Origin of the sequence: Nocardioides candidus, assembly GCF_041321175.1 — a bacterium.
Classification (GTDB): Bacteria; Actinomycetota; Actinomycetes; order Propionibacteriales; family Nocardioidaceae; genus Nocardioides.
In genome coordinates, this window is record NZ_JBGGWC010000001.1 from 1,016,483 (window position 1) to 1,071,483 (window position 55,001).

The 55,001-nt window shown below is 72.0% G+C and carries 59 protein-coding genes (2 of these 59 running past the window's edge); 42 read left to right on the top strand and 17 right to left on the bottom strand.

Features of this window, described 5'->3' with window-relative positions:
- Positions 1-595 carry the 5' portion of an iron-containing redox enzyme family protein gene (locus ACAX67_RS04995; RefSeq protein ID WP_370702709.1) on the bottom strand. The gene continues 464 nt to the left of window position 1, outside the view, so the window shows 595 of its 1,059 coding nt (coding positions 1-595); it begins with the start codon at positions 593-595; its stop codon lies beyond the left edge, outside the window.
- Between the two features lie 346 nt (positions 596-941).
- Between ACAX67_RS04995 and ACAX67_RS05000 the strand changes: the two genes are divergently transcribed.
- The 6 genes from ACAX67_RS05000 to ACAX67_RS05025 are packed head-to-tail and all read left to right on the top strand — an operon-like array spanning position 942 to position 4,867.
- Positions 942-1,622 (top strand): methyltransferase, encoded by a 681-nt coding sequence (locus ACAX67_RS05000; RefSeq protein WP_370702710.1) that lies wholly within the window; start codon positions 942-944, stop codon positions 1,620-1,622.
- Entirely contained in the window at positions 1,619-2,095 is a 477-nt protein-coding gene (locus ACAX67_RS05005; protein ID WP_370702711.1) for a DUF6328 family protein, read from the top strand. The genes ACAX67_RS05000 and ACAX67_RS05005 overlap by 4 nt, the downstream gene beginning before the upstream one ends.
- Positions 2,092-2,538, top strand: coding sequence for a hypothetical protein (locus ACAX67_RS05010; protein WP_370702712.1), 447 nt, complete (start codon positions 2,092-2,094; stop codon positions 2,536-2,538). Before ACAX67_RS05005 ends, ACAX67_RS05010 begins: the two co-directional genes overlap by 4 nt.
- Before the next feature lie 10 nt (positions 2,539-2,548).
- Complete coding sequence (locus ACAX67_RS05015; RefSeq protein ID WP_370702713.1) at positions 2,549-3,778, top strand: NRAMP family divalent metal transporter; 1,230 nt, start codon at positions 2,549-2,551, stop codon at positions 3,776-3,778.
- 1 nt (position 3,779) lies between these two features.
- A complete protein-coding gene (locus ACAX67_RS05020; protein WP_370702714.1) occupies positions 3,780-4,535 on the top strand; it encodes a hypothetical protein in 756 nt (251 codons plus the stop codon).
- Positions 4,536-4,594: 59 nt separating this feature from the next.
- Positions 4,595-4,867: a DUF7218 family protein gene (locus ACAX67_RS05025; protein ID WP_370702715.1), complete on the top strand. Its 273-nt coding sequence runs from the start codon at positions 4,595-4,597 to the stop codon at positions 4,865-4,867.
- A gap of 275 nt (positions 4,868-5,142) precedes the next feature.
- On the opposite strand, the gene ACAX67_RS05030 is transcribed toward ACAX67_RS05025, so the two are convergent.
- Genes ACAX67_RS05030 through ACAX67_RS05040 form a run of 3 tightly spaced genes read right to left on the bottom strand, consistent with a single transcriptional unit; the run spans position 5,143 to position 8,078 of the window.
- Positions 5,143-5,751, bottom strand: coding sequence for a flavodoxin family protein (locus ACAX67_RS05030; protein WP_370702716.1), 609 nt, complete (start codon positions 5,749-5,751; stop codon positions 5,143-5,145).
- 37 nt (positions 5,752-5,788) lie between these two features.
- Positions 5,789-6,244 (bottom strand): hypothetical protein, encoded by a 456-nt coding sequence (locus ACAX67_RS05035; protein WP_370702717.1) that lies wholly within the window; start codon positions 6,242-6,244, stop codon positions 5,789-5,791.
- Between the two features lie 10 nt (positions 6,245-6,254).
- Positions 6,255-8,078, bottom strand: coding sequence for a dolichyl-phosphate-mannose--protein mannosyltransferase (locus ACAX67_RS05040; RefSeq protein WP_370702718.1), 1,824 nt, complete (start codon positions 8,076-8,078; stop codon positions 6,255-6,257).
- Positions 8,079-8,087: 9 nt separating this feature from the next.
- Between ACAX67_RS05040 and rsmI the strand changes: the two genes are divergently transcribed.
- The 7 genes from rsmI to ACAX67_RS05075 all read left to right on the top strand — a co-directional run bounded on the left by rsmI (position 8,088) and on the right by ACAX67_RS05075 (position 15,784).
- On the top strand, positions 8,088-8,945 hold the full coding sequence (rsmI, locus tag ACAX67_RS05045) for a 16S rRNA (cytidine(1402)-2'-O)-methyltransferase (RefSeq protein WP_370702719.1): 858 nt from the start codon (positions 8,088-8,090) through the stop codon (positions 8,943-8,945).
- Positions 8,938-9,780, top strand: a complete 843-nt coding sequence (locus ACAX67_RS05050) for an alpha/beta fold hydrolase (RefSeq protein ID WP_370702720.1) — start codon at positions 8,938-8,940, stop codon at positions 9,778-9,780. The genes rsmI and ACAX67_RS05050 overlap by 8 nt, the downstream gene beginning before the upstream one ends.
- Positions 9,777-10,628: a TatD family hydrolase gene (locus tag ACAX67_RS05055; RefSeq protein WP_370702721.1), complete on the top strand. Its 852-nt coding sequence runs from the start codon at positions 9,777-9,779 to the stop codon at positions 10,626-10,628. Before ACAX67_RS05050 ends, ACAX67_RS05055 begins: the two co-directional genes overlap by 4 nt.
- 296 nt (positions 10,629-10,924) lie before the next feature.
- Positions 10,925-12,106: a resuscitation-promoting factor gene (locus ACAX67_RS05060; protein WP_370702722.1), complete on the top strand. Its 1,182-nt coding sequence runs from the start codon at positions 10,925-10,927 to the stop codon at positions 12,104-12,106.
- Between the two features lie 18 nt (positions 12,107-12,124).
- The gene (gene rsmA, locus ACAX67_RS05065) at positions 12,125-13,018 is read left to right on the top strand and encodes a 16S rRNA (adenine(1518)-N(6)/adenine(1519)-N(6))-dimethyltransferase RsmA (RefSeq protein WP_370702723.1); all 894 of its coding nucleotides are present in this window, start codon (positions 12,125-12,127) and stop codon (positions 13,016-13,018) included.
- Positions 13,011-13,949 (top strand): 4-(cytidine 5'-diphospho)-2-C-methyl-D-erythritol kinase, encoded by a 939-nt coding sequence (locus ACAX67_RS05070; RefSeq protein ID WP_370702724.1) that lies wholly within the window; start codon positions 13,011-13,013, stop codon positions 13,947-13,949. Before rsmA ends, ACAX67_RS05070 begins: the two co-directional genes overlap by 8 nt.
- Positions 13,946-15,784, top strand: a complete 1,839-nt coding sequence (locus ACAX67_RS05075) for an ABC-F family ATP-binding cassette domain-containing protein (protein ID WP_370702725.1) — start codon at positions 13,946-13,948, stop codon at positions 15,782-15,784. Before ACAX67_RS05070 ends, ACAX67_RS05075 begins: the two co-directional genes overlap by 4 nt.
- 197 nt (positions 15,785-15,981) lie before the next feature.
- Here ACAX67_RS05075 and ACAX67_RS05080 read toward each other — a convergent pair whose 3' ends face one another.
- A complete protein-coding gene (locus ACAX67_RS05080) occupies positions 15,982-16,476 on the bottom strand; it encodes a MarR family winged helix-turn-helix transcriptional regulator (RefSeq protein ID WP_370702726.1) in 495 nt (164 codons plus the stop codon).
- A gap of 66 nt (positions 16,477-16,542) precedes the next feature.
- On the opposite strand from ACAX67_RS05080, the gene ACAX67_RS05085 reads away from it, so the two are divergent.
- The 5 genes from ACAX67_RS05085 to ACAX67_RS05105 all read left to right on the top strand — a co-directional run bounded on the left by ACAX67_RS05085 (position 16,543) and on the right by ACAX67_RS05105 (position 20,246).
- Positions 16,543-17,442, top strand: a complete 900-nt coding sequence (locus ACAX67_RS05085; RefSeq protein ID WP_370702727.1) for an alpha/beta fold hydrolase — start codon at positions 16,543-16,545, stop codon at positions 17,440-17,442.
- Positions 17,439-18,218 carry a methyltransferase domain-containing protein gene (locus ACAX67_RS05090; RefSeq protein ID WP_370702728.1) on the top strand — a complete coding sequence of 260 codons (780 nt, stop codon included), beginning with the start codon at positions 17,439-17,441 and terminating at the stop codon, positions 18,216-18,218. The genes ACAX67_RS05085 and ACAX67_RS05090 overlap by 4 nt, the downstream gene beginning before the upstream one ends.
- Positions 18,215-18,643 (top strand): VOC family protein, encoded by a 429-nt coding sequence (locus ACAX67_RS05095; protein ID WP_370702729.1) that lies wholly within the window; start codon positions 18,215-18,217, stop codon positions 18,641-18,643. The genes ACAX67_RS05090 and ACAX67_RS05095 overlap by 4 nt, the downstream gene beginning before the upstream one ends.
- Positions 18,644-18,702: 59 nt before the next feature.
- Positions 18,703-19,686, top strand: coding sequence for an NAD-dependent epimerase/dehydratase family protein (locus ACAX67_RS05100; protein WP_370702730.1), 984 nt, complete (start codon positions 18,703-18,705; stop codon positions 19,684-19,686).
- A gap of 83 nt (positions 19,687-19,769) precedes the next feature.
- Complete coding sequence (locus ACAX67_RS05105; RefSeq protein ID WP_370702731.1) at positions 19,770-20,246, top strand: hotdog fold domain-containing protein; 477 nt, start codon at positions 19,770-19,772, stop codon at positions 20,244-20,246.
- Between the two features lies 1 nt (position 20,247).
- Here the strand turns inward: ACAX67_RS05105 and ACAX67_RS05110 are convergent, their stop codons facing one another.
- On the bottom strand, positions 20,248-21,441 hold the full coding sequence (locus ACAX67_RS05110; protein ID WP_370702732.1) for a phospholipase D-like domain-containing protein: 1,194 nt from the start codon (positions 21,439-21,441) through the stop codon (positions 20,248-20,250).
- Positions 21,442-21,486: 45 nt separating this feature from the next.
- Between ACAX67_RS05110 and miaB the strand changes: the two genes are divergently transcribed.
- From miaB to ACAX67_RS05140, 6 genes are all read left to right on the top strand, one after another.
- Positions 21,487-23,031, top strand: a complete 1,545-nt coding sequence (gene miaB, locus ACAX67_RS05115) for a tRNA (N6-isopentenyl adenosine(37)-C2)-methylthiotransferase MiaB (protein WP_370702733.1) — start codon at positions 21,487-21,489, stop codon at positions 23,029-23,031.
- 75 nt (positions 23,032-23,106) lie between these two features.
- Complete coding sequence (locus ACAX67_RS05120; protein WP_370702734.1) at positions 23,107-23,997, top strand: DUF559 domain-containing protein; 891 nt, start codon at positions 23,107-23,109, stop codon at positions 23,995-23,997.
- Between the two features lie 52 nt (positions 23,998-24,049).
- Complete coding sequence (locus tag ACAX67_RS05125; protein ID WP_370702735.1) at positions 24,050-24,637, top strand: VOC family protein; 588 nt, start codon at positions 24,050-24,052, stop codon at positions 24,635-24,637.
- Positions 24,638-24,671: 34 nt separating this feature from the next.
- The gene (locus ACAX67_RS05130; RefSeq protein ID WP_370702736.1) at positions 24,672-25,454 is read left to right on the top strand and encodes an isocitrate lyase/PEP mutase family protein; all 783 of its coding nucleotides are present in this window, start codon (positions 24,672-24,674) and stop codon (positions 25,452-25,454) included.
- A 19-nt stretch (positions 25,455-25,473) separates the two neighbouring features.
- The gene (locus ACAX67_RS05135; protein ID WP_370702737.1) at positions 25,474-26,202 is read left to right on the top strand and encodes a Type 1 glutamine amidotransferase-like domain-containing protein; all 729 of its coding nucleotides are present in this window, start codon (positions 25,474-25,476) and stop codon (positions 26,200-26,202) included.
- On the top strand, positions 26,202-27,080 hold the full coding sequence (locus ACAX67_RS05140; RefSeq protein WP_370703640.1) for a phosphotransferase family protein: 879 nt from the start codon (positions 26,202-26,204) through the stop codon (positions 27,078-27,080). The genes ACAX67_RS05135 and ACAX67_RS05140 overlap by 1 nt, the downstream gene beginning before the upstream one ends.
- Before the next feature lie 129 nt (positions 27,081-27,209).
- Here the strand turns inward: ACAX67_RS05140 and ACAX67_RS05145 are convergent, their stop codons facing one another.
- Entirely contained in the window at positions 27,210-28,322 is a 1,113-nt protein-coding gene (locus ACAX67_RS05145; protein WP_370702738.1) for a helix-turn-helix domain-containing protein, read from the bottom strand.
- A 204-nt stretch (positions 28,323-28,526) separates the two neighbouring features.
- Between ACAX67_RS05145 and ACAX67_RS05150 the strand changes: the two genes are divergently transcribed.
- Positions 28,527-30,182 (top strand): sigma-70 family RNA polymerase sigma factor, encoded by a 1,656-nt coding sequence (locus ACAX67_RS05150; RefSeq protein ID WP_370702739.1) that lies wholly within the window; start codon positions 28,527-28,529, stop codon positions 30,180-30,182.
- 3 nt (positions 30,183-30,185) lie between these two features.
- Here the strand turns inward: ACAX67_RS05150 and ACAX67_RS05155 are convergent, their stop codons facing one another.
- A complete protein-coding gene (locus ACAX67_RS05155; protein ID WP_370702740.1) occupies positions 30,186-30,668 on the bottom strand; it encodes an NUDIX hydrolase in 483 nt (160 codons plus the stop codon).
- Complete coding sequence (locus ACAX67_RS05160) at positions 30,665-30,868, bottom strand: antitoxin (protein ID WP_370702741.1); 204 nt, start codon at positions 30,866-30,868, stop codon at positions 30,665-30,667. The genes ACAX67_RS05155 and ACAX67_RS05160 overlap by 4 nt, the downstream gene beginning before the upstream one ends.
- Positions 30,869-30,946: 78 nt before the next feature.
- Here ACAX67_RS05160 and miaA point away from each other — a divergent pair, with 78 nt between their 5' ends.
- The 8 genes from miaA to ACAX67_RS05200 all read left to right on the top strand — a co-directional run bounded on the left by miaA (position 30,947) and on the right by ACAX67_RS05200 (position 38,611).
- Positions 30,947-31,903 (top strand): tRNA (adenosine(37)-N6)-dimethylallyltransferase MiaA, encoded by a 957-nt coding sequence (gene miaA / locus ACAX67_RS05165; protein ID WP_370702742.1) that lies wholly within the window; start codon positions 30,947-30,949, stop codon positions 31,901-31,903.
- The gene (locus ACAX67_RS05170) at positions 31,900-32,460 is read left to right on the top strand and encodes a dihydrofolate reductase family protein (RefSeq protein WP_370702743.1); all 561 of its coding nucleotides are present in this window, start codon (positions 31,900-31,902) and stop codon (positions 32,458-32,460) included. Before miaA ends, ACAX67_RS05170 begins: the two co-directional genes overlap by 4 nt.
- Before the next feature lie 61 nt (positions 32,461-32,521).
- Positions 32,522-34,366: a gamma-glutamyltransferase gene (ggt, locus tag ACAX67_RS05175; RefSeq protein WP_370702744.1), complete on the top strand. Its 1,845-nt coding sequence runs from the start codon at positions 32,522-32,524 to the stop codon at positions 34,364-34,366.
- Entirely contained in the window at positions 34,363-34,992 is a 630-nt protein-coding gene (locus tag ACAX67_RS05180) for an MSMEG_1061 family FMN-dependent PPOX-type flavoprotein (RefSeq protein WP_370702745.1), read from the top strand. The genes ggt and ACAX67_RS05180 overlap by 4 nt, the downstream gene beginning before the upstream one ends.
- Before the next feature lie 21 nt (positions 34,993-35,013).
- Complete coding sequence (locus tag ACAX67_RS05185; RefSeq protein WP_370702746.1) at positions 35,014-35,823, top strand: SDR family NAD(P)-dependent oxidoreductase; 810 nt, start codon at positions 35,014-35,016, stop codon at positions 35,821-35,823.
- Between the two features lie 9 nt (positions 35,824-35,832).
- Positions 35,833-36,669, top strand: a complete 837-nt coding sequence (gene dapF / locus ACAX67_RS05190; protein WP_370702747.1) for a diaminopimelate epimerase — start codon at positions 35,833-35,835, stop codon at positions 36,667-36,669.
- Positions 36,670-36,831: 162 nt separating this feature from the next.
- Positions 36,832-37,608: an SDR family NAD(P)-dependent oxidoreductase gene (locus ACAX67_RS05195; RefSeq protein ID WP_370702748.1), complete on the top strand. Its 777-nt coding sequence runs from the start codon at positions 36,832-36,834 to the stop codon at positions 37,606-37,608.
- 76 nt (positions 37,609-37,684) lie between these two features.
- Entirely contained in the window at positions 37,685-38,611 is a 927-nt protein-coding gene (locus ACAX67_RS05200) for a hypothetical protein (RefSeq protein ID WP_370702749.1), read from the top strand.
- Between the two features lie 6 nt (positions 38,612-38,617).
- Here ACAX67_RS05200 and ACAX67_RS05205 read toward each other — a convergent pair whose 3' ends face one another.
- Together ACAX67_RS05205 and ACAX67_RS05210 are read right to left on the bottom strand one after the other, a co-directional pair.
- Positions 38,618-39,271: a vWA domain-containing protein gene (locus tag ACAX67_RS05205; protein ID WP_370702750.1), complete on the bottom strand. Its 654-nt coding sequence runs from the start codon at positions 39,269-39,271 to the stop codon at positions 38,618-38,620.
- A 38-nt stretch (positions 39,272-39,309) separates the two neighbouring features.
- Positions 39,310-39,720: a hypothetical protein gene (locus ACAX67_RS05210; RefSeq protein WP_370702751.1), complete on the bottom strand. Its 411-nt coding sequence runs from the start codon at positions 39,718-39,720 to the stop codon at positions 39,310-39,312.
- A gap of 101 nt (positions 39,721-39,821) precedes the next feature.
- Between ACAX67_RS05210 and hflX the strand changes: the two genes are divergently transcribed.
- The 7 genes from hflX (at position 39,822) to ACAX67_RS05245 (ending at position 48,269) form a co-directional block, all read left to right on the top strand.
- Positions 39,822-41,318, top strand: coding sequence for a GTPase HflX (gene hflX / locus ACAX67_RS05215; protein ID WP_370702752.1), 1,497 nt, complete (start codon positions 39,822-39,824; stop codon positions 41,316-41,318).
- A gap of 61 nt (positions 41,319-41,379) precedes the next feature.
- The gene (locus ACAX67_RS05220) at positions 41,380-42,330 is read left to right on the top strand and encodes a calcium-binding protein (RefSeq protein WP_370702753.1); all 951 of its coding nucleotides are present in this window, start codon (positions 41,380-41,382) and stop codon (positions 42,328-42,330) included.
- 43 nt (positions 42,331-42,373) lie between these two features.
- Positions 42,374-43,159 (top strand): calcium-binding protein, encoded by a 786-nt coding sequence (locus ACAX67_RS05225; protein ID WP_370702754.1) that lies wholly within the window; start codon positions 42,374-42,376, stop codon positions 43,157-43,159.
- A 71-nt stretch (positions 43,160-43,230) separates the two neighbouring features.
- On the top strand, positions 43,231-44,001 hold the full coding sequence (locus tag ACAX67_RS05230) for a calcium-binding protein (protein WP_370702755.1): 771 nt from the start codon (positions 43,231-43,233) through the stop codon (positions 43,999-44,001).
- A gap of 62 nt (positions 44,002-44,063) precedes the next feature.
- Positions 44,064-45,338, top strand: a complete 1,275-nt coding sequence (locus ACAX67_RS05235; protein WP_370702756.1) for a calcium-binding protein — start codon at positions 44,064-44,066, stop codon at positions 45,336-45,338.
- Between the two features lie 10 nt (positions 45,339-45,348).
- The gene (locus tag ACAX67_RS05240; protein WP_370702757.1) at positions 45,349-46,029 is read left to right on the top strand and encodes an SGNH/GDSL hydrolase family protein; all 681 of its coding nucleotides are present in this window, start codon (positions 45,349-45,351) and stop codon (positions 46,027-46,029) included.
- 32 nt (positions 46,030-46,061) lie between these two features.
- On the top strand, positions 46,062-48,269 hold the full coding sequence (locus tag ACAX67_RS05245; RefSeq protein ID WP_370702758.1) for an ATP-dependent DNA helicase: 2,208 nt from the start codon (positions 46,062-46,064) through the stop codon (positions 48,267-48,269).
- On the opposite strand, the gene ACAX67_RS05250 is transcribed toward ACAX67_RS05245, so the two are convergent.
- Positions 48,266-49,852, bottom strand: coding sequence for an MXAN_6640 family putative metalloprotease (locus ACAX67_RS05250; RefSeq protein ID WP_370702759.1), 1,587 nt, complete (start codon positions 49,850-49,852; stop codon positions 48,266-48,268). The genes ACAX67_RS05245 and ACAX67_RS05250 overlap by 4 nt on opposite strands.
- A gap of 47 nt (positions 49,853-49,899) precedes the next feature.
- Positions 49,900-50,610, bottom strand: a complete 711-nt coding sequence (gene lexA / locus ACAX67_RS05255; protein ID WP_370702760.1) for a transcriptional repressor LexA — start codon at positions 50,608-50,610, stop codon at positions 49,900-49,902.
- A 237-nt stretch (positions 50,611-50,847) separates the two neighbouring features.
- On the opposite strand from lexA, the gene ACAX67_RS05260 reads away from it, so the two are divergent.
- Positions 50,848-51,192, top strand: a complete 345-nt coding sequence (locus ACAX67_RS05260; protein WP_370702761.1) for a LysM peptidoglycan-binding domain-containing protein — start codon at positions 50,848-50,850, stop codon at positions 51,190-51,192.
- 151 nt (positions 51,193-51,343) lie between these two features.
- Here ACAX67_RS05260 and ACAX67_RS05265 read toward each other — a convergent pair whose 3' ends face one another.
- The 4 genes from ACAX67_RS05265 to ACAX67_RS05280 all read right to left on the bottom strand — a co-directional run bounded on the left by ACAX67_RS05265 (position 51,344) and on the right by ACAX67_RS05280 (position 54,295).
- Positions 51,344-51,772, bottom strand: coding sequence for a PKD domain-containing protein (locus ACAX67_RS05265; RefSeq protein WP_370702762.1), 429 nt, complete (start codon positions 51,770-51,772; stop codon positions 51,344-51,346).
- Between the two features lie 335 nt (positions 51,773-52,107).
- On the bottom strand, positions 52,108-52,689 hold the full coding sequence (locus ACAX67_RS05270) for a DUF6318 family protein (RefSeq protein WP_370702763.1): 582 nt from the start codon (positions 52,687-52,689) through the stop codon (positions 52,108-52,110).
- A 648-nt stretch (positions 52,690-53,337) separates the two neighbouring features.
- Entirely contained in the window at positions 53,338-53,676 is a 339-nt protein-coding gene (locus tag ACAX67_RS05275) for a hypothetical protein (RefSeq protein WP_370702764.1), read from the bottom strand.
- A 121-nt stretch (positions 53,677-53,797) separates the two neighbouring features.
- Complete coding sequence (locus ACAX67_RS05280; protein ID WP_370702765.1) at positions 53,798-54,295, bottom strand: hypothetical protein; 498 nt, start codon at positions 54,293-54,295, stop codon at positions 53,798-53,800.
- Between the two features lie 456 nt (positions 54,296-54,751).
- On the opposite strand from ACAX67_RS05280, the gene nrdR reads away from it, so the two are divergent.
- On the top strand, positions 54,752-55,001 hold the 5' portion of the coding sequence (gene nrdR, locus ACAX67_RS05285) for a transcriptional regulator NrdR (protein ID WP_370702766.1). The gene runs 245 nt beyond the window's last position; the window shows 250 of its 495 coding nt (coding positions 1-250); it begins with the start codon at positions 54,752-54,754; its stop codon lies beyond the right edge, outside the window.

A 55,001-nucleotide genomic window follows, 5' to 3' on the forward strand; every position in this document is an offset into this window, starting at 1 on the left:
CGGCGCGGCCGGCACCCAGCTCGTCGTACTGGATCTCGGCCAGGGCCGCCTTGGGCGCGCCGCTGAGCCGCGCCAGCAGCAGGCACTCGACGTCGGCCTCGCGCAGGTGGAAGACCGCACGCTGGGCGAGGTAGGCGCGGAACTGGTCCTCGGTCGCCTCCCGCGCCAGGTAGGCGGCGAGCGCGGGCTCGGTCGCGTCGGTGGTGACGCGCAGCAGCGCCGTCGTCACCTCGTCCGCGGAGGTCGGGAGGTCGTCGTCGGGCTCGGCCAGCTCGCGCAGCGCGCGCTCGAAGACCATCTCGAGCGAGCGGCGTGCTGCGAGGAGCAGGGGGTCCCACTCCAGGAACGGGTCCACGTCGTCGAAGCCGCGGAAGTGCATCTCGTAGAGCATCCAGAGCCCGAGCTGGAAGTCACGGTCGGTCAACGGGTCGCCCACGGCGCGGACGTCGGAGGGCTGCGGCACGCGGCGTCGGCCCGGCGGCGCCGTCAGAGCGCGTACGACGGCCTCGCTGATCGGTCCGCAGGGTCGGGGCAGCCCGTGCGCTGTCGCGTCGGGCGTGGGCACGGCGTGGGGGCCAGGCGGTGAGATCGTCATGAGGTCCCTCTCCTCTGATCGGCAAGCGTCACGAGAACCGACCGACCAGCCCGGAGCCAACCGCGACCGGGGCTTCGGACGAGAGAACCCCGGTGGGCCGGGCCAGTCGGCCGGCGGTCTCGTCGCCGACAGGCCGCGCGTGTCGATCGACCCCTTGGTACCCGGCTCCGGCGGCCGCATCCGTCGCGATCGAGGGCGACCCACCGAGTTCTCCCACCCGATCGGAGCGCGGATCGGGACCCCTCCCACGGGGTATCGGCGGCCCATGCGCGACACCCAGCGAACGACCGTCGGGATCTCGGAGAATCTCGAGAATGAGGAAACCGACGACGGGTACCTCGGCTCCATGACCGCTGTGGACGTGGAAACGGAGATCGCCGCCTTCGGGGACCTCAACGTCCAGTGGGACCGCCGCATCATGCGGCCGAGGCCGTGGACGACCGCCCAGAGCCACTGGGCCGCCGCGCTCTCGGCATCGTGTCCGGACGGTCCCCTCCTCGAGCTGTGCTGTGGCGCCGGCCAGATCGGGCTCCTCGCGGCCATCATGACTGGTCGACCTCTCATCCAGGTCGACCGCGACCCCGTGGCTGCTGCGTACGTACGCCGGAACGCGGCAGCCACGGGGATGACCTCCGACGTCCGTGCGGCGTCGATGGCCGACGCCCTCGCCGACGACGAGCGGGTCGCGCTGGTGATCCTCGACCCGCCATGGGTGCCGTCGGCGGAGGTGGCCGACGAGGACCACCCGCCCAGCACGGTCGACGGCGGCATCGACGGCACCGCGCTGCTGGTGCTCGGTCTCGGGGTGGCGCTGCGTCACCTGATGCCGGGCGGCCACGTCGTCGCCCAGCTCGGCACGCCCCAGCAGGTCGACGTCGTCCGCGCACTCCTCGAGGGCCGCACCGGGAAGCACCCGCGGTGGGTGGTGCGCGAGGTGCGCGACTACCGACCGGGCGGCATGCTCGTCGACATCGGCCCGGACCCGGCGGCCGATGGTGCGCAGCCCCCGTCGGGGGCGCGGCGTTGAGCGACGGGCGTCCCACCACGTCCGCCGGCCGCACCCGTCCGTCCGAGCAGCTCGCCCGCAACTGGAACGAGCTGCTCCAGGAGCTGCGGGTCATGCAGACCGGTGTGCAGATCCTGACGGGCTTCCTGCTCACCGTGCCCTTCAGCGACCGGTTCGCCGACCTCGACCACACCCAACGCACGATCTACCTCTGCGTCCTGTCCGGATCGGTGATGACCACCTGCCTGATCGTGGCGCCCGTGTCGTTCCACCGTGTTCTCTTCCGGCAGCAGCAGCGGCCCTGGATGGTCGAGGCGGCGAACGTGAGCGCACGCGTCGGGCTCGCGGGGCTGGCGCTCGTGTCGGCAGCGGTGGTGCTCCTCGTCTTCGACGTCGTGCTGGGCACGACGGCCGGCATCATCGCCTCGCTGGCCGTCCTCACCGTCTTCACGAGCCTGTGGCTGGGGGTGCCGCTGGTGGCGAGGCGACGATGAGCCGTCTCGTCGTCACCCTCTCCCTTCTCCTGCTGCTGGTCACGGGGTGCCTCGTCACCGGGTGCACCGTCAGCCAACCCGGGCCCGCGGACTGGCGGGACCAGGCCCGCCAGACGCTCGACGACGTCTCGAGCGAGGTCGCCACTGCCCGCTTGGTGCTCGGTCAGCTGGACGCGGGGAAGGTGCCCTCGTCGTACGGCGTCACCATGGCTGCCGACGCCGAGGAGGCCGCGTCCAAGGCCGAGGAGAAGCTGTCGTCGCTCCAGGCTCCGGCATCGCTCGGCGGGCTGCCCGACAAGGTCCTGTCGCTGATCGGCCGTGCCACCGAGGCGGTGCAGCAGGCGCGGGAGGCCGTCGTCGACGAGCGGTACGACGTCCCGCACCTGCGGCGCGAGCTGGGCCGGCTGCACGCCGCCCTCGACCGGCGGAAGGCAGCGTTGTGAGGCGGCGGCCGTGAAGCGCTACCTGGCCGTCGCCCTCGGCGTCCTCACCGCCATCGGCGGGTTCGTGGACATCGGGGACCTGGTCACCAACGCGTTGGTGGGGTCCCGGTTCGGCATGTCGCTGGGCTGGGCCGTCGTCGTGGGCGTCGCGGGCATCTGCATCTTCGCCGAGATGTCCGGCCGGATCGCGGCCGTCAGCCACCGCGCCACCTTCGACCTGGTCCGCGAGCGGCTCGGGCCCCGGGTCGGCCTGCTCAACCTGGTGGGGTCCATCGCGGTCACGCTGCTCACGTTCATCGCGGAGATCGGCGGCGTCGCCCTCGCGCTCGAGCTGGTCACGTCGGTCTACTACCTGGCCTGGGTCCCTGTCGTCGCCCTGCTCGTGTGGCTGGTCCTGTGGCGCGCGAAGTTCTCGCTGATGGAGAACGTGCTCGGCCTCCTCGGTCTCTCCCTGATCGTCTTCAGCGTGGCGGCCTGGCAGCTGCACCCCGACTGGGGGCACCTCGGTCACCAGATGGCGACCGCCGACAAGCCGCTGGGGGAGAGCTGGACGACCTACGCGTACTACGCGATCGCGCTCTTCGGGGCCGCGATGACGCCGTACGAGGTGTTCTTCTTCTCCTCGGGCGGGGTCGAGGAACGCTGGACGACCAAGGACATCGTCACGATGCGCACCAACGTGTTCATCGGCTTCCCGCTTGGCGGCATCCTCTCCCTCTCGATCGCGGCGGCCGCGACCACGGTCTACAGCCCGCTCGGCATCTCCGTCGACACCCTCGGTCAGGTGGGGCTGCCGGTGGCCGTGGCGCTGGGCAAGATCGGTCTCGCCATCGTCATCCTCGGCTTCGTCGCCGCCACCTTCGGCGCGGCCTGCGAGACGGGGCTCTCCGTCGGCTACAGCCTCGCGCAGTACGGCGGTTGGCAGTGGGGCAAGTACGTCAAGCCGCAGCTCGCCGGGGCCTTCCACGCGACGATCGTGGTCAGCGTGCTGCTCGCGGCCGGGGTGCTGATGACGATGGTCGACCCGATCCTGGTCACGGAGTTCTCGGTGGTGTTCTCCGCCATCGCGCTGCCCCTGACGTACTTCCCGATCCTGGTCGTGGCCAACGACCCGGACTACCTCGGCGAGCACACCAACGGGCGCGTGACCAACGTGCTCGCGTCCGGCTACCTGGTCCTCATCGTCATCGCGTCGGTCGCGGCGCTGCCGTTGATGGTGATCACGAAGATGGGGCAGTGACGTGGGTGCGGAGATGCACGACTTCCGGCCGGACCACCCCGGCCCGATCGACGGCTGGCCCGATGCCGGCTTCGACGCGGTGCTGCACCTGCTGGACCGGCAGATCGTCGACTCCAACGGCCAGCTGGTCGGCAAGGTCGACGACATCGAGCTCGTCGAGGACCCGGACGGACGGTTGGTCCCGACGGCGCTGCTGGTGGGGATGGCGGCGCTGCTGCCGCGCTTCGGTGCGCACGCCTTCCGCTCGTGGGCGCGGCTCGCGCCGGCGTTCGCCGAGCGCTACCAGCCGGGCGTCGTGGAGATCGACCTCGTCGACGACGTGACCAGCGGGGTCCACCTGAGCGTGGAGCGGGACGGACTGCTGCGCAGCCGCATCGACGAGGTCGGGCATCCGGTCCGGCACCGCCTCTCGACGCTGCTGGCGATGCGGGTCGACCTCCCGCCCGATGCGGGTGCCGCCTCGCACCACGCGCGCGTGCTCGACGTACGCCTGCGCAGCCGAGCCGGAGCATCCGGCGTGCAGGTCGGCGCGCTGCTCGTCGGCCGGGGCCGGCCGGGCTCGATGCTCGGCTACGAGCGGTCGCCGGAGCGCGGTCCGTGGTTGATCGCTTCCGTCGTGCGGTGGTTGCACCGGCACTCGCGGCTCGTCGAGGTCGGCGACGGTGTCGAGGTCGACTGGGACGCCGGGGTGGTGCGGGTCGCGGCGGGTGCGGCGGTCCGGCCGGTGGTCGACCGGTCCGCTGACGGCCCCGCTTGACCTCCGGCGTTGCGGGTACCGAACCTCTCCGTGCTGCCGACGAACGGAGGAGGAGTCCGATGCCTGCCGGTAAGAAGCCCGGTCCCAGCGTCAAGGACGACAAGACCTACGAGGCCCTGCGGCGCGACGGGGCCAGCAAGGAGAAGGCCGCCCGCATCGCGAACGCCGGCGCGGCCCAGGGCAAGAAGAAGGTCAGCAGCCGAGGCGGGAAGTCCGGCGACTACGAGGACTGGACCGTCGACAAGCTGCGCAAGCGCGCTGCCGAGATCGGCATCGACGGGCGCTCCGGAATGCGCAAGGGCGAGCTGATCAAGGCCCTGCGCAACCACTGAGGAGCCGGCCCTCCCGCTCGTCGAGTTGTCCGAGCCCCTGGGCGAGGACGTATCGAGACGCCTGCGCCTGGCCGCGGGCGTGGGGTCGGCGGGTATCTCACCGGGTCTCGTGACGGTCGCTAGCGCGACCTCCTCGACCAGCGGTCGCGCGCGACCTCCTCGACCAGCGGTCGCTAGCGCGACCTCCTCGACCAGCGGCCGCTCTGGGCGACTTCCTCGACCAGCGACCGGCCTCCTCGACCAGCGACCACACTCCTCGACCAGCGGCGACCTCCTCAGGCCGGCGGGTAGCCGCTCTCCTTGAGGAGGCGTGCGAGGTGGGCGGTGTTGGCGGCGGCGGTCTTCGTCGTGCTCGCGGTCTTCTCGGGCGTCTCGTCGAGGTCGTTGTAGTCGGTGCCCTGCATCGCCTCGCCGACCCAGTACGTCGACCCGTTGGCCGCCACGCTGAAGCCGACGTCGTTCAGCGCCTGGAGGCACTCGGCGGTCACGTGGTGGGCGCCGTCCTCGTTGCCCACGACCGCGACGGCGGCGACCTTGCCGTAGGTCGACATCCGCCCCTCGTCGTCGGTCTCGGACAGCTCGGCGTCGAGCCGCTCGAGCACCATCTTGCAGACCGAGGACGGCTGGCCCATCCAGATCGGCGTCGCGATCACCAGGATGTCGCTGGCCAGCACCTGCTCGCGGATCGTCGGCCAGGCGTCGCCGTCGCCCTCGTCGGTGCTGACGCCGAACCGCACGTCGTGGTCACGGACCCGCACGAGCGACCCGGCGACACCGTGCTCGCCCAATGCGGTGAGCAGCTGCTCGCCCAGTGCGACCGAGCTCGACGGCGCGGGCGACGGCTTGAGCGTGCAGGACAGGACGAGTGCGGTGAGGTCGGTCATCGTGGCCCGGTACCCCCACCCATCGGGCCCTACCCGGTCAGCGCGGGCAGTACTGCGCCAGCCAGGCGCCGAACGGCGCCTGGGCTGCGTTGTCGCTCTCCACGTCGGCCGGCTCCGACGGCGCGATCGACGGGGTGAACGAGGGGTCGACGCTGCCGTGCACGTCGTCGAGCACCGCGCCGAGCTCGGTGTAGCCGGCGGGGTCGAGGCTCTCGGGCACGCCGAGGTCCTGCAGCGCGCTGACCGCCGCGAGGACCGCGTCGGCGTTGGTGGACGTCGGGTCAGCCACGTAGGCGCCCTGGGTCTGCACGACCCGGTCCCAGCCCGCGCACCAGTCGTCGTCGGAGACGACGGCCGGCCCCGAGCTCGTCGTCGTGCGGTCGGCGCCGCTGCCGTCGGAGTCGCCGTCTCCCGACGCCACGACCAGCACGAGCACCACGACGACGACCACGACGGCGGCCGCGACGGTAGCGAGGAGGAACGGACGCTTCATGACGGTCTTCCTACACCCATCGCGAGAACCAGATGCGGTCGAGCCACTCGCTCGTCGTGAGCAGCCCGTTGGTCCAGATCGGCCAGAACCACGCGAAGTTCACCAGCACCAGCACCAGGAACGCGCCGCTGACCACCACCCCGACCGTGCGTCGGGTCGACGGCAGGCGTGACGGCCCGATCAGGGTGCCGATCGAGAGCGTCAGCGCCATCGCGACGAAGGGCAGGATCGCGATCGCGTAGAAGAGGAAGATGGGGCGGTCGTCGTACTGCAGCCACGGCAGCCAGGTCGACAACGTGCCGACCACCGCGACGCCGTAGCGCCAGTCCCGCCGGCCGATCCACATCACCACGCCGAAGAGCAACGCGATGCAGCCGGTCCACCAGATCATCGGCGTGCCGATGAGGAGCACCTGCCGGATGCAGTCCTCGCCCGGCGCGGCGTCGCAGGCGGGGTCGCGCGGCAGGTTCTGGTCGTCGGCGCTGAGCTCGCGGTTCTCCGGCTGGATGTCGTTGGTGACGGCGACGCCGACCGGCCGGTTGAGCAGCAGCCAGCTCGAGGGCTTCGAGGCGTAGGTGTGCGTCGAGCAGTTCAGGAAGTGCGTGTGGAACGTGTAGACGTCCTGGTGGTAGTACCAGAGCGAGCGCAGCGACTGCCACAGCTCCGCGGGGCCGTGCGCGTCGGGCTCCGTCGCGGTCGGCCAACGCTTGCTGCGGTCGAGGTCGGTGGCGATGTAGGAGTCGTCGTCCTTCGCGCAGTGGCCGTGGCCGGTGTACTGGCGGTACTGCGTCGAGCTCAGGTGGTCCTCGAAGGCGTTCGCGTGGAGCAGCCACCCGGTCCAGGTGGCGATGTAGACGAGCAGGCCGATGACGACCAGGTGGACGAACGCCGGTACGCCGTCGGCGACCGCCGACTTCACCACCGACCACCGCACGCCGAAGCTGCGCCGCGCCCCGGCCGACCAGAGCCACACCATCAGGCCGAACGCCGCGAGCGGGTAGATCGCGACCCACTTGGTGCCGCAGGCCAGCCCGAAGCTGATCCCACCGGCGAGCAGCCACGGCCGGAAGAGCATCGCGCGGACCGGTCCCCACCGGGGCGGTGCCTCGTCGTCGACCAGGCGGGCCATCCGGTCGCGGAACCAGTCGCGGTCCGCGACGATGCAGTGGATGCCGCAGAGCAGGAAGAACGCCAGGAAGATGTCGAGCAGCGCGAGCCGCGACAGCACGAAGTGCAGGCCGTCGAGCATCACCAGCATGCCGCCGATGCATCCCAGCAGGGTCGAGCCCGTCATCCGGCGCAACAGCCGGCACATGACGAGCACCATCAGCGCGCCGACCACGGCCGACGCGATGCGCCAGCCGAACGGGTCCATGCCGAAGCTCTTCTCGCCGAGCGCGATCAGCCACTTGCCGACCTCGGGGTGCACCGCCATCGACGGGTCGCCGGTCCAGACGTGGTCGACGTGCCCGGCCAGGATGTCGTCGTCGATCTTGTTGGCCGTGTTGCCGTCGACGTCGGTCAGGTAGGTCTGCGCATAGCCGTTGTGCAGCATCGACCAGGCGTCCTTGGCGTAGTACGTCTCGTCGAAGGCGAAGCGAGCCGGGGTGCCGAGGTGGTAGAGCCGCAGGGCGAGCGCGACCAGGGTCACGCTGATCGGCGCCAGCCAGCCGATCGCCCGGTCGCTCGGCCGCAGCCGGCGCAGAGAGCTGCGCGCGCGTTCGTACGCCGTCGGCACCGGCCACCCGTCCGCCGTCCGTGAGAGGCCCGCCCACTTCTGCCTGGGCCGCTCGTCGGTCGCCGTCACGACGGTGAACTCTACGGTCCCTGCCATGATCGTCTCGTGACCTCTCCGGGTGTGCTCGTGCTGGCGGCGACACCGATCGGCCGGGTGGGGGACGCGCCGCCGCGGCTCGCCGAGGAGCTGGCCGGGGCGGACGTGGTGGCCGCCGAGGACACGCGGCGGCTGCGCCGCCTGGTCTCCGACCTGGGCGTCGAGCTCGCCGGGCGGGTCGTCTCCTACTTCGAGGGCAACGAGTCGGCCCGCACCCCCCAGCTGCTCGAGGCGCTGGAGGCGGGGGACCGCGTCGTGCTCGTGACCGATGCCGGCATGCCGTCGGTGTCCGACCCCGGCTACCGCCTCGTGGCTGCGGCCGTCGCGGCCGACATCCGGGTGACCGCGGTGCCCGGCCCGAGCGCGGTGCTCACCGCGCTGGCGGTCTCCGGGCTGCCGGTCGACCGGTTCTGCTTCGAGGGGTTCCTGCCGCGCAAGGCCGGCGAGCGGGGCCGGCGGCTGGCCGACCTCGCTGCCGAGCCGCGCACGATGGTCTTCTTCGAGTCCCCGCACCGCACCGCGACCGCGCTGGCCGCGATGGCCGAGGCGTTCGGGGACGACCGGCCGGGAGCGGTGTGCCGTGAGCTGACGAAGACCTACGAGGAGGTACGACGGGGCCCGCTCTCCGAGCTCGTGGCGTGGGCGGCCGACGGCGTACGGGGCGAGGTGACGATCGTCGTGCAGGGAGCCCCGGAGGCATCTACCAGTCACCTGACTGACAACGCTAGCCTGCGGGAGGCGGTCGACGCGCTGGTGGGCGAGGGCCAGTCCCGCAAGGACGCGATCGCCGCGGTGGCCCGGACGACCGGGCTGCCCAAGCGCGAGGTCTACCAGGTGGTGCACAGTGGCGAGGACACGGATGACTGAGGCCGATCGGATCAGCACGGTCGAGCGCGAGGGGCTGGTCTTCGACGTCGTCGACGAGGGGCCGCTCGACGGCGAGACCGTCGTGCTGCTGCACGGCTGGCCGGAGCGAGCGACCAGCTGGGGCGAGGTCACGCCGGTCCTCAACGCCGCCGGATTCCGCACGTTCGTGCCCGACCGTCGCGGCTTCTCGCCCCGCGCGCGACCGAAGCGCCGCCGCGACTACACGTTGCCCGACCTGACCGACGACGTCGTCGCCCTCATCGACGCGATCGGCGGCAGCGTGCACGTCGTGGGTCACGACTGGGGCGCCGCGGTCGCCTGGTGCGTCGCCGGCCACCACCCCGCGAAGGTGCGCACCCTCACCGCCGTCTCGGTCGCGCACCCGGCTGCGTTCATGAAGGCGATGCTGCGCTCCGACCAGGCCCTCAGGTCCTGGTACATGGGCCTCATCCAGCTCCCGCTGCTCCCCGAGCTGGTGGTGGAGCGGCGAGCAGCGTGGTTCGACGTGCAGCTGCTCAAGGGCGGCATGAGCAAGGCCGACGTACGGCGGTTCCGTCGCGAGATCGTCGAGGACGGCGCGTTCCCGACCTCGCTCAACTGCTACCGCGCCCTGCCGTTCACCAAGCCGGGCTTCGTCCGCTTCCGCGTCGCGGCACCGACCACGATGGTGTGGAGCGACGAAGACGTCGCCCTGGGGCGCTGGGCCGTCGAGCACGCGGCCGACTGGTGCGACGGCGACTTCGAGCTCGTCGTGCTCGAGGGCCTCTCGCACTGGATCCCCACGGAGGCGCCCGAGGTGCTCGCCGAGACGATCCTGGAGAGAATCATCGGGTGACCGAGGCCCTCGACCTGCCCTCAGCTCCCGAGCCGCTGCCGCACCCGGTGGTCGACAACCATTGCCACCTCGACATCGGTCGCGGTGGTCCGGGTGCACAGGCGTGGGACGTGCGGGAGGCGATCGACGCGGCGGTCGCCGTCGGCGTACGACGGATCGTGCAGATCGGCTGCGACCTGCGTCGTGCCACGCAGGCGGTCGAGCTCGCTCGCACGCACCCCGAGGTCGTGGCCGGGGTCGCGCTGCACCCCAACGAGGCCCCGCGGCTCGATGCCGCCGGCGGCCTCGATGCCGCGCTGGAGACGATCGAGCGGCTCGCCGCCGTCCATCCGCGGGTGCGCGCGGTGGGAGAGACCGGCCTCGACAGCTTCCGCACGGGCGAGGAGGGCCGGGCGGCCCAGGTGCGCTCGTTCGCGGCGCACATCGACATCGCCAAGCGGCTCGACAAGACACTGGTGATCCACGACCGCGAGACGCACCAGGAGGTGCTCGACGTCCTCGACGCCGAGGGTGCGCCCGATCGCTGGGTCATGCATTGCTTCTCCGGTGACGCCGACTTCGCCCGGCAGTGCCTGGACCGCGGCGCCTACCTCTCCTTCGCCGGCACGGTGACCTTCAAGAACGCCGCACCGCTGCGCAACGCGCTGGTGGTGACGCCGCAGGACCGGCTGCTCGTCGAGACCGACGCGCCGTACCTGACCCCCCACCCGCACCGCGGCCGCACCAACGCCTCCTACCTGGTGCCGCTGACCGTGCGGGCCATGGCGGAGGTGCGCGGTGACGACCTCGGCGAGCTGTGCGCGGCCATCGACGCCACCACCGAGCAGGCCTTCGGCGGCTCGTGGTGAGGGGACGGTCTCAGCTCGCAGAGTGCTAACAAAAGCAAGCAAGCGGGTGTGGCCGCTGGGGCCAATGAGGCGAAATCGAGGTGAAACAGGTCACCCGCTGAGCGTGGAAGCGGCGTCGCCGGTTTGCCATCGGGTGCTTGCTCTTGTTCTCGTAGATCGCAGAAAGCCGGGATCGGGACCTCTCGACCAGCACTGAGAAGCATCACGGGCGGCGCCGTACGTATGAGGTACGGCGGCACCTGTCTCGGGAGTAGTGCTGGCACCCGTGGCCCGGGGAGTACGACGTTCGGAGAACCGTGCCCGTTGACGAGCACCCTACCCAGTCCCTCTCGACCCCTCCCTCGCTGAAGACCCGCGCCGCCGCCCTGCTCGGCTGGGCCGCGCGCAGCAGGGTCGCCCTCATCGCCACCACCGCCGTGGTCCTGACCTCCGTCGCGGTCGCCACCGCCGGCTACCGGTCGATGAGCACCCCCGTCACGCTGTCCGTGGACGGCCAGGAGCGCCAGGTGCGCGTCATGGGCGACACGGTCGGCGACGTCCTCGATGCCGAGGGCATCGAGCTGACCTCCCACGACGTGGTCCAGCCCGACCCCGACGAGACCATCTCCGACGGCACCCGCATCTCGGTGCGCTACGGCCGTCCGGTCGAGCTGACCGTCGACGGCAAGGAGACGACCCACTGGGTCACGGCGACCAACGTCGACGACGCGCTCGGCCAGATCGGGGCGCTCTACCGCGGCGCCCGCCTGTCCACCAGCCGCGGCGCCGACATCGACCGCGGCGGCATGGAGCTGCGCGTCGTGACGCCGAAGAAGCTCACCGTCACGCTCGCCGGCAAGAAGCCGCGCAAGGTGACCGTGCCGGCGCTGACCGCGACCGACGCCCTCCGTGCGCTGCACGTGAAGGTCGACAAGCACGACCTCGTCTTCCCGAAGCACGGGAAGAAGCTCGATGACGGCGACAAGGTCCGCTGGGTCGACATCGAGATCAAGCACAAGGACATCAAGGGCGAGTCGTTCTCGGCCCCGACGATCACCCGCGAGGACAGCTCGTCGCCCGAGGGCACCGAGACCGTCGTCCGCGACGGGGTCGCCGGCGTGCGCGACGCCTCGTACAAGCTCACCTTCCGCAACGGCGAGCTCGTGAAGCGCGTCCTGCTGCACTCCGACGTGAAGACCCAGCCGGTCGCCGAGATCGTCGAGGTCGGCACCCAGGAGGTCGTGACCTCCAACTACGCCGGCGGCAGCACCGCCTGGGACCGGATCGCCCAGTGCGAGTCCGGCGGCAACTGGGCCGCCAACACCGGCAACGGCTACTACGGCGGGCTCCAGTTCAGCCTCGGCACCTGGCAGGCGTACGGCGGCTCCGGCCTCCCGTCCAACGCCTCGCGGGAGACCCAGATCGCGATCGCCGAGAAGGTGCGCGCGGCCTCGGGCGGCTACGGCGCGTGGCCCGTGTGCGGCCGGCTCGCGTACTGAGTCGCTAGCCTCACCTGCATGACGAGCTCCGCCGGTCCGAGACTCCTCGGGCCGGCGGAGGTCCGTCTTCTGGCCGACCGGCTCGGCATCCGCCCGACCAAGCAGCGCGGGCAGAACTTCGTCATCGACGCCAACACCGTGCGGCGCATCGTCCGCGAGTCCAAGGTCACCGCGGACGACGTGGTGGTCGAGGTCGGCCCCGGACTCGGCTCGCTGACGCTGGCGCTCCTCGAGACCGGCGCGTCGGTGACCGCCATCGAGATCGACCCCGTGCTCGGCGAGGCGCTGCCCGCCACGATCGCGGAGCACGCACCGGACCAGGCCGACCGGGTGCGCGTCGTGCTCGCCGACGCGCTGCAGGTCACCGACCTGCCGGGGCCCGCACCGACCGCGCTCGTCGCCAACCTGCCCTACAACGTGTCGGTGCCGGTGCTGCTGCACCTGCTCGCCCTGCTGCCCTCGCTGGAGAAGGGCCTGGTCATGGTGCAGGCGGAGGTCGCCGACCGGCTGGCGGCGCCCCCCGGCTCGAAGACGTACGGCGTCCCGTCGGTCAAGGCCGCGTGGTACGCCGACGTCCGCCGGGCCGGTGCCATCGGCCGCAACGTCTTCTGGCCGGCGCCCAACGTCGACTCCGGGCTCGTCGCCTGGACCCGACGGGAGCCGCCCACCACGGCGGTCCCGCGCGAGCAGGTCTTCGCCGTGGTCGACGCCGCGTTCTCCCAGCGGCGCAAGGTGCTGCGCGGCGTGCTGCGCGGGCTCGCCGGATCGGGCGAGGCCGCGGAGGCCGCGCTGGTCCGTGCGGGGGTCGATCCGCTGGCGCGCGGGGAGTCGCTCGACATCTCCCAGTTCGTGCGTATCGCCGAGGAGTTGGCAGGCTCTGCACGTGAGGCCGAAGGAGAGGGCGGTGGTTGAGGTGCGAGCGCAGCGAGCCTCGACACCGTCGGTGACGGTGCGTGCGCCCGCCAAGATCAACGCCTACCTCGGTGTCGGGCGGGTGCGCGACGACGGCTTCCACCCGCTGGAGACCGTCTACCAGGCGGTGTCGCTCTACGACGACGTCACCGTCACCTCCGCCGAGGAGTGGTCGGTGTCGACGATGGTGGAGGGGCCTCACGTCGACCTCTCGTCGGTGCCCGACGACGACACCAACATCGCGATCCGTGCGGGCCGGGCGCTCGTCGAGCACCACGGCATCGAGCGCGCCGCCGCGATCGAGATCAGCAAGAGCATCCCCGTCGCCGGGGGGATGGCGGGCGGGTCGGCGGACGCCGCCGCGACGCTCGTCGCGCTCGACCGCCTGTGGTCGCTCGGCACGTCCGACGACGACCTGCTGGCGATCGGGGCTGAGCTCGGCTCCGACGTACCCTTCGCGCTCGTCGGCGGCACCGCCACCGGCACCGGCCGCGGCGAGGTCGTCACGCCGGTGGAGGACAACGGTTCGTGGTGGTGGGTGGTGATCTTCAACGACGAGGGCCTCTCGACACCGTCGGTCTACGGTGCCTACGACCTCCTCGAGGAGGGCGACCACGACTACCGGATCCGTCCGGCCATGCTCGACGCGCTCCGCTCGCCGGGGTCGGAGGGCCTGGAGGTGTTCCTCTACAACGACCTCGAGTCGGCCGCCTTCTACCTGCGGCCCGACCTCGAGCGGGCCGCCGAGGCCGCGCTCGAGTGCGGCGCGATCATGGCGCTGCTGTCGGGGTCGGGGCCGACGATGCTCGCCCACGCGAGCGACGCCGACGACGCGCGCCTCATCGCCGGCCGCCTCGCCGGCCGGGGCTACGAGCAGACCGCCGTCGTGCACGGCCCGGTCGCCGGCGCGCACGTGGTCGCCTACTCATGAGCAACCTCCTCAACCTCGAGCGCGTCTCGAAGGCGTACGGCGTCCGCCCGCTCCTCTCCGACGTCTCCCTCGGCGTCGGGGCGGGCGAGCGGATCGGCATCGTGGGCCGCAACGGCGACGGCAAGACCACGCTGCTCCGGGTGATGACGGGCGAGGAGCAGCCCGACGAGGGCCGGGTGTCGCGCCAGCGCGGACTGCTCGTCGGCTACCTCCAGCAGAGCGACGACTACTCCGACACCCACACCGTCCGCGAGGTGGTGCTCGGCGGGCGTGCGGACCACGAGTGGGCCGCCGACCCCGTGCTGCGCGAGATCGTGACCGTGCTGCTCGCGGGCGTCGAGCTCGACCGCGCTGTCGTGGGCCTGTCGGGCGGTGAGCGTCGTCGCTGCGGGCTGGCGGGCCTGCTCATCGGCGAGCACGACCTGATCGTCCTCGACGAGCCGACCAACCACCTCGACGTCGAGGCCGTCGCGTGGCTCGCGTCGCACCTCGCCTCGCGGTCGTCCGCGCTCGTCGTGGTGACCCACGACCGCTGGTTCCTCGACGCGGTCTGCCAGCAGACCTGGGAGGTGCACGACGGCGTCGTCGACGCCTACGAGGGCGGCTACGCGGCATTCGTGCTGGCCAAGGCCGAACGGCAGCGGCAGGCCGCGGCCTCGGAGGTACGCCGGCAGAACCTCGTCCGCAAGGAGCTCGCCTGGTTGCGGCGCGGCGCCCCCGCGCGGACGTCGAAGCCGAAGTTCCGCATCGACGCGGCCAACGAGCTCATCGAGGACGTGCCGCCGCCGCGTGACCGGCTCGAGCTCCAGCGCTTCGCGACCCAGCGGCTCGGCAAGGACGTCGTCGACCTCGAGGACGTCGACCTGCGCCGCGGCGTGCCCGGTGCCGGCGAGCGCGTCCTTCTCGACCACGCCACGTGGCGCCTCGGCCCGGGCGACCGCGTCGGGATCGTCGGCGTCAACGGGGCCGGCAAGACGTCGGTGCTGTCGCTGCTCTCCGGCGAGCTCGCGCCGCAGCACGGACGCGTGCGGCACGGGCGGACCGTCGTACTCCGGCACCTGTCGCAGAACGTCGACGTCGAGGACCCCGAAGCACGGGTGCTCGCGACCGTCGAGTCGATCAGGCGGGTCACCCGCACGGTCGACGGCGAGGTCACCGCCAGCTCCCTGCTCGAGCGCTTCGGCTTCACCGGTGACAAGCTCACCGCGCGCCTCGGCGACCTCTCCGGTGGTGAGCGCCGCCGCTTCCAGCTGCTGCGGCTGCTGCTCACCGAGCCCAACGTGCTGCTCCTCGACGAGCCGACCAACGACCTCGACATCGAGACGCTCAACGTCCTCGAGGACTTCCTCGACGGCTGGCCCGGCACCCTCGTCGTCGTCTCCCACGACCGCTACTTCCTCGAGCGCGTCACCGACTCCGTCTGGGCGCTCCTCGGCGACGGCCAGATCTCGATGCTGCCTCGTGGCGTCGACGAGTACCTCGAGCGTCGCTCGGCCGACGTCGCACTGTCCTCGGCGGGCGCACCGTCCTCGGCCGGCGCACCGTCCTCGGCGGGCGCGCCTTCCGCCGCCGGGAGCGCACCTCCGCCCGCCGACGGCGTCGCGCGCGCCAAGGCCGGCTCGGCCGAGGAGCGTGCGGCGCGCAAGACGCTCGCCCGCCTCGACAAGCAGCTCGAGCGGATCGCGGAGCAGGAGGCGAAGCTGACGGCCGCGCTGGTCGAGCACGCCACCGACCCGGAGCGGCTCACGACCCTCGGCACCGAGCTGAGCGCGCTGCTCGAGGAGAAGGAGGCGGTCGAGATGGAGTGGCTCGAGGCCGCCGCCGTGCTCGAGTGACGCTCGGCTGAGGTCGGAGACGCCCCCACCGATCGCAGTCGTGTGCCTCTCGCCGACCTATGGGACGTGCTTAGGCACACGACTCCTGCTTGGCAGTGCCCGGCGCCCTCGCCGCCGATCGCAGTCGTGTGCCTCTCGCCGACCTATGGGACGTGCTCAGGCACACGACTCCTGCTTGGCAGTGCCCGGCGCCCTCTCTACTCCGCGAAGGGCAGGAGCAGCTGGCGCAGCAGCCCCGCCAGCACGTCCTGGTCGGCGACCGAGAGGTCCGCGAGCAGCTCGCGCTCGGCGTCGAGGAGAGCGCTGAAGGCACCGTCGACGGCGTCCTTGCCCTCGGGGGTGAGGCGGACGAGGACGCCGCGGCGGTCCGAGGGATCGGGGTGGCGCTCGACCAGTCCGCGCGCGGTGAGGCGGTCGACCCGGTTGGTCATCGTCCCGCTCGTCACGAGCGTCTCGCGCAGCAGCCGCCCCGGCGAGAGCTCGTACGGCGACCCGGCCCGCCGCAGGGCGGCGAGCACGTCGAACTCCCACGGCTCGATGTCGTGGGCCGTGAAGGCGGCGCGGCGCGCGCGGTCGACGTGGTGGCCCAGTCGTGAGATGCGGCTGAAGACGGCGACCGGCCCGAGGTCGAGGTCGTCACGCTCGCGTGTCCACGCGTCGAGCAGCGCGTCCACCTCGTCCCGGTCGGCCATGCGCGCACATTACCGGATCAGTCGAGAATCTTGACGTCAAGATAAGTGCGACCTAGGGTGAGCGACGTGGACCAGCTGACCACCGACCTCGACCAGCTCCGCATCGCCTCGCTGACATGGGGCGACCCGCGCGACACCGACGCCCCGCTCGCGATCCTGCTGCACGGCTTCCCCGACACCGCGCACACCTGGCGCCACCTCGGTCCCGTCCTGGCCGCCGAGGGCTACCGCGTCGTCGCGCCCTTCACGCGCGGCTACGGGCCCAGCGGCCTGCCCGCCGACGGCAGCTACCACGTGCCCGCGCTGATGAGCGACGTGCTCGAGCTGCACGCCGCCCTCGGCGGCGATGACCGCGCCGTACTCGTCGGGCACGACTGGGGCGCGATCACCGCCAACGGCATCGCGGCGTACGACGACAGCCCGTTCGGACGGGTCGTGTCGTTCGCGGTACCGCCGTTCCTGCTGATGAACCCGACCCGTGACGACATCGGCGGCTGGGCACGGATCCTGCCGCGGCAGCTGGCGCTGAGCTGGTACACGGTCTACAACCAGCTGCCCGCGCTTCCCGAGCGCACCTTCGACAGGCTGGTCGCGCACCTGTGGCGACGGTGGTCGCCGGGCTACGACGCGACGGCGGACCTGGCCCTCCTGGCCGCCTCGGTGCCCACGCCCGAGCGCAGAGCTGCGGTGATCGGGTACTACCGAGCGAGCGCGAGGCCGTGGCAGCTGCCGAGCCGCTACCGGCACCTCGGCGCGGCTGCGCTCGGCGGCCCCCGCGTGCCCCTGCTCTACCTCCAGGGCGCCCGCGACGGATGCCTGGACGCGCGGTGGGCGGCCCAGGTCAGCGGGCGGTTCGAGCACGGTGGCCGGGTCGCACTCGTCCCCGATGCGGGCCACTTCCTCCACCTCGAGCGCCCGGACGACGTCGGCGCGCGGATCCTCGAGTTCCTCGAGGAGGCGCGATGACCCACACCTGGGACCCCGACCGCTACCTGACGTTCGCCGACGAGCGCGGTCGTCCGTTCGTCGACCTGGTCTCCCGCATCGGGGCCGACGCCCCGGCGGCCGTCGTCGACCTCGGCTGCGGTCCCGGCAACCTGACCGCCCTCCTCCAGGACCGCTGGCCGGATGCCGACGTCTCCGGCGTCGACAGCAGCCCGGAGATGATCGCCGCCGCGCGAGCGTCGATCGACGGCGTCGGCTTCGAGGTGGGCGACGTCCGCACGTGGGCCGCTCCGCGTCCGGTCGACGTGCTCGTCTCCAACGCGACGCTCCAGTGGCTGCCGGACCACCTCGACCTGCTGCCGCGCCTGCTCGAGCAGGTGCGACCCGGAGGGTGGTTCGCCTTCCAGGTGCCCGGCAACTTCGACGAGCCCAGCCACACCCTCCGCGCCGAGCTGGCGGCCGAGGAGCCGTACGCCCTTCACACCGGCGGCGTCGCCGTACCCTCCTCGCACGACGCGGCCACCTACCTGCGCGCGCTGCAGCGGCTCGGCTGTGCGGTGGACGCGTGGGAGACGACGTACCTCCACGTCCTGCACGGTCCCGACCCGGTCTTCACCTGGATCTCCGGCACCGGCGCGCGACCGACGCTCCAAGCGCTGCCCGACGACCTGCGCCCGGGGTTCGAGGACGAGCTCAAGCGGCGGTTGCGGGCGGCGTACCCCGACGACGGGCACGGCGTCGTGCTGCCCTTCCGGCGCATCTTCGTCGTCGCGCAGAAGGCGGCGGTCGCGTCGTGAGGCTGCACCACGTCCAGGTCGCCTGCCCGCCCGGCGGCGAGGCGGACGCCCGCAGGTTCTACGCCGACGGGCTCGGCATGACGGAGGTCGCCAAGCCGGCCGCGCTGGCCGCTCGCGGCGGCGCCTGGTTCCGTGCGTACGACGGCGGCGCGATCGCCGCCGAGATCCACGTCGGCGTCGAGGATCCCTTCACGCCCGCCAGGAAGGCGCACCCGGCGCTGCTGCTGGCCTCGGTGGCCGACCTCGAGCGCACGGGCGCGCGGCTCGCGGAGCTCGGCTTCGAGGTGGACTGGCGCGAGCGCGCGTCCTTCGACGGGCACGAGCGGTTCCACGCTTTCGACGGGGCCGGCAACCGGGTGGAGGTGCTGGCCGTGGGCGGGACGACTGTCCTGGACTCGCGGACGACCGGACCGGCGCCCGTCTAGTATCGGTCGCGCACAACCTGGGGGCCCCGATCACATCTACCTATGAGGAGAGCATCGCGATGGTCTCGCGTCCTGTTGACGTACTGGTTGCCGGAGGAGGCGGATTCATCGGCGGGCACCTCGTCGCCGACCTGCTCGCGCAGGGGAAGACGGTGCGATCCGTCGACGTCAAGCCGGTCGACGAGTGGTACCAGGTCCACCCCGACGCGCAGAACGAGGTCGCGGACCTCTCCCTGCGTGAGAACGCCTTCGAGCAGACCGAAGGTGCCGCGCAGGTGTTCATGCTGGCCGCCGACATGGGCGGCATGGGCTTCATCGAGAACAACAAGGCGCTCTGCATGCTGACGGTGCTGACCAGCACCCACATGCTCGAGGCCGCGAAGGCCCACGAGGTCGAGCGCTACTTCTACTCCTCGTCGGCCTGCGTCTACGCCGCCGACAAGCAGACCGACACCGCGGTGACCGCCCTCGCCGAGGCCGACGCCTACCCGGCGATGCCCGAGGACGGCTACGGCTGGGAGAAGCTCTTCACCGAGCGGATGTGCCGCCACTTCTCCGAGGACTTCGGGATGACCACCCGGGTCGCGCGCTACCACAACGTCTACGGCCCCGAGGGCACGTGGACCGGCGGTCGCGAGAAGGCGCCGGCCGCGGTGTGCCGCAAGATCGCGACCGCGGTCATCACCGGCAACCACGAGCTCGATATCTGGGGCGACGGCGAGCAGACCCGGTCGTTCATGTACATCGACGACTGCGTCAAGGGCTCGCAGATGATCCTGGCGGGCGACCACGAGGAGCCGATCAACCTCGGCTCGGCCGAGCTGGTCTCGATCAACCAGCTCTACTCGATCGTCGAGGAGATCGCGGGCATCAAGTGCACCCGCAACTACCAGCTCGACGCTCCTCAGGGCGTGCGCGGTCGCAACTCCGACAACACCGAGATCAACCGGGTCTTCGGCTGGGAGCCGTCGATCCCGCTCGCCGACGGGATGGCGCGCACCTACGCGTGGGTCTACGACCAGGTCAAGCGCGAGCTCAGCTGAGCCGGACTGCCCGAGCGGCGTGAGACGTACGTCGCCGGACCTGGTCTTGTGGCCGCTAGTTACTCCCGAGTAACGTAGCGGCCATGAGCCAGGTCCACAGCCTCTGGAAGACCGCGTCCGGCCTGCCGGTCGTCGGCGGTGTCGGCAAGCGCGCGTTCTCGATCGCGTTCGCCCAGAAGGCGCCGTACTTCGCCTCGATCCACCCGCGCTTCACGATCGTCGAGCCCAACCACGTCGAGCTCGTCATCCCCAAGCGCCGCAGCGTGCAGAACCACATCGGCACCGTGCACGCCATCGCGCTGTGCAACGGGTTCGAGGCGGCCATGGGCGCACTGGCGGAGGTGACCATCCCCAGCGACAAGCGCTGGATCCCCAAGGGGATGGAGGTCGCCTACACCGCCAAGGCCAGCAGCGACATCACCTGCGTCGCCGAGACCGACCAGGCCCAGTGGGACACCGCCGACGGCGACCTCGAGGTCCGGGTCAAGGGCGTTCGCGACGACGGCACCGTCGTCGGCGAGGGCGTCATCCGGCTCTGGGTCACGCCCAGGTCGAAGTAGCTCAGAGCGGGTTGCAGCGGCCCAGGTTGTCGGGCTCGTGGTTGATCTGCGGCGCGAGCAGCCTGGTGAGCCGGCGGTAGGCCCACGCGGAGTGGAGGCCGATCGTGGCCTGGTCGGACTGTGAGCCGCCGGGCCCGTTGCCCCAGTCGTCGGAGCCCAGCCAGGCGCCGTACTGCGTCTCGCCGGCCTTGACCCAGGTGGCCGTCATCTCCTTGTCATGGGTGTACGCGTAGCCCGACGGCGTGCGCGTGGTGCGCCAGCAGCCGTCCTCGAACCGGGCGTGCGCCTCGCGCAGGATCCGCATGACCGGCGGAGAGATGTCGGGCCCGACGACGACGGTCAGGTGCGCGCCGCCGTGCAGCATCGTGGCCATCCGGCGCGCCAGCCAGACCCCGCGGCGGCCCTGCCAGGAGTACATCGAGACGGCCATCCGGGTGTGCGCGTCGGCGGGCATCGCCCTCAGCCGCTTGAGCACCGGGTCGTTGGCGCGCGAGATCGGCGTCGCCGGCATGAAGTAGGCGTCCCACCCCTCGCCGGAGAAGCGGCGCAGCGGGTTGCCCGGGCGGTGCCGGTCGAGGGCCGACTCCTTGAAGATCGACTGCGCGGCGTCGTACAGGTCCGGGTCGGCGAGCGTCACCATCGCGGAGTAGGCCCGCGCATCCGCGGCGTCGCTGTTGTTGTAGGAGCCGATCATCGTGACCTTCCGCGTCGCGCCGACGCGGGAGAACTGCCAGAACTTGGCGTGCATGACGGTGTTGGGGCCGTCGTGGCCGCGGGCGACGTTGTCGGTCCACACGACCCACGACCCGCGACGGCCGTGGGCGCGTCCGGCGCTGACGAGCTTGTCGAGCTTCACGCCCATGGACGACACCCCCGTCAGCGGTGAGCCGCCGGGCCCGCCGGACAGCACCGCACGGATGTCGACCCCGCGGCGGTAGGCGGCGCGCAGTGCGGGCCAGGTGACCGACGAGGCCAGGTAGAACGTCTGGATCGAGATCGTCGCCCCGCGCGGGGTGTGCCGGATGTAGGTGCGCAGCTGCCGGGCGACCTGACCGCGGTGGTGGACAGGGTCGTTCATCGACATGGCCTGCGTGATGGTGAAGCCGTCACCGCGCGGGCGGCTCTCGTCGGCGACGGCAGGAGCGGTCGTGGTGCCCGCGAGGAGGGCCAGCAGGACGGCGGCCACAGTGGTCACGCGGATCACGGTCGGGACCCTACCTGCGCGTACCCTTGTGCGGTCATGAACGCCGCTTTGCAGTCACCGGGTCTCGAGACCGGACGTCGTCCCTCCTCGACCAGCGGTGGCCCCCGCACCTACGAGGTCCGCACCTACGGGTGCCAGATGAACGTCCACGACTCCGAGCGACTCTCGGGGCTGCTGGAGGACGCGGGCTACGTGGCCGCGACCGAGGGTGACCAGGCCGACGTGGTCGTCTTCAACACCTGCGCCGTGCGGGAGAACGCCGACAACAAGCTCTACGGCAACCTCTCCCACCTGGCGCCCATCAAGGCCGCCAACCCGCACCTGCAGATCGCGGTCGGCGGCTGCCTCGCGCAGAAGGACCGCGCGACGATCACGCAGAAGGCGCCGTACGTCGACGTGGTGTTCGGCACCCACAACATCGGCTCGCTCCCGGTGCTCCTCGAACGAGCGCGCGTGCAGGAGGAGGCGCAGGTCGAGATCCTCGAGTCGCTCGAGGTGTTCCCGTCGACCCTCCCGACCAAGCGCGAGTCCGCCTACGCGGCGTGGGTGTCGGTGTCGGTCGGCTGCAACAACACCTGCACGTTCTGCATCGTGCCGAGCCTGCGCGGCAAGGAGAAGGACCGGCGACCGGGGGAGATCCTCGCGGAGGTCGAGGCGCTCGTCGCCGAGGGCGTCTCCGAGATCACGCTGCTGGGGCAGAACGTCAACAGCTACGGCGTGGAGTTCGGCGACCGCGAGGCGTTCTCCAAGCTGCTGCGCGCCTGTGGCCAGGTCGAAGGCCTCGAGCGGGTGCGCTTCACCAGCCCGCACCCGGCCGAGTTCACCGACGACGTCATCGAGGCGATGGCCGGGACGCCCAACGTCATGCCCCAGCTGCACATGCCGCTGCAGTCGGGCTCCGACCGGATGCTGAAGGCGATGCGCCGGTCCTACCGGCAGTCGAAGTACCTCGGCATCATCGAGCGGGTCCGCGCCGCCATGCCCGACGCCGCGATCACGACCGACATCATCGTGGGCTTCCCCGGCGAGACCGAGGAGGACTTCCAGGCCACCCTTGACGTGGTCCGCGCGGCCCGCTTCTCCGGCGCGTTCACCTTCCAATACTCCAAGCGGCCCGGCACCCCGGCCGCCGACCTCCCCGACCAGATCCCACCGGAGGTCGTGCGCGACCGCTACGACCGGTTGGTCGCACTCGTCAACGAGATCGCGTGGGAGGAGAACAAGCGCCTCATGGGGCGCGAGGTCGAGCTGATGGTGGCCGAGGGCGAGGGCCGCAAGGACGCCACCACGCACCGCCTCTCGGGCCGCGGCCCCGACAACCGGCTGGTGCACTTCGAGGCCGACTTCTCCGCGGTCGGCGGCGAGGCGCCCCGGCCGGGCGACCTGGTCACCGTCCGGATCTCGTACGCCGCCCCGCACCACCTCGTGGCCGACGGACCCGTCCGCGCGCTGCGGCGCACGCGGTCCGGGGATGCCTGGGCGCGGCGGGCGGGTGAGGTGGAGGAGAAGCGGTCGGTGGGCCTCGGCATGCCGGCCGTCGGCGTGCCGGCACCCCTCGCGGACGCGCCCGCCTGCGGCTGAGCCTGGGGAGGGCCCTGTAGAGGGGCCTGTGGAAGGGCGGCGACGTCGTCCGACGATCCGGGGCAGGGTTGCCGGGTGGAGGTCGTCGAGCTGCTCACCCGTCTGGGTGGTGTCGCGACCCGTGCGCAGCTGATCGACGCGACGTCGCGCCGGGAGGTCGACGGCGCCCTGGCGACCGGCGGCATCGCCGTGCTGTCCCGCGGCCGCTACGCGCTGCCGGAGCTGGATCACGCACGCGCTGTCGCCCACGGGCTGTCGGGGGTGCTCTGCCTCGCGAGCGCGGCGCTCGAGCACGGGTGGGCGGTCAAGGCGGTGCCGTCCGCGCCGCAGGTCGCGGTGCGGCCGAACCGGAAGGTTGCCGCCGGCAGGCGGGCGGGGGTCGAGGTGCGCTGGTTCGACCTCGGACCGGACGACGTCGACGGCCACCTCACCTCGCCCGACCGGACGCTGCTCGACTGCCTGCGCCACCTGCCGTTCGACGAGGCGCTCGCGATCGCCGACTCCGCGCTCCGGTCCGGATATCCGCGAGCGAGGCTGCGCGCACTCGTCCGCGACGCACGCGGCCGGGACGCGGTCCGGATGCGGCTGGTCGGTGGGTCCGCGAGCGCGGCGGCCGCGAACCCGTTCGAGTCGGTGCTGCGCGCGATCGCCCTCCCGGTGCGCGGCCTCACGCTGGTGCCGCAAGTGCCGATCTACCGGGGCGGGGTCTTCTTGGGCCGGCCGGACCTGGTGGACGAGCGGCTGCGCATCGTCGTGGAGGCCGACTCTTTCGAGTGGCACGGCGACCGGGCGGCCCTGCGCGCGGACGCCCGGCGCTACAACGCCTTCGTGACCGACGGCTGGCTGGTGCTGCGGTTCAGCTGGGAGGACGTCATGCTCGCGCCGGGCGATGTGGCGGGCGTGCTGACGGCGGCCGTAGCCGAACGGGAGCAGATGATCTGTCCGGCCTGTCGGGCCGCCTCCTGAGTCACATCGAACACAGGGGCAACAGTCCTCCCGTCTGGTTACGGTGGGGGCCATGTACCTCGAGAACGTCGTCCTCGACGCCGTCGACCCGCGCCGCCTGGGTCGGTTCTGGGAGGAGGCGCTCGGCTGCGAGCGGCTCACCGACGAGGAGGGCGGCTACGAGACCCGGCTCGCCGTCGAGGGCGGTCCGGTGCTGGACCTCTGCTTCCCGACGGTCCCCGAGGCACCGTCCGCTCCGGGGCGGGTCCGGCTGGTCGTCGAGCCGACCACCGAGCCGCCGGCCGTGCTGACCGCCATCCAGCTCGACTCGGCCGACCCCGCGCGTGACGTGGAGTTCTGGGCCTGGCTGACGGGCTGGGAGAGGGTCGCCGGAGCCGCGGCCCCCACGCTGCGGCACCCCTCGGGGCGGGGCGCCGTGCTCGAGCTGTGCCCGGAGCCGGTCGCCAAGGGCGAGGGCAAGAACCCGGTGCACCTCGACGTCCGACTCGAGCCGGGCGAGGAGCCCGACGGGGTCGCGGCCTCGATCGCGGAGCGTGGCGGCGCGCCGTTGCACCGACCCGAGTGGGGCGAGCTGCCCTGGCGTTCCTACACCGACCCGTCGGGCAACGAGTTCTGCGTGCTCCCCGCGCCCACGGCCTGAGGGGGTGTCCCCGGCGGGGCCTAGCGTCGCCACCATGACCGACTTCCTCGCCCTCCACCGTCCCGGCGAACCGCTCCTCATGCCGAACGCGTTCGATGCCGGCTCGGCGAAGATCCTGGCGGCGATGGGCTTCGCGGCGCTGGCGACGACCAGCAGCGGGCACGCGGCGACCCTCGGGCTTCGCGACGGCGAGGTCGGGCGTGACGAGGCGATCGCCCACGCGGCGGCGCTGATGCGGGCAGCGGGAGTGCCCGTGAGCGCCGACCTCGAGAACGGCTTCGCCGATGCCCCCGAGGACGTGGCCGCGACGGTGCGCCTGGCGCGCGAGGCCGGTCTGGCCGGCTGCTCGGTGGAGGACGCGACCGGCGACGCCGGTGCGCCGATCCACGACGCGGCCCACGCGCGTGACCGGGTGGCGGCCGCTGCCGAGGCGGCGGGCGACCTTGTGCTGACCGCCCGGGCCGAGAATCACCTCTACGACCGCGCCGACCTGGCCGACACGATCGCGCGCCTGCAGTCCTTCCAGGAGGCGGGTGCCGACGTGCTCTACGCGCCGGGCCTGCGTGACCTCGACGAGATCGCGACGCTCTGCCGCGAGGTCGATCGGCCCGTCAACGTGCTGCTGCTCCCGGGCGGTCCCGACGTCGCTCGGCTCGCCGAGGTCGGCGTCGCCCGGATCTCCGTCGGCGGCGCCTTCACGTTCAACGCCTACTCCGGCCTGGTCGCCGCGGCCGAGGACCTTCTCGCCGGCAGCGCGGCCTACCTCGACCGCCTCGGCCCCGGCCGGGCGGCCTTCGACCGCGCCACGCGCCGGTGAGGATGGCAGGATCGGCCGGGTGCCTGCTGACGCTCCCACGATCCTGGCCACCTCGGGTGGCGCCCTCCCTTCCCAGCGCACCCGCTGGACCGTCGGTCCGCTGACCCGTCACGCGGTCGATCTGGCCGGGGTCGACGGCCGGGCCCCGAAGGTGTGCTTCCTCGCCACTGCCTGCGGTGACAACCCCCAGGTCGTCCGGGACTTCTACGACATGGCGCAAACAGCCGGCTTCCACGGCTCGCACCTGCAGCTCTTCACGATGCCCAACGTCGACGACGTCCGCGGGCTGCTCCTCGAGCAGGACGTGATCTGGGTCTGGGGCGGCAGCGTCGCGGGCCTGCTCGCGATGTGGGAGCTGCACGGCGTCGGCGACGTCCTGCGTGAGGCGTGGCAGGCCGGCGTCGTGCTGACCGGCGTCTCCGCGGGCTCGATCTGCTGGCACGTCGGCGGCACGACCGACTCCTTCGGGCCCGACCTCCGCCCGATCACCAACGGCCTCGCGCTGGTGCCGTTCTCCAACGGCGTCCACTACGACTCCGAGGAGCAGCGCCGTCCGCTCTTCCACTCGCTGGTCGCCGACGGCACCCTGCCCACCGGCTACGCGACCGACGACGGCGTCGGGGTGCTCTACCGCGGCACGGAGTACGCCGGCGCGTTCACCGAGAAGCGCGACAAGGCCGCCTACCTGGTCGAGCGAGGTCCCGACGGCGCCGTCGAGACCAGGCTCGACACCACGCTCCTCGTGTGATGGATCCGTTTCTCGCCGCGGGCGCGTCGCTCGAGCCGCTGGAGGGCGGCTGGTCGGGCGAGACGTTCGTGGCCGATGCGGGCGGGGAGCGCACCGTCGTCCGCATCTACGTCGACCCGCGCCATCCCGAGCATGCCGCCGAGATCACCGCCTCCCTGCTGCGGCTGGTGCGCGGCCTGCTGCCGGTGCCGAAGGTCAGGGAGGTGCGCCGGGTCGATCCGGAGGCCGGCCTGCCCGCCCTGCTCGTGACCGAGCTGCTGCCCGGGACCCGGGGCGACCTGCTCCTCCCCACGCTCGACCCGGCGGGACAACGCCGGATGGGGGAGGCGGTCGGCGAGGTCGCGGCGGTGCTGGCCGGGATGCCCACCCTCCGGGCAGGGGCGTACGCCGACGGCGACCTGACGATCGAGCCGTTCCCTGCCGGCGGGCCGACCTGGGTGGAGCTGCACCGCGGGTCCCTCGCGGAGCACGGCTGGTCGGCCGCGGACCTCGATGCGCTGGCCGCGCACTTCGACCGGGCGCAGGACCTCCTCGACACGGTCGGCCGCACCAGCCTGGTGCACTCCGACCTCAACCCGAAGAACCTGCTGCTCGACCCCGGCACCCTCGAGGTGACCGGCGTGCTCGACTGGGAGTTCGCCCACAGCGGCCACCCGTTCACCGACCTCGGCAACCTGTTGCGCTTCGACAGGCAGCCGGCCTACGTCGAGGGGGTCCTCGCGTCGTGGCGGGCCCGCCACGGCACCGGGCCGGACGAGGCCCGCGCCCTCGCGGCGGCCGCCGACCTCTACGCCCTCGTCGAGCTGGCCTCCCGGGCGGGCAGCAACCCGGTCGCGACCCGGGCGGCGGAGCAGCTGCGGGCCGTCGTACGGGCATGAAAGGGCCGCCCGGGCCGAGCGACCCCCCGATCTGCTCGGCCCGGACGGCGGTCTCTCTCCCCCGTCCGCCCGACCGAGCGGCCCCCCAGGTCCGCTCGGTCGGGCGTCACGCCCCCTCTGTGATGAAAGTCAGACGGCCGACAGGTGCGACCGGCGCCGACCGAGCGTCCCCGGGACGCGCTCGGCCGGGTCGGTCGTCCCGCCGTCCACCGGAGTCCGAGCGGCCCCCCAGCTCGGCTCGGACTCCGGTGGCGGGGCCACGGTCACGTCTCGCTCTCGGAGCAAGCGGGACGTGCGGGTCATGCGGAGCATCAGCGTCGCCGCAGGCGTGACAGCTCCGGAGAGGTAGGTCGACAGCCGCGAGGGCGAGGTGCCGGCCCACTGGGCGAACTGGCGCTGGCTGACCCCGCTGGCCTCGACCAGGCGGCGTACCTGCTCGGCGACCTGCTCGCGCTCGCGCTCCCTGTGCTGCCCTCGGCACAGGTCGGCGGCGCGCTCGATGGCCAGCCCGGCCTGGGGTCGGTCGACCTGGTCGGCCAGGCCCGCGAGGTGCGCGGCGTAGGGCGACCACGGGTTGGCCGCGATCATCGCGAGGTGGTGGCGCCACTCGAGCACGCTGCCGGTGTCGATCAGGCCCAGCAGCTCGGCGCGGGTGCGGACCAGCGGCAGGAACTCGTCGGGCTCGACGCCCTCCAGGAGCAACGCGGCTGCCGCATCGATGCTGCGCGCGGCGACGGGATGCCCGGCGGCGCCGACCATTCGCCGGATCGCGACCGTGGTGAGCGGGAAGGTGGGGTCGGGCTCGACGAACCGCGCCGTGCGGTGCTGGACCGCTGCCAGTCGCGGCGAGCCCAGGCGGTCGGCCAGGCCGGCGAGGGCCACGAAGTCGAGGGCGTCGCCGAACGCGGCGATGCCGACCAGGTTGGAGAGGACGCCGCAGTTGACGGCGGCCTTGGGGTTGGTGCCGTGCCGCTCGAGCAGGCCGACGTAACGCGTCCATCCGACGCCGTGCTCGTCGGTCAGCCTGGGGGCGCGGGCCAGCACCGACGCGACGACGCGGTGGTAGACGGCCGCGGGCTCCTGGGCATCGGCCGCCCGGCCGAAACGGGTGAGGAGCTCGGTCACGTCCGCGGAGGGCGGGGACCACGTCTCCGGGGCCGCATCGGCGCGCGCCCGGTAGTCCGCCAGGGAGGTGGGCTGCGGCAGACGGTCGGCGTCCGGGTGGGACGACGGTGTCGACATAGCGCCTCCTCCGTGGTGTGCGGGCGACCCTCCTGGTCGCCGCGTTCACCCACCAAGACGGGCGGATCAGGCGAACATCACGCGATTCTCGGAATTTCTCGACTTTTCTCCGAACAGGCATCATGTTGGACATTCCGGCTCGTTGAGCGGGAGACGCACGGGGGGTGCGCCGGGTGCCCCCTGCCGTCCGACCGAGGCCACCCGATGAACCCACTCCCTCCCCGCGAAGGCGACGACGCTGCCGCCGCGCTGCTCGAGCGCGCCCGCGAGGGAGACAGCGAGGCCTTCGGCGAGCTCTACGCCCTGGAGGTCGGGGCGGCGCGCCGGCTGGCCGGCATCCTGGTCGGCAACGACAAGGCCGACGAGCTGGTCGCGGAGTCGTTCGCCAAGGTGCTCGCCCAGCTCAAGGCCGGCCGCGGGCCGACCGACGACTTCCGCGCCTACCTGCACGTCACGATCCGCAACGGCTACCGCGACGGGATCCGCGCAGTGCAGGAGTCGCCGTCGTCCGACCAGCCCTGGCTGCTCGACGACGTGCTCCCGCCGGTCGAGGAGATCGTCGAGGACCTCGACCGCGACGTCGCGGTCTCCGCACTGGCCACGCTCCCGAAGTCGTGGCAGCAGGTGTTGTGGCACCTCGAGGTCGAGGGCCGCAAGCCCGCCGAGGTCGCGGGCCTGCTCGACATGGAGGCCGGCGCGGTCTCCTCGCTGGCCTACCGCGCCCGCGAGGGCCTGAAGCGCGCCTACCTCGACCAGCACCTGCTCCCCGCGAGCGGCGGTGCGTGCGGGTGGACGCAGCAGCGCATGAGCCAGTACGTCCGGGGCGACCTCAGTCCGCGTGCCGAGGCCAAGGTCGCCGCGCACCTCGACGGCTGCGAGGCGTGCAGCACGGCGTACGTCGCCGTCGACCGCGTCAACCAGAAGCTCGCCGCCTGGCTGTTCCCGGTCGTGCTGTGGGGCATCACCGGTGCGAAGAAGGGCGGGCTGCTGTGGTTCGCCGCGGCCGGGGGAGCGGGTGCCGGCGGTGCCGCCGGGAGCACGACGTCCGGCGGCTCGGGCCCGGCGGCCGGACCGAACCCCGTGCTCATCGGCGCGGCGGCGACGGTCGTCGCCGCCGGGATCGTGGGCGGTGCCGCGCTCGCGCTCACCGCGGGCGGGGGGAGCGACCGCCCCGACGCCGGCACCCGGCCTGCCGTCGGGACCTCCTCGCCACAGGGACCGGGCGCGACCGCCACGAAGCCGGCCGACCAGGCGCCGCCGCCCCCGCCGCCCACCCGTACCACGCCGTCGCCGGATCCGGTGGTGATCGCGACCGTCCCGCCGACGTACACGCTCCCGACGCCGACCCCGACGCCCACACCGACGCCGACTCCTACGCCGACGCCGACTCCCACGCCGACTCCGACTCCTACGCCGACGCCGACCCCGACGCCGACCCCGACCCCCACGCCTACGCCCACGCCCACCACCCCGGTGCCGGTCGCGGCCGGCCTGTCGACGGTGACGGTGGTCGAGGCCCCTGACGGCGGTCCTGCGCGCGGACCCTTCGAGGTGACGGTCGCGGCGACCGCGACGGGCGACGGTCCCGCCGAGCTGACGGTGCACCTCGACCTCGACGACGTGTGGGTCGTCTCGGACCTCACCGGCGCGGGCGCGTGGCAGTGCGGGCTCCTGGTCGAGGCCGGCATGTCGCTGACCGACTACGTCACCTGCACCCACGACTACGACGGCACGCCGGTGCCGCCGCTCGTGCTGCGCACCGAGGCACCGATGCCCACCGGGCCCGCGGTGAAGCCGCACGGCGCGGCGACGCTGGAGGTTGACGGCGCGCCGGGCGATCCCGGCTCGGCGACCTTCTAGCGACTAGAACCCGAAGTGGGTCAGCGGCGGCACCCGGCCCGACCGCAACGCCTCGAGCACGACCTTCTCGTGCGGCACGACCGGGTCGGGCAGTGCGTCGAGCGCGAACCACCGCAGGTCTGCGCACTTCGCGGTCTCGACGATGCGCGGTTCGCCGGTCCAGGACCGAGCCGCGAAGAAGAAGTCGACCCGCTCGTCGATCGGCAGGTCGTGCGCGGTGCGTTGCATCGCGGTGAGGAAGAGGAGGTCGACGTCGGTGACGTCGACCTCCTCCTCGGCCTCGCGCCGGGCGGCCTGCTCGGCGGTCTCGCCGCGCTCGACGTGACCGGCCGCGGCAGCGGCCCAGTGCTCGTCCATGTAGCCGGTGCCGCGGCGCAGCTGCAGCAGCACCTCGGTGCTGCTGCCGGTCTCACGCAGGAAGAAGACGTAGGACGCCGGCACGATCACGAAGCGCTCCGCGCCCGTGCTGGGGTCCCGGATCGTCACTTGATGTCGTCGTCCTTGCCGTCGAGGCCGTCGAGCGCGTCCTTGGCCTTGTCGACGCCGGTGTCGATCTTGTCGCCGAACTTGCCGCCGGTCTTGTCGTCCACCAGGTCGGCGGCCTTGTCCAGGCCGTCGGCGATCTTGTCGCCCTGGCTGTCGACCGCGTCGCCCAGCTTGTCCTTGGCCTTGTCGAAGAAGCCCACGAGAAACCCCCTGTTGTCGTGACGGCCGCCGTACGGGCCGCCTGTCGTGCACCCTATCCCTGTTGAGAGACTGGCCCCATGGCCGAGGGCAGCGCCCCGACGCCGACGGAGACGCCGATCGTGGCGATCGTCGGTCCGACCGCCGCGGGCAAGACCAGCCTCTCCCTCGAGCTCGCGGAGCGGCTCGGGGGAGAGGTCGTGAACACCGACGCGATGCAGCTCTACCGCGGCATGGACATCGGCACGGCGAAGCTGCCCCCAGCCGAGCGCCGCGGCATCCCGCACCACCTGCTCGACCGGCTCGAGGTGAGCGAGCCGGCCACGGTCGCGGAGTTCCAGGGATGGGCGCGCGAGGTGATCGCGTCGCTGCGCGCGGACGGCCGGGCGCCGGTGCTGGTGGGCGGGTCCGCGCTCTACACGCGCGCCGTGCTCGACCGCTTCGACTTCCCCGGCACCGACCCCGCGCTCCGCGCGAAGTGGGAGGCAGAGCTCGACGCGCGCGGGGCGGCACCGCTGCACGCCCTCCTCGCCGAGCGCGACCCCGAGGCCGCCGCACGCATCCAGCCCGACAACGGGCGCCGCGTGGTGCGCGCGCTCGAGGTCATCGAGCTGACCGGCCGGCCGTTCTCCGCGACCCTGCCGCGGCAGGAGTACGTCGAGCCCGCGACGGTCCAGGTCGGCGTACGCATCGATCGTGCGCTCCTCGAGCAGCGCATCGAGGCGCGGGTGGCGGAGATGTTCGCGGCCGGCCTCGTCGAGGAGGTCGAGAGGTTGCTCGACGAGGGCCTGGCCGACGGGCGTACGGCGTCGCGCGCGATCGGCTACCAGCAGGTGATGACGCACCTGGCCGGCGAGCTCAGCCTGGCCGAGGCGCAGGAGCGCACGGTGATCGCGACGCGGCAGTTCGCCCGGCGGCAGATGGCGTGGTGGAAGGACGACCCGCGGATCACCTGGGTCGAGCACGACGCCCCCGACCGGGTCGAGCAAGCGCTGTCCAGCATCGTGTCGGAGGTCCGGTCCACGATGGGTGCATGACCCGGCTCATCTACTACACGGCCACCACGCTCGACGGCTTCATCGCCGACCCCGACGACTCGCTCGACTGGTTGATGCGGCAGGACCAGGACGAGCACGGCCCGCTCAACTACGACGACTTCATCAAGGGCATCGGCGCCATCGTGATGGGCGCGACGACCTACGAGTGGATCCTGCGCCACCACCCCGGCGAGTGGTTCTACCCGATGCCCGCGTGGGTGATGACGCACCGCGACCTCCCGGCGCCGACGGTCGAGGCCGACATCCGGTTCGCGCAGGGCGACGTCCGGGAGGTCCACGACGCCATGGCCGCCGCGGCCGACGGCAAGGACCTCTGGGTGGTCGGTGGCGGCGAGCTCGTGGGGCAGCTCGCCGACGCGGGCCTCCTCGACGAGGTGATCACCTACATCGCACCCGTCACCCTCGGCGCCGGCCGGCCGATCCTTCCGCGCCGCTACGACCTCGAGCTCGTCGAGGCCACGCAGAACAAGGCGTTCATCGCCGCGCGCTACCGGTTCGTGGGTCTGCTCGCGGAGGACCGGGGCACCTCCGGTTGAGGCCTCGACAACCTGCGCGTCGCGGAGGAAGGTGAGGAGAGTTCCTATCTCGGGAGGATCGATGCTTCGTCGTACCACCGCGCTGCTCGCCTGCGGCGCGCTCTCCGCCTCGCTGCTCGGGGCGACCGCCACCACCACGGAGGCCGCACCCCAGGTGGCTCAGCGACACTCGCCACCGAAGAACCCGGTCGCCGTCGGCCGGGGCGGCGCGGTGAGCTCGGTCGACCCCGACGCCTCGCAGGTCGGTCTCGACGTGCTCGCCCGGGGCGGCAACGCCGTCGACGCCGCGGTCGCGACCGCCGCCGCGCTGGGCGTCACCGAGCCGTTCAGCGCTGGCATCGGGGGCGGCGGCTACTTCGTCTACCGGGACGGGCGGACCGGAGAGGTGAACACGATCGACGGCCGCGAGACCGCGCCTGCCGCCATGGAGCACGACGCGTTCATCGATCCCGCCACCGGCCAGCCCTACCCGTTCACGCCGCAGCTGGTGACGAGCGGTGTGTCGGTCGGGGTGCCCGGCACCGCGGCGACGTGGTCGAAGGCGCTGCGCCGCTGGGGCACCTTCTCCCTGAGCGACGCGCTGACGCCGGCCGCCCGACTGGCGCGCCGCGGGTTCGTCGTCGACCCGACCTTCCGCCTGCAGACGAAGGAGAACGCCCTCCGCTTCCGCACGTTCGAGCCGACGTTCGACCTCTACCTCGACCACGGCCTCCCGGTGGTCGGCAGCCGGTTCCGCAACCCCGACCTGGCGCGCACCTACGAGCGACTCGGCCGGCGCGGCGTCGGCTGGCTCTACCGGGGCCGGCTCGGCCGGGAGATCGCGGCCAACGTGCAGGACCCGCCGCTCAGCGGCCGCACCGACCTGCCGGCGCCGCCGGGCAGCATGACGACCGCCGACCTGGCCGGCTACCGCGCGCTCGTGCAGGCGCCGACCCACGTCGACTACCGCGGTTACGACGTCTACGGCATGGCGCCCTCGTCCTCGGGCGGCACGACGGTGGGGGAGTCGCTCGACATCCTCGAGCAGTTCGACCTCTCGGGGATGCGCCGCCGCGACGTGCTGCACCACTACCTCGAGGCGACCGCACTGGCCTTCGCCGACCGGGCGGAGTACGTCGGCGACCCGGCCTACGTCGACGTGCCGACCGACGACCTGCTCAGTGACGGGTTCGCGGCGGAGCGCGCGTGCCGGATCGACCCCGACCACGCGGCCGCCAAGCCCGTGCCGCCGGGTGACGTGACCTCCTACGACGGCGACTGCGCGACCGGCGGGCGCGACCTGGCCGGCACCGAGCGACCCGACACCGAGAACCTGTCGACCACCCACCTGGCCGTGGTCGACCGGTGGGGCAACGCGGTGTCCTACACGCTGACCATCGAGCAGACGGGTGGCTCGGGCATCGTCGTGCCGGGGCGGGGCTTCCTGCTCAACAACGAGCTCACCGACTTCACCGCCGTCTACGACCCCGACGACCCCAACCGGATCGAGCCCGGCAAGCGGCCGCGCAGCTCGATGTCGCCGACGATCGTGACCCGCGACGGCCGGCCGGTGTTGGTGATCGGCTCGCCCGGCGGGTCCACGATCATCACGACGGTGCTCCAGGTGCTGCTCAACCGTCTCGACCTGGGGATGAGCCTGCCCGACGCGATCGCCGCGCCCCGCGCCTCCCAGCGCAACACGAGCACGGTGACCGCGGAGCAGGCCTTCATCGACCAGTGGGGCACGAAGCTCGGCCGCTACGGGCACCAGTTCACGGTCGCCGGTCCGCCCGGCTCGTCGTCGGCGGAGATCGGGGCGGTGGAGGCGATCGAGATCGGGCCGCACGGGCGGCTGACCGCCGCTGCGGAGCCGACCCGCCGCGGGGGCGGCGCGGCCTACGTCCTGCGTCCTACCCTGAGCAGGTGACCTGGACCGAGATCACCGACGACGCAGCCCTGACCGCCCTCCTCGGCGAGGCGGGCGCCGCCGCTCGCGACAAGGAACGCGCGGAGCTGGCCGACGTCGACCGCGACTGGCTCGCCGCGGCGCCGTTCTGCATGGTCGCGACCTCCGACTCCGCAGGCAACGTCGACGTCTCCCCGAAGGGCGACCCTCCGGGCAGCCTGGTGCACGTCGTCGACGACCGCACGATCGCGCTCGCCGAACGGCCGGGCAACCGCCGGGCCGACGGCTACCGCAACATCCTCCAGAACCCGCACGTCGGGCTGAACTTCCTGATCCCCGGCCGCGGCGACTCGCTGCGCATCAACGGCCGGGCGCGGCTGGTCGGCGAGGCGCCGTTCTTCGACGAGATGGTCGTCAAGGGGCACCGGCCGGTGCTCGCGATCGTGGTCGACATCGACACCGTGTTCTTCCACTGCGCGAAGGCGTTCCTTCGCTCGCAGCTGTGGAAGCCCGAGACCTGGGACCCGACCGGCATCGTGCCGCGGCGGGCCGTGGTCTCCCACCGGATGGAGAAGCGCGACCAGAGCATCGAGGAGCTCGACGCCTACTACGGTCCGGCCTACGAGGAGGGTCTCTACAAGGGCTGACGCACCCCTAGGCTCGACGTCATGTCGCTGCCCGCTCCCAGCCCCACCACCACGGCCCTCGTCACCGGCGCCTCCTCCGGCATCGGTGCGGAGATGGCTCGCGAGCTCGCGCAGCGCGGGCACGGCGTCGTACTCGTGGCGCGCAGTGCCGACCGGCTGCAGGAGCTCGCCGCCGAGCTGACCGCCACCGGCGTGCGCGCCGAGGTGCTCGCCACCGACCTGACCGACCGGGCGGCGCGGGCCGCGCTGCCGTCGCGGGTCGCGGCGCTCGGGCTGGAGGTCTCGGTCCTGGTCAACAACGCCGGCCTCTCGACCACCGGACCGGTGCTGACCGCCGACGTCGAGGCCGAGCTGCGGATGGTCGAGGTCGACGTCGCCGCGGTCGTCGACCTGACCACGCGGTTCCTCCCGAGCCTGGTCGAGCACCGCGGCGCGCTGCTCAACGTCGCGTCCAGCGCGGCGTTCCAGCCACTGCCCGGCCAGGCGGGGTACGGCGGCAGCAAGGCCTTCGTGGCGTCGTACTCCCAGGCGCTGGCGGAGGAGGTGCGTGGCAAGGGCGTGAGCGTCACGGCGCTGTGCCCGGGGCCGGTGGCGACGGAGTTCTTCGAGACGGCGGGCTTCAGCGAGGAGGAGAAGAGCGGCGTCCTGCCGGGCTTCATGTGGGAGGACGTCGTCGACGTGGCGAGGGCCGCGATCGACGGGCTCGAGCGCGGGCGGATGATCGTGATCCCCGGCCTGGGCACCAAGGCGGCGGTCGGGCTCGGGAGGTTCGCGCCGCGCCGGATCCTGCTGGCGGCGCTCGCCCGCCAGCACCCCGCGCTGCGCCGGTAGCCTGGGGGCATGACCGCGTCGTACCCGTTCCTCAAGGGCCACGGCACGGAGAACGACTTCGTCCTCCTGCCCGACCACGACGGCGCGCTCCACGGCGACATGGACCCCGAGCGCACCCGTGCGCTCTGCGACCGCCGCGCCGGCATCGGCGGTGACGGTGTGCTGCGGGTCATCCGCACCGCGGCGCTCGAGGCGGGCGCGGGACAGGACGCCGAGTGGTTCATGGACTACTGGAACTCCGACGGCTCGCTCGCCTGGATGTGCGGCAACGGCGTCCGGGTGTTCGGGCGGCACCTCGCGCTCGAGGGGCTCGTCGACCCCTCCGTCCCGGTGCCGATCGCGACGCGGTCGGGGGTGAAGACGCTGACCTTCGAGGGCGGGGTCGCCGAGGGTGAGATCACCGTCGACATGGGTGCGCCGAAGGTGCTCGACGAGACGAAGGTGGCGGTCGGCGACCGCAGCTGGCCGGCGCTCCACGTCGACATGGGCAACCCGCACGCGGTCGCGTTCGTCGACGACCTCGCCGACGCCGGCCTGCTCTACGAGGCTCCGACGCACGACACGACGCTCTACCCGCACGGCGTCAACGTCGAGTTCGTCGTACGGCGTGGGGCCGGCCACCTCGCGATGCGCGTCCACGAGCGGGGCTCGGGGGAGACCCGGTCGTGCGGCACCGGCGCCTGCGCCGTGATGGTGGCGGCCGCGCTCGCCGACGACGCTCCCCGCGACACCCCCTACCGCGTCGACCTGCCCGGCGGCACCCTGCGCATCAGCTGGACCGCCGACGACCGCGTCCTGATGACCGGTCCCGCCGTGATCGTCGCCGAGGGCACCACCTCCTTGTAGTCGCTGTCGGCCGGAATTCGGGATAGTCCCCCACGTTCGGCACCAGATTTCACCGAATTCGGGTGCCGAACGTGGGGGACTATCCCGCCGGCAGCGACAAGCCGTCTCTGACGCTGACACCACTGCTGTCACAGTCGACGGTGCCCCGCTAGAGTCCGCGGCATGGAACTTTCCGGATCTTCTGCCATCGTCACCGGCGGCGCGTCGGGCATCGGCGCCGCGTGCGCCCGCCAGCTCGCCGCCCGCGGCGCCACCGTCGTGGTCGCCGACCTGCAGGCCGACAAGGGCGAGGCCCTCGCCGCCGAGATCAAGGGCGTCTTCGCCCAGGTCGACGTCACCAACACCGAGCAGATCGCCGCGTCGGTCAAGGCCGCCGCCGAGATCGCCCCGCTCCGCGCGGTGGTCAACTCCGCCGGCATCGGCTGGGCCCAGCGCACCATCGGCCGCGACGGCCAGCTCGAGTCGGCGCACTCGCTCGAGGCCTTCACGAAGGTCATCGCGATCAACCTGATCGGCACCTTCGACATGGTCCGCCAGGCCGCGACCGCGATGAGCCAGAACGATGGCGACGAGGACGGCTGCCGTGGCGCCATCGTCAACATGGCGAGCGTGGCTGCGTTCGACGGCCAGATCGGCCAGGCGTCGTACTCCGCCTCCAAGGGTGGCGTCGTCGGCATGACCCTTCCGGTCGCCCGTGACCTCTCCGCCGCCGGCATCCGCCTCAACACGATCGCCCCCGGCCTGATCGACACGCCGATCTACGGCGAGGGCGAGGCGTCGGAGGCCTTCAAGGCCAACCTCGGCCAGAACGTGCTCTTCCCGAAGCGCCTCGGCTCCGGCGACGAGCTGGCCTCGATGGTCCTGGAGTGCCTCACCAACTCCTACATGAACGGCGAGGTCATCCGCGTCGACGGCGGCATCCGGATGCCCCCGAAGTAGGGACCGAAGCAGCTCGCTCGCACAAAAGTCCCCCACCCGATGGATCAGGGTGGGGGACTTCGTGCACTGGTCCGGCATGAGTGAGAACCACCTTCTGCCCTGGAGGTTCGAGGACATCAGGGCCTTCGGCACCGAGCCGCACATCGCGCCGCACCGGCTCCACGAGCACCCGCTCTTCACCAACGACGGCCTCGCCGACCTGCTCGACCGCGTGCCCCGGACGATCGTGCACCCCTACACGTTCGGCAACGACCGGCGGCGGCTGGAGGACTGGCGTCGCGGCGCCGACACCGACCTGCCCGGCAAGGAGCTGCTCGAGATCGTCGAGCGCGGCCGACTGTGGTTCAACATCGTCGGTGTCAACATCCACGACACCGAGATGGGCGGCATCGTCGACGACCTGATGGACGAGGTCTGCGACCTGGTGCCCGGCTTCAAGCCGGTGCGCGTCTCTGCGTCGCTGCTCATCTCCTCGCCCGAGGCGATGGTCTACTACCACGCTGACAACCAGCCCAACATGCTGTGGCACATCCGGGGCCGCAAGCGGGCCTGGGTCTACCCGCTCAACGAGCGGATGGTCAGCCAGCAGAACCTGGAGCGCCTGGTGGCGGGCGCCAGCGACGAGGAGCTCCCCTACGACGAGGAGTACGACGACCACGCCGCGCGGCTCGACCTCGAGCCCGGCCAGGTGGCCTGGTGGCCGCAGAACAGCCCGCACCGCGTCGACAACCTCGAAGGGGTCAACGTCTCCTTGTCCACCGAGGTCTGGACCGCCGACTCGATGCGCCGCGAGCACCTCTGGGCCGCCAACTACTACCTCCGCACCCGCCTCGGCCGGGCTCCCCGCTCCACCCGTGAGCGCGGACTGGTGCCCGCCGCCAAGGTCGCGGCCATGCGGTTGGGTCGTCGCGCGGGCGTGCTCGCACCCGGCGCCCGCCAGGGGGTCTTCCCCAGCTTCCGGGTCGACCCCGACGTGCCCTCGGGCGTGGGCACCCTGGACTGAGGCGCCTCAGTCCTCCAGCGACTTCCGCTCCGCGTCGGTGTAGGCCTCCATGACAGGAGCGGGGGCGCCGGCGGGCGCGCTGGCGCGCATCGAGCGGAGCTTGCTGACCTTGCCGGCGCTCATCGCCATCGCCTCGCGGGTCTTCCCGCGGCCGTAGGTCACCGACGCACCGGCGGAGACACCGAGCGAGAGGCCGACCTCGACGGCGTCCTGGTCGGCGCCCATGTAGAGGAACTGCCAGGCGAAGTCGTTGGTCTGCTGCTCGACGAGCGCCTTGATGGCCGGGTGGGTCCACTCCTGGCTGGCGTTCTCGTGACCGTCGGTCATCACGGCGACGATCACCGTGCCGGGCCGCTCGGGCTCGGGCAGGGCCGCCAGCTCGGCGCCGGCCGCGGTGACGAGCCGGCCCATGGCGTCGAGCAGCGCGGTCGACCCGCGGGGCTGCAGGTCGAGCGGAGGTACGTCGGCCAGCGGGCGCCCGGAGTAGACGACGTCGTACTCGTTGTCGAACTGCGCGAGCGTCACGCGGCACTCGCCGGCGCTCTTGCGCTGCTCGTCGATGAACGCGGCGAAGCCGCCCTCGGTGTCGGCCTTGATCGACTGCATCGACCCGCTCCGGTCGAGCAGGAAGTAGAGGTGGGTGAGGTCCGCTCGCGTCATCGTGGAACTCCGATCCCGGAGCGGTCGTCCGCTCCGATCTAGGTGGGCCGCCGCGGCTTGAACCGCATCGGCGCAGGTGCCGCCGCCGGTTGCTTCGACACCCCTGACTCCAGGTCGTACCTCGCTCGCTCGACCCCCGCGGCGGTCACCCGTCCGCGGTCGTCGGCGTAGGCGCCGAGGGTCAGCGTGCGGGCCAGTCGCGGGCCGACGGCGTTCTCCGTCAGCCCGGCCTGGGCCCCCGCGCTGCGCAAGGACGCCTGACCGTTCAGTACGGCGGCCGCCATCGACTCGTCGATGAGCTCGGTCAGCCGGTCGGCCGCTTCCCGAAGGTAGGGGAGGGCTCCGACGGAATCCTGGCTCTCGGTCATCAGCTGCTGGGCTGCGTCGAGGGCCCGCCGTACGGCGTCCAGCCTCTCCCGGTGTGCGACGACCGGTTGATCCTGGGTCATGCCACCAGGCTACCGCACAAACTGCGGACCCGCAAGAAGTGCGGACGACGCGGGTAATCGGGAAGCCTTCGGCGCTCGTCGTGGTTACGCTGGAGAGACTTATGACGAACGCTGAGAACTTCTCCCTCGACGCCGAGCTGGCGCAGACCGCCGCGTGGGACGACACCGATGACGACTTCGCCACCGACGACCAGGAGTCCTGGGAGTCCGGGTACGCCGACGACGACCCCGAGCTGACCACGGGCGACCTCGACCTCGCCGCCCGTCACGAGCTGCGACGCGTCGCCGGGCTGCGCACCGAGCTCGAGGACATCACGGAGGTCGAGTACCGCCAGCTCCGGCTCGAGCGCGTGGTGCTCGTCGGGGTGTGGACCGAGGGCACGATCGAGGACGCCGAGAACTCCATGGCCGAGCTCGCGCTGCTGGCCGAGACCGCCGGCTCGGAGGTCCTCGACGCGATCTACCAACGGCGGCAGTCGCCCGACCCGGCGACGTACGTCGGTCGCGGCAAGGTCGAGGGCATTCGCGAGATCGTGCAGGCCTCCGGCGCCGACACCGTGATCTGCGACGGTGAGCTCGCCCCCTCGCAGCTGAGGAACCTCGAGGACAAGATCAAGGTCAAGGTCGTCGACCGGACCGCGCTGATCCTCGACATCTTCGCCCAGCACGCGAAGTCCAAGGAGGGCAAGGCGCAGGTCGAGCTCGCCCAGCTCAACTACATGAAGCAGCGGCTCCGCGGTTGGGGTGGGAACCTCTCCCGCCAGGTCGGTGGCCGGGTCGCCGGCGGCGCCGGCATCGGTGGCCGCGGCCCCGGTGAGACCAAGATCGAGACCGACCGCCGCCGCATCAACGACCGCATCGCGAAGCTGCGGCGCGAGCTGAAGGCGATGTCGGGCACGCGCGAGACGATGCGTCAGGAGCGGCGGCGCAACCTCGTCCCGTCGGTCGCGATCGCCGGCTACACCAACGCCGGCAAGTCCTCGCTGCTCAACCGGCTGACCGGCGCGGGCGTGCTCGTCGAGGACGCGCTCTTCGCGACGCTCGACCCGACCACCCGCCGCGCCCAGGCGTCCGACGGCCGCGTCTACACGATGAGCGACACCGTCGGCTTCGTCCGCCACCTCCCGCACCAGCTCGTCGAGGCGTTCCGCTCGACGCTGGAGGAGGTCGCCGACTCCGACCTGATCGTGCACGTCGTCGACGGGTCGCACGTCGACCCCGAGGGTCAGATCAGCGCTGTGCGCGAGGTGCTCGCCGAGATCGGCGCCGCCAAGATCCCCGAGCTCATCGTCATCAACAAGGCCGACGTCGCCGACCCGATGGTCGTGGCCCGCCTCAAGCAGCGTGAGCCGCACACCGTCGTCGTCTCCGCCCGCACCGGCGAGGGCATCGCCGACGCGCTGGCCGCGATCGAGGCCGACCTGCCGCGCCCGCAGGTGGAGTTCGACGCGCTCGTGCCCTACGCCCGCGGCGACCTGGTCGACCAGATCCACCGCCTCGGCGAGATCACCTCGCTCGAGCACACCGCCGACGGCACCCGGATCTCCGGACGTGCGACCGAGGCGCTCGCGGGTGAGCTGGCGGCGTACGCCGTCTGAGCCTGTCACGCGCTCGGCCTCCCGGCTGCCGAAGCCGCCGAACAGGCCTACCGTGGGGTGCATGAAGCGATGGCTGATCGCACTCGCCCTGGTGGCCCCGGCGTTGCTGGTGCCGACCGTCGCGTCGTCGTCCGCTCCAGCCGGTGCGGTCCAGCGCCCGACCTGCGCCGGCCGGCCGGTGACGATCGACCTCAACCGCGCGGGAGCGCCCGATCCCGACCGGCGGCGGTCCGACGTGATCCTCGGGACGCCGCACCGCGACAGGTTCCGCACCGGCGGCGGCGACGACGTCGTTTGTGCGGGACGGGGTGCGGACCGCGTGCTCCTCGGCAAGGGCGAGGACACGGCGTACGGCGGTCCGGGGGATGACTTCCTCGACGGTGGCGACCGCTCGGACCACCTCAACGGCGGCGCGGGCGGCGACTCCATCTGGGGGCGCGGCGGTTGGGACCAGCTCGAGCAGTCGGGGCTCTCCCGGGGTGCCGACGCGGTCTACGGCGGTGCCGGCAACGACACGATGCGCAACGCCACCGCCGGCGACCTCTACTACGGGGGCGCCGACCGGGACTTCTTCACCGACGCCGCGGACTGTGGGTCCTGCGATCCCGCCGTCGCCATCTTCTACCTCGGTGGAGGAGGCAACGACCTGCTCGTGTCGGGCGGCGGCAAGGAGCTCCTCAACGGGGGCGACGGGTCCGACACGGTCAGCTACGTCGGTCTGGTCGAGGAGCCGGGTCCGGGAGTGACGGTCGACCTGGAGGTCGCCGCACCCCAGGCCACCGGCCCGGGCGGCACGGACATCCTGCAGAGCATCGAGAACCTGGTCGGGTCCAGCGAGGGCGACGACGTGCTCAGCGGCGACGACGGGCCGAACCGCCTCGCCGGCGGCAACGGCGCCGACCAGCTCTTCGGACGAGGCGGCGACGACGACCTCGAGGGCGGCGACGGGGCCGACCTGTGCGACGGCGGCGCCGGCACCAACCAGTACGACGGCTGCGAGGAGTCCACGTGAAGGTCCGAGGCGCCTCGACGCGGCAGGTGTGACACTGGTGCACATGTCGCGTCTCGGTCTCGCAGCGGTCCTCGTGGTCGTGGGCTCCTTCCTGAGCGCCGACCCGCCCGCTCTCTCCGCCGGCACACCGACCTGTGCCGGGCTCGCGGTGACGATCGACCTCGCCGACACCGATGCTCCCGACCCCGACCGCGCGGCCTCCGACGTCGTGCTCGGCACGCCCGGCGACGACCGGATCCGCACCGGGGCGGGCGACGACGTGGTCTGCGCCGGCGGGGGCGGTGACACCATCTACCTCGGCGCCGGCGACGACAAGGGACTCGGCGGGCCCGGCATCGACAGGCTCGTGTTCAGCGAGGGGGACGACGTGATGATCGGTGGCGCGGGCCGGGACTGGATCGACTACGTCGACGCCCACCACGGCCTGAGCGTCGACCTCGGCAGCAACGTCCGCCAGGACACCGGCGTCGGCCACGACATCGTGCGGACCATCGAGAACGCCAGCGGCGCGAGCCACTTCGCCAACCAGGTCACCGGTGACTGCGGCCCCAACTTCCTCGTCGGCGGCGACGAGGCCGACTACTTCCATGGGCTGTGCGGCCGGGACATCATCGAGGCGTGGCGGGGCAACGACCGCGTGTGGGGCGGGTACGGCGACGACTTCGTCCGCGGCGGCTACGGGGCCGACCGTCTGGCCGGCCAGCAGGGTGACGACGAGCTGCTCGGCGCGAACGGCGGCGACCTGCTGCGCGGCGGTCCCGGCACGGACGTCTGCGACGGCGGGAAGGGCGTCGACGACCGCCGGGCGTGCGAGAGCGGCACCCGCTGATCCCACCCCGATCGCAGGCATCCGGGCCAACTGCCGGACCTGCGGGCGTCGGTCGCTCTAGGGTGCAGCCCATGCACCGGATCCTCGGAGTCGCCGTCCTCGCCGCCATCGGCCTCGTGCCCGCGGCACCCGCGAGCTCGGCGGGCGCCCCGGGCGACCTGCCGACCTGCGCCGGGCTCGTCGTCACCATCGACCTCAACGACCCCTCCGCGCCCGACCCGGACCGTCCGGAGTCCGACGTCGTCCTCGGCACGCCGGAAGGCGACTTCATCCAGGCCGGCAGCGGTGCCGACGTGATCTGCGGTGGCGAGGGGAGCGACCGGATCTGGGCCGACGGCGACGACGTCGGCGACCGGATCTTCGGCGGTGGCGGGGGCGACTACCTCTACCCGGGGGGCGGCGCCGACGAGATCAGGGCCGGTGGAAGCGGCGACGAGGTCTTCCCGAGCGGTTCGCCCGAGGGCACCCGCGACGAGATCCACCTCGGCCCCGGTGCCGACACCTTCTTCGGGACGACGTCCGACGAGCTGGTCGTCGGCGGGCCCGGGATCGACGCCGTCGGCTACTCGTCCCTCCACTCGGGCACCCACCGTGGCGTCACGGTCGACCTGGAGATCGAGGAACCTCAGGACACCGGCCCGGGCGGGGTCGACGAGCTGGTCGCGATCGAGCAGGTCGGCGGGACGCCGTACGACGACGTCCTCCGCGGCACCGCCCGCACCAACGTGCTGAAAGGCCGCAAGGGTGACGACCGGCTGTTCGGGCGGGGTGGCGGCGACGTCTGCTACGGCGGCTCGGGCCACAACACCTTCCACTCGTGCGAGGTCCAGCAGGGCGGTTGAAGCCCCGTGGTTCGAGGGTTATCCCTGCTGCCATCGCTCCCGGATCCTCCTACCGTTGCACCATGATCCGCTGCGTCGCCGCACTCGCCCTGACCGTCCCCGCCCTCCTAGTCGCCACGACGCCGGCGGATGCCGCCGGGCCGGCGACCTGCGGCGGGCACCGGGTGACGATCGACCTCGACGATGCGCACCACCCCGACCCGAACCGGGCGCGGTCCGACGTCGTGCTGGGCACGACCAAGGCCGACAAGATCACCACCGGACGGGGCAACGACATCGTGTGCGGCGGACGGGGCCACGACCTCATCGACCTCGGGCCCGGCGACGACACCGCCTACGGCGGGAAGGGCGGTGCCGTGCTGAACGGCGGCCCCGGGGACGACCGCCTGGTCGGAGATCCGCGCACCTACAACACCGCGGCCGACTTCCGGCTCGCACCGCGGGGAGTGCGCGTCGACCTGAGGAGGACCGTGCCGCAGGAGACGGGCTGGGGACGCGACTCGTTCACCGGCATCGCGAACGTCCTCGGCAGTGCGCACGACGACGTGCTGCGCACCCGGGTGCTGTCCGGCCCGACCGACTCCTGGCGTCGGCACGCACTCCTGTCCGGCGGTGCGGGCGACGACCGGCTCTTCGGCTCGAGGGCCAGCAACCGGTTCCTGGGCGGTCCGGGCGATGACGTGATGCGCGGCGGGGGAGGCAGCGACCGCTTCGACGAGTACCTCTCCGAGGAGAACGGCGGCGCCGACACCGTCTACGGCGGCTCGGGCCCGGACATCCTCGAGGCCGCCAACGCCGGCGACCACTACGAGGGCGGTGCCGGCGACGACGAGCTCACCAGCGCCGAGTGCCGACCCACCTGCGAGGAGGGGCTGGTCGAGCTGTACGGCGGTCCCGGCGACGACCAGTTCACCCTGGACGAGAACGACGAGCTGGTCGACGGGGGCGACGGGGTGGACCAGGTCGAGGACAACTTCTACACCGATGCCGAAGGTGCGGTGCTCACGGTGGACCTGGCGATCGTCGGACCTCAGGACACCGGAGTCGGCGGCACCGACGACCTCAGCAGCATCGAGGACCTGATCGGCAACGCCTACTTCGACAGTCACCTCTTCGGCAACGACGACGCCAACACGCTGGTGTCCTACGGCAACAACGACGTGCTCGAGGGGCGCGGTGGCGACGACGTGCTCGAGGCCGGCAGCGGGGACGACTCCCTCTCGGGAGGCGACGGCTCCGACTCGTGCGACGGCAGCTACGGGACCGACCAGTTCACCGACTGTGAGGAGATCCTCGATTCTCGCGGTTCCGGGGACAAGGTGCCCGTGTCTCGCTGATCATCTCCGGGTGCGCACCCGGGGAGCATGGCTCGCAGCCGTCGGCCTGGTGGCCGTCGTCGCGGCCGCCGGGCTCTTCGTGACGGTCCGCGCGGGCGCCGACACCGACCGCTGCACCGGCTTCCGGCAGGCCGCGGCTGCGCGGTCCGCGCTGGTCACCGGCACCGGCCGCGACGTGCTCGTCATCGGCGACTCCTACTCCGTCGGGCTCGGCACCAGCGCGGCCGACAGCTGGCCAACGCGCCTCCCCGGCCGGGTGCACGTCGCCGGGTTCTCGGGGTCCGGCTTCGGCGCGCACTCGAGTGAGTGCGGTGCGGTGTCGTACGCCGACCGGGCCCCTCGCGCCCTCGCCCGCGACCCCGGCCTCGTGGTGGTGGAGGGCGGTCTCAACGACTTCGACCAGTCCCGGGCGGCGATCCGGGCCGGCTTCGCCGACCTGCTCGCCGACCTCGGCCACCGTCGGGTGCTCGTGGTGGGGCCGCCGCCGGCGCCGCAGCGAGCGGGCGCCGTACCCGCTGTGGATGCGGAGCTGGCCCGGCTGTCGAGGCGGTACGGCGTCGGCTACCTCTCGATGCAGCACGCCGACCTGTCCTACCTCGACGACGGCCTGCACCTGACGGCGGAGGGCCACCGGCAGTTCGGCGACCTCGTCGCCGCGGCGCTGTCCACAGCCACGCGGCCCGGTCGCTGATCCTGTCCGGCCCGACGTCTAGGGTTCCGGGCATGTCCGGGGTCGACCACGACGCGCTGCGCGCCACGCTCTCCGCCGCCGTCGAGGCGCTCGGCGGGTCCGAGCGGCCGGGTCAGGTCGCGATGGCCGAGGCGGTCGCGGAGTCGATGGCGGAGCACCGGCACCTGCTCGTCCAGGCCGGCACCGGCACCGGCAAGTCGCTGGGCTACCTCGTGCCCGCGATGCTCCACCGCAAGCGCGTCGTCATCGCGACGGCGACCCTCGCGCTCCAGCACCAGCTCGTCGAGCGCGACCTGCCGCGGCTCACGAAGGCGGTCACGGGACGGGCCGGGGTCGACACGTCGTACGCCGTGCTCAAGGGCCGTTCCAACTACGCCTGCCTGCACCGGATCCGCGAGGGCGCGCCCGACGACCAGGGCGAGCTGATCCAGGCCGAGGCGGCGCTCGGCGCGCTGGGCAAGAAGGTGCTCGAGCTGCGCGAGTGGGCCGAGGGCGAGGTGAAGGACGGCGGCTCGGGGGAGAAGGACGCCGCCCCGCGCCACACCGACCGCGAGTGGCGGCAGGTCTCGGTCACCGCGCGGGAGTGCCTGGGCGCGGCCAAGTGCCCCTTCGGCGAGGAGTGCTTCGCGGAGCGCGCGCGCGAGAAGGCGCAGCGCTCCCACCTCGTCGTCACCAACCACAGCCTGCTCGCGATCGACGCGATCGAGGGGATCCCGATGATCCCGGAGTACGACGTCGTGGTGATCGACGAGGCCCACGAGCTGACCGCTCGGGTGACCCAGGCGGCGACCGACGAGCTGTGGGCCTCCGAGGTCGAGCGCGCCGCGCGGCGGGCCGCTCGCCACGTGCGCTCGGAGACCGACGACCCGGCGGGCGATCTCGAGGACGCCGCAGCGGTGCTGCGCGGCGCGATCGGCGAGGCCCGGCCCGGTCGCTTCGAAGCGCTGCCCGACGAGCTGGCCGACGCACTGGCGCTGGTCCGTGACGCCGCCCGCGCACTGGCGAGTGCCTTTCCGAAGGCCGACACCAAGGACGAGCCCGACGCCGGCCTGACCCAGGCGAAGGGCGCGGTGCAGGAGCTCTTCGCGACCGCCGACCGGATGGCCGCCAACGCCGACACCGACGTGCTCTGGCTGACCGAGGGCACCGACCGGCTGCCTCCGCGCCTGTGCATCGCCCCGTTGCAGGTGTGGGGCCAGCTGCGCGCCAAGCTGCTGGCCGACAAGACCGTGGTGATGACCTCGGCCACCCTGATGCTCGGCGGTGACTTCACCTCCGTCGCGACCTCGGTCGGCCTCAAGCCCTCCGAGCGCGTCCCCCTCGGCGGCTTCCCGGTGGTCGAAGAGGTCGCGCAGCGCAGGCCGATGGTCGAGGAGGTCGCGCAGCGCACCCCGGTGGTCGAGGAGGTCGCGCAGCGACCGTCACGAGACCCCGGCGCCCCGACGGTCGAGGAGGTCGCGCAGCGCAGGCCGGTGGTCGAGGAGGTCGGCCCGCGCAGGCCGATGGTCGAGGAGGTCGCGCAGCGACCGTCACGAGACCCCGGCAAGCCGACCGGCGACCCCCAACCCTGGGTCGGCCTCGACGTCGGCAGCCCCTTCGACTACGGCAAGCAGGCGATCCTCTACATCGCCCGCCACCTGCCCCAGCCCGGGCGCGACGGTCTCGGCCCGGCGCAGCTCGACGAGATCACCGAGCTGGTCGACGCGGCCAACGGGCGCACGCTCGGGCTGTTCTCGAGCCGGCGCGCGGCCGAGACGGCCGCCGAGCACGTGCGCTCGAAGCTGCCCCACCTGACCACGCTCGCCCAGGGCGACGCCCAGCTGCCCGAGCTGGCGCGGCAGTTCGTCGACGACCCGCACACCAACCTCTTCGGCACCCTCGGCCTGTGGCAGGGACTCGACGTGCCGGGCGACACCTGCCAGCTCGTGATCATCGACCGGGTGCCGTTCCCACGCCCCGACGACCCGCTGATGAGCGCCCGCCAGCGAGCGGCCGACCAGTCGGGCGGCAACGGCTTCATGCAGGTCGCTGCCACGCACGCGGCGCTGCTGCTGGCGCAGGGCGCCGGACGGCTGATCCGCACCACGAGCGACAAGGGCATCGTGGCCGTGCTCGATCCGCGCCTGGTCACCGCCCGCTACGGCAGCTTCCTCAAGGCCAGCCTGCCGCCGATGTGGACCACGACCGATCCGGCCGTGGCGCGCAAGGCGCTGGCGCGGCTGTCGGGATCCACCGCCTAGACGCGCTGCGCCTCCGCGACGACCGACTGGTGCTGGTCCTGGTCGAGCGGGCGTCCGTTGCAGGTCCACTTGGTGCCGACCTCGCAGTTGTAGCGGGCACTGCCGTTGACCACGGTCACCTCGACCGCCTTCACCGCACCGGCGCCGAAGTCGAAGCTTCCGGTGTAGTCGCCGGCATCGGTGAGCTCGACGACGGTGGTGCGGACGCCGCCGGTCTCCAGCAGGACGCGAACGAGGGCGGCACTTCCGCGCTCGACCGGCGCGAGGTCCAGGCTGAGCGACAGGTGCCACCGCGGCCCGGTGTGACTGGGCTCGAACCGGTACGACGCCGAGGTGAGGTGGTCCTCGGCGAAGCCCAGCGCCTTGCGCGGCTGCGTCGGGCTGAGGGTCGTGCTGCCGTTGAGCCGGGTCGCGGGGTAGAGCCGCCCTTCGTCGTACCAGCGCCTGGGGTGGAGGTTGTCGGCCGCCATGCGGAGGAGCTGCGTGCGGAGGTCGGTCCCCTTGTCCGCCAGGGCCGCCTCGATCGCGGCCGTCGCGTAGAGCGCCGGCGCGGTCGCGGTCGCGGCGTCGGCGTTGCGCCACATGGTGCGCACCAGGATCGGCAGTCCGGCCTGCGCCTGCGGGAAGTGCTCGGTGAGGTGGCGGAAGAAGATCCAGGCGCCGTACCAGTAGCCACCGCGGAACGTGTCGAGCGGCAGGCCGGGCTTCCCCATCGGGCCGTAGGGCAGGTATCCGGTGTTGTCGTTCACGGCGTCGAAGACCTCGTCCTCGGCCCAGGTCGCCGTGGCCTCCATGAACCAGGCGTCGGCGCCGATGTCGTAGCCGAACTGGACGGCGTGGAAGTACTCGTGCGCCGCCGTCACCTGCATGTTCTGGGTCGACGTGTGCCGCGGGAACTCACGGTGGCTGTAGTCGTTGTCCAGCACGCAGTAGGCCCAGGTCGCGCCGTGCCGCGGCAGCGACGAGGCGTCGGTGGTGCAGTAGCCGTAGAGGCCCTGGTTGCCGATCTGGGCGAGGTAGATGTCGGAGCGGCCGTCGCCGCCACGGGTGCCGTCGCTCATCGGCCGCCGGTAGCCGGCGTCGACGTAGCGCTGGTGCACGCGCGTCATGGTGGCCAGCACCTTCTCGACGTAGTCGGGCCGGTGGTCGCCGTCGCGGTTGCGCCGCGGCACGCCGTTGACGGCGTCGTCGGCCTTCGTCACGTAGTGGACGCACACCGTCTTCGAGCACATCCTGCGCACCGACTTCGTGGTGTAGCACGACGCGTCGGGGCAGCGGTTGGGGTTGGCGGTCGGACGGGAGAGGTACGTCGACGCCTCCCGCTGCTGCGCGGGCGGAAGCGCGCTCCGGAGCAGTGCCAGGTCGCGCAGTGCCAGGGTCAGCTCGCCGCTGTCGGTCCCGAGCGTGCTGTCGAGGCCGTCGTCGAGCAGCGAGGTGACCTTGTCGAGGGCGGCCTCGGCACGGGCCGCGCGGTGGGCGGTGTGCCGCGGATCGGTGCGTTGCGGGTCCGCCGCGGCGTGCGCCGTGGGCGCGGCGAGCAGGGTTGAGCACAGCAGCAGGGCGAGCGAGCCGAGACGGAGCATGTCCCTGACTCTATGTCGCGCCTAAACGGCCCGACGAACCGTGACCATCACATGCGGCGCAGGACAGCGGTGACCTTCCCGAGGATCGTGGCGTTGGTGCCGTCGATCGGCTCGAAGGCGTCGTTGTGCGGCAGCAGCCAGACCTTGCCGTCCTTGCGCTGGAACGTCTTGACCGTGGCCTCGCCGTCGATCATGGCGGCGACGATCTCGCCGTTCTCCGCGGTGGGCTGCTGGCGGATCACGACGTAGTCGCCGCTGCAGATGGCCGCGTCGATCATCGACTCGCCGCTGACCTCCAGCAGGAAGAGCTGGCCGTCGCCGACGAGCTGGCGGGGGAGCGGGAAGACGTCCTCCACGCGCTCCTCGGCGAGGATCGGTCCGCCGGCGGCGATCCGGCCGACGACCGGCACGTTGGTGGGCACCGGGTTGCTGTCGCCGTAGCCGGTGATGTCGTGGGTGCTCTGCATCGACTCGGGCAGCACGACCTGGAGGGCGCGGGGCAGGCTCGGGTCCTTCTTCAGGAAGCCCTTCTCCTCCAGCACGCGCAGCTGGTGGGCGACGCTCGAGGTGCTGGTCAGGCCGACGGCGCTGCCGATCTCGCGCATGCTCGGCGGGTAGCCGCGCTGGTCGATGCTGTCCTTGATGTGCTGCAGCACGCGCTGCTGGCGCGGGGTGAGCCCGGTCGCGTCCGGGGGTCCGTCGGGCAGCTCGCTGACCTTCTTGCCGCGCGCCTGGGTGTTCGCCTGCTTGTCCGCCATGTCGCCGACGGTAACGCCGATCACGCCTCGGTTTCAAACATCTGTTCGAACCGGCGTGTCGCGACACGCCGTCGAACATCTATTCGACCAGGTCCTTGATCCGTTCGAACCTTTGTTCTAACCTCGTACATGTGTTCGATCGAACTGTTGATCGAACGGCCCGGCAGGTTTCTGTCGGACCCCCTCGCTGAACTTCTCTCGAACACACCGACCAACTCTTCCCCGGAGGTCACACCGATGAGCACCCTCACCCTCGCCCCGCACGTCAGCTACAGCCGCCCGACCAGCGTCCGCCTCACGCGGCGCGGCCGACTGGTGGTCTTCGGCTTCGGCGTGCTCCTCGCCTTCGCGCTCGGCGTGTGGTTCGCCGCCGGCTCGGTCGCGACCCAGGAGGCCGGTGTCGAGCAGGTGCAGGTCGTCACGGTCGCTCCCGGCGAGACCCTCTGGGACATCGCCTCCGACGCGGTCGACGTCACCGGTGACGGCGACGTGGCCGGCATGGTCGCCCGCATCAAGGACATGAACAGCCTCGACTCGAGCGTGGTCTACGCCGGTCAGGACCTCCGCGTCCCCACTGAGTGACGCTCGTCGAATGACCCCACGGTTCTACAACTGAATACTCCGTCCACGCACCGACCCGCGTGGACGCACCAAGGCGGCCCAACTGCCCGGGCCCCCTTAGGGGAAGACGAAGGGCGGACCCACGACCCCGGGTCCGTCCTTCGCTCCGTTTTCAGCTGCCGTAGCCCACGAGCGTCGGCCGCGCCTCGATCGCCCGCAGCGCCACCGACCCGCCGGGGATGGTGACGCTGCCCGGCACGGGTTTCCACCCCTGGCCGCCGACCCGGTAGTCCGCCACCCAGGTGGTGTCCACCGCCGGCGCGTACCTCCCCGTCCGCAGGTAGCTGTGCGTGATCGACAGCCTCGGGTACGGCGCTCCCGGCTCGTCCGTTCGCAACGAGTCGCCGTCGCCGAAGCGCCAGGTGTAGGAGTCGACCCGGATCCGCAGGTCCACCCGTTGCCCGAGGAGCCTCACGGTGCGATCGAGGGTCTGCTCGTGGGTGAAGAAGTTGGTGTCGAAGTTGACCAGGGTCTTCCCGCCCGGGGGCTGGACCGAGAGTGTCGAGGGCGGGAGGGGGATGCGCCGGAAGGCGGTCGCCACGAGGCCGCCGGTGACGGCGGGTGCGGCGTCGGAGGGACAGGAATAGGTCTCCCACAGGAGATCACCGGTTGGGGATTCAACCCACGAATGGGTCTTGATCGTGCCGTCGGCGCAGGTGAACTGCCCAGTACACACACTTTGGCAGGCAGATTGGGAGTGAAAGGTCCCGGTCGTTGAAGTGCTGGCGCTCCCGGACGTTGAGGTTCCTGCTGCATCGTCGTGCACCCAGACCCCAAACTGTCCGGGGCCCGATCCGACGTCGGCGCCGTCGTCGGCAAAGGCCGGACCGAGGCAGCACGCGGCGAGTGCGGCGAGCGCCGCGACGAACCATCGCATTACAGGAGCTCCACTGTCGTCACACTCCACGTACCTCGGACCAGGGCGACAGAGACCAGCCACTTTGCCGGGCCGCCCTTGAAGGTTCCGTTGAGGTTGCCGGCACCGACAGTTCGCTGCGTCTTCACAAGCGTGTGGGTGACCACAGCCCAGTGCTCGGGATCGGAAGACACCGGCTTCAGCGCCACAACCCTGTAGTTGCCGCCGACGATCTTGCCGCCGCGGCGATACACCCGGTTGATCCCTTGGATTCCGGCGGCGCAACCCGAGCAAGATGGCTGGTCGATGCGAGCGAGGAGATTGACGTCGCCGGTCTTCATCGCATAGTTGACGACACGCCAGTAGAACCTTACGAAGGCGGTAACTCCTGCTTGACCGCGCGATTCCGCCTCCGGCGGCACGGTCGGCTCAACAGGACCCGTCGCAATGGCCGTCGTCTCAGTCGTCGTACTCGTGACTTCCGAGCTCGACGACGCGCTTGGCGTGCCCGGGTCTCCGGGCGGATCATCGCCCCCGCCGCACCCGCCGAGCACCACCATCAGAAGCGCGGCCGCACCGAGTGCGGGCGCGCGCAGAGTCATCCCCATCAGAGCCTCCCGAGATCGAACCCCGCCCAGACCCATGGCGGGAAGGCGAAGGTAACCCGGGCAGAGCCAATCCGAACAGGTCAGTGTTCTCGGATGTGGAAACGCCGTAGTCGATCGCCCGCGATCTTCGACGCCGACCCCACGGGCAGCTGCCGATCCTCGGTCGCGAGGCCGCCATCCCGCGCGTCCGCGCGGTCCGCATGACCGGCCGCCCGCGCCGGCCCGTGGACCGGACCCGGCGCCGACGGAGCTGATGAGTCGTGCCCGCCGCAACCAGCGAGGGAACCGATGACGAGGGCGGCGAGACCGGCAAGCGCGGGCGTTCGGACGTGCTGCATGAGACCTCCCGAGACTGGAGCCCGTCCGCAGAGCGCGGGCGGCACTCGGACGCTAGGCCGGATCGCGCCGCCGGGACACCCGCGAGAGTGGGACCTGTGGACAACGAACTGACCCCCTGGCGGACGCGCGGGAGGCGATCCACGCTCTGCGCGTTGCGCCACGCGGAGGACGGTGTTGCCGTCGAGCGCCAATGCGCGGTGAAGCAGGCCTCCCTGGCCGCCTGATTGCCGGATGCCATGCGCTCGGAGCCGTCGGCGGCTCCCAACGTATGGCGCACGGCGACAGCCCCAGCCGCCGCGGGCCCTACCGAGCGGCCCGCTTCCCGCCCTTCGGGGTGGACGAGTCCCGCTTCACCTTCGCGGGCCTCGGGTCCGGCGCGGCGGTGAACCCGACCGCCCTCGAGAACCGCGCGACGAGCATGAACCCCAGGAACAGGCACGCGACCGCGCCGATCGCGGCGACGGCGAGGTAGAACCAGGCGGCGTTGTCGTCGTCGTGACGGGCGGTGGAGCCGAAGTCGATCGCGGCGTAGACGAGGTAGCCCCAGGCGACGACGCAGAGCGTGATCGCGAGGGCGAGCACCAGCAGCACGGGGCGGAAGCCCCGCTTCTGGCGCGCTCCTGCGCGCTTGCCGCTGCTCACGCAGGTGATTGTGTCCGACGAGCCAAGGTGTTGAGGCCCAGACGCGCCAACCGGCCCGCAGCCGCTCGATCGACCCCACGCGACCGAGCGACCGCGGACCGGCAGGTCCTGAGGGGTGGTGCTACTTCGGCGAGACGGTGTAGCTGACGTCGACGCCGTTGGAGTCGGTGACGGCGAGCGTCACCAGGTAGGTGTCGGTCGCGTACTGACCGGTGATCGCGGTGCCGTTGTCGACCTTCTCGGTGACGGTCTCCGCGCCACCGCCGGTGAGCTTCTCCTCGGCCGTGGAGTACGCGCCGGCCTTGTCGCCGCCCGCGTCGCCGACCTGGATCACGACGGTCCAGGTGGCGGGGTTCTTCGTGTACTGGCCACCGAGGATCTTCCCGTCGACGATCGCCACATCGTCAGTGGGGAAGGTCTTGGGCAGCTTGCCCGTGGTGACGCCGCCGTCGGTGGTGTCGATCTCGATGTTGCCGTTCTCGATGTCGTCGAGGTTGGCGTCGACCCCCTGGCTCTTGAGGTCGTCCTCGACCTTGTTCTTGACGGCGTCCTTGACGGCGTTCCCGCAGCCGACGAGCGAGACGCCGATGAGGACGATTGAGGGGACGGCGATGAGCATGCGTGTACGACGGTGGGTCATGAGGGCCTCCGGCCAGGTGCAGAAACAGGGGAGTGCGGGTGGCCCCGAGGCCGCGAGGTAACGCTAGTGACGAGACCCTCCCTCCGAATCAGCCTTCCGAACCATTTGGACCTGTGTTGAGACGGTCCTGATACTCGCGACTCGCCCGACGACACGCCGTACTCCCTGTCGCGAAGACCGCTCTGACCTGCACAAACGTGACCCAGCAGACATTTCCCTGGATCACTTCCGCGACTCCGCTTGCACCCCTAGTGGTGGGGGCGTAAGGTCACCACTACATCTAGTAGTTACAACGATGTAGTTATCCCCAGGGCCATCAACAGGACCAGCGGAGATCTGCACAGCTAGATCGCTCTTATCCACAGCGAAGCGAGGCCCGCCAGAGGGTCTACTTCGTCATGCCCGGACGCGAACAGCGAAGGAGGACCGGCCCCGATGCACTGCGCCTACTGCAAGCACCAGGACACTAAGGTCCTCGACTCCCGCGTCGCCGACGACGGCTGCTCCATCCGCCGCCGCCGGGTGTGCCAGGCCTGCGAGAAGCGGTTCACGACCGTCGAGCTGATGCAGCTCACGGTGCTCAAGCGCTCCGGCGCGACCGAGCCGTTCAACCGCGACAAGGCCGTGGCCGGTGTGCGGAAGGCCTGCAACGGCCGTCCGGTGAGCGAGGACGACCTGGCCGTGC

Bases quoted from the DNA above. Each gene is read 5' to 3' on its own strand.
- ACAX67_RS05000 (WP_370702710.1), top strand. From the start codon at position 942: ATGACCGCTGTGGACGTGGAAACGGAGATCGCCGCCTTCGGGGACCTC.
- ACAX67_RS05010 (WP_370702712.1), top strand. From the start codon at position 2,092: ATGAGCCGTCTCGTCGTCACCCTCTCCCTTCTCCTGCTGCTGGTCACG.
- ACAX67_RS05025 (WP_370702715.1), top strand. From the start codon at position 4,595: ATGCCTGCCGGTAAGAAGCCCGGTCCCAGCGTCAAGGACGACAAGACC.
- ACAX67_RS05030 (WP_370702716.1), bottom strand. From the start codon at position 5,751: ATGACCGACCTCACCGCACTCGTCCTGTCCTGCACGCTCAAGCCGTCG.
- ACAX67_RS05035 (WP_370702717.1), bottom strand. From the start codon at position 6,244: ATGAAGCGTCCGTTCCTCCTCGCTACCGTCGCGGCCGCCGTCGTGGTC.
- ACAX67_RS05040 (WP_370702718.1), bottom strand. From the start codon at position 8,078: ATGGCAGGGACCGTAGAGTTCACCGTCGTGACGGCGACCGACGAGCGG.
- ACAX67_RS05050 (WP_370702720.1), top strand. From the start codon at position 8,938: ATGACTGAGGCCGATCGGATCAGCACGGTCGAGCGCGAGGGGCTGGTC.
- rsmA (WP_370702723.1), top strand. From the start codon at position 12,125: ATGACGAGCTCCGCCGGTCCGAGACTCCTCGGGCCGGCGGAGGTCCGT.
- ACAX67_RS05075 (WP_370702725.1), top strand. From the start codon at position 13,946: ATGAGCAACCTCCTCAACCTCGAGCGCGTCTCGAAGGCGTACGGCGTC.
- ACAX67_RS05080 (WP_370702726.1), bottom strand. From the start codon at position 16,476: ATGGCCGACCGGGACGAGGTGGACGCGCTGCTCGACGCGTGGACACGC.
- ACAX67_RS05090 (WP_370702728.1), top strand. From the start codon at position 17,439: ATGACCCACACCTGGGACCCCGACCGCTACCTGACGTTCGCCGACGAG.
- ACAX67_RS05100 (WP_370702730.1), top strand. From the start codon at position 18,703: ATGGTCTCGCGTCCTGTTGACGTACTGGTTGCCGGAGGAGGCGGATTC.
- ACAX67_RS05105 (WP_370702731.1), top strand. From the start codon at position 19,770: ATGAGCCAGGTCCACAGCCTCTGGAAGACCGCGTCCGGCCTGCCGGTC.
- miaB (WP_370702733.1), top strand. From the start codon at position 21,487: ATGAACGCCGCTTTGCAGTCACCGGGTCTCGAGACCGGACGTCGTCCC.
- ACAX67_RS05125 (WP_370702735.1), top strand. From the start codon at position 24,050: ATGTACCTCGAGAACGTCGTCCTCGACGCCGTCGACCCGCGCCGCCTG.
- ACAX67_RS05130 (WP_370702736.1), top strand. From the start codon at position 24,672: ATGACCGACTTCCTCGCCCTCCACCGTCCCGGCGAACCGCTCCTCATG.
- ACAX67_RS05140 (WP_370703640.1), top strand. From the start codon at position 26,202: ATGGATCCGTTTCTCGCCGCGGGCGCGTCGCTCGAGCCGCTGGAGGGC.
- ACAX67_RS05145 (WP_370702738.1), bottom strand. From the start codon at position 28,322: ATGTCGACACCGTCGTCCCACCCGGACGCCGACCGTCTGCCGCAGCCC.
- ACAX67_RS05150 (WP_370702739.1), top strand. From the start codon at position 28,527: ATGAACCCACTCCCTCCCCGCGAAGGCGACGACGCTGCCGCCGCGCTG.
- miaA (WP_370702742.1), top strand. From the start codon at position 30,947: ATGGCCGAGGGCAGCGCCCCGACGCCGACGGAGACGCCGATCGTGGCG.
- ACAX67_RS05170 (WP_370702743.1), top strand. From the start codon at position 31,900: ATGACCCGGCTCATCTACTACACGGCCACCACGCTCGACGGCTTCATC.
- ggt (WP_370702744.1), top strand. From the start codon at position 32,522: ATGCTTCGTCGTACCACCGCGCTGCTCGCCTGCGGCGCGCTCTCCGCC.
- ACAX67_RS05185 (WP_370702746.1), top strand. From the start codon at position 35,014: ATGTCGCTGCCCGCTCCCAGCCCCACCACCACGGCCCTCGTCACCGGC.
- dapF (WP_370702747.1), top strand. From the start codon at position 35,833: ATGACCGCGTCGTACCCGTTCCTCAAGGGCCACGGCACGGAGAACGAC.
- ACAX67_RS05195 (WP_370702748.1), top strand. From the start codon at position 36,832: ATGGAACTTTCCGGATCTTCTGCCATCGTCACCGGCGGCGCGTCGGGC.
- ACAX67_RS05200 (WP_370702749.1), top strand. From the start codon at position 37,685: ATGAGTGAGAACCACCTTCTGCCCTGGAGGTTCGAGGACATCAGGGCC.
- ACAX67_RS05205 (WP_370702750.1), bottom strand. From the start codon at position 39,271: ATGACGCGAGCGGACCTCACCCACCTCTACTTCCTGCTCGACCGGAGC.
- ACAX67_RS05210 (WP_370702751.1), bottom strand. From the start codon at position 39,720: ATGACCCAGGATCAACCGGTCGTCGCACACCGGGAGAGGCTGGACGCC.
- hflX (WP_370702752.1), top strand. From the start codon at position 39,822: ATGACGAACGCTGAGAACTTCTCCCTCGACGCCGAGCTGGCGCAGACC.
- ACAX67_RS05220 (WP_370702753.1), top strand. From the start codon at position 41,380: ATGAAGCGATGGCTGATCGCACTCGCCCTGGTGGCCCCGGCGTTGCTG.
- ACAX67_RS05225 (WP_370702754.1), top strand. From the start codon at position 42,374: ATGTCGCGTCTCGGTCTCGCAGCGGTCCTCGTGGTCGTGGGCTCCTTC.
- ACAX67_RS05230 (WP_370702755.1), top strand. From the start codon at position 43,231: ATGCACCGGATCCTCGGAGTCGCCGTCCTCGCCGCCATCGGCCTCGTG.
- ACAX67_RS05235 (WP_370702756.1), top strand. From the start codon at position 44,064: ATGATCCGCTGCGTCGCCGCACTCGCCCTGACCGTCCCCGCCCTCCTA.
- ACAX67_RS05245 (WP_370702758.1), top strand. From the start codon at position 46,062: ATGTCCGGGGTCGACCACGACGCGCTGCGCGCCACGCTCTCCGCCGCC.
- ACAX67_RS05250 (WP_370702759.1), bottom strand. From the start codon at position 49,852: ATGCTCCGTCTCGGCTCGCTCGCCCTGCTGCTGTGCTCAACCCTGCTC.
- lexA (WP_370702760.1), bottom strand. From the start codon at position 50,610: ATGGCGGACAAGCAGGCGAACACCCAGGCGCGCGGCAAGAAGGTCAGC.
- ACAX67_RS05260 (WP_370702761.1), top strand. From the start codon at position 50,848: ATGAGCACCCTCACCCTCGCCCCGCACGTCAGCTACAGCCGCCCGACC.
- ACAX67_RS05270 (WP_370702763.1), bottom strand. From the start codon at position 52,689: ATGACTCTGCGCGCGCCCGCACTCGGTGCGGCCGCGCTTCTGATGGTG.
- ACAX67_RS05280 (WP_370702765.1), bottom strand. From the start codon at position 54,295: ATGCTCATCGCCGTCCCCTCAATCGTCCTCATCGGCGTCTCGCTCGTC.